This window comes from Pseudomonas nitroreducens TX1, from assembly GCF_000313755.1.
GTDB lineage: Bacteria > Pseudomonadota > Gammaproteobacteria > Pseudomonadales > Pseudomonadaceae > Pseudomonas > Pseudomonas nitroreducens_A.
The window spans coordinates 1-45,518 of record NZ_AMZB01000083.1; the positions used below are offsets into that span (position 1 = coordinate 1).

Genomic DNA, 45,518 nt, shown 5'->3' on the forward strand with positions numbered 1-45,518 from the left:
GAACGGCTCCCTCTCCCTTCAGGGAGATGGAGCTGTCCTCTGCGGTGGTGATTACGTTGCTTTACTGAAGGCCCGGCGGCTTTACAGGATTCGTTGGCTGGCAGGCGAACTCAGAAATTTCCAGGCACGCCGAACGGCTCCCTCTCCCTTCAGGGAGAGGGGGCTGTCCTCTGCGGTGGTGATTACGTTGCTTTACTGAAGGCCCGGCGGCTTTACAGGATTCGTTGGCTGGCCGGCGAACTCGGAAATTTCCGGGCACGCCGAACGGCTCCCTCTCCCTTCAGGGAGAGGGCGGGGGAGAGGGCAGCCCCCGCACCACGTCTTCCGTGAAGCCTGTAGGGGCGAAATTGCCTGAAGCTCCCACCCCGATCGCTGCAAAATTTCGCATTCAGTTACAGGATGAAGTGGTTTTGGCCCGCAAGGCCAGTTACAAGCGCCCAAGAGGCCGAAACAATCGGCCCATCCCAGTTGGAGAATAATGACAATGACCAACGATCCCTTGCTGACGCTCTTCATGCCCATTGCCCTGGGCATCATCATGCTGGGCCTCGGCCTGTCCCTGACCGTCGCCGACTTCGCCCGCGTGGTGCGCTATCCCAAGCCCGTGCTCATCGGCCTGGTCTGCCAGATCATCCTGCTGCCCCTGGCATGCTTCCTCATCACTGTGGGCTTTGCTCTCGAAGCCGCGCTGGCCGTGGGCATGATGCTGCTCGCCGCGTCCCCCGGCGGCACCACGGCGAACCTCTACAGCCACCTGGCCCACGGCGACGTGGCGCTGAACATCACGCTGACCGCGGTGAACTCGGTGATCGCCATCCTCACCATGCCGCTGATCGTCAATCTTTCGCTGCTGTACTTCATGAACGACGGCCAGACCATCCCGCTGCAATTCGGCAAGGTGCTGCAGGTGTTCGTCATCGTGCTGGGCCCCGTGGCCATCGGCATGCTCGTGCGGCGGCTGCTGCCCAGCGTGGCGGCGGCGCTGCAGAAGCCGGTGAAGATTCTCTCCGCGTTGCTGCTGGCGGTGATCATCGGCGTGGCCGTGACCAAGGACTGGCAGACCTTCCTGACCTATGCGCCCATCGTCGGCGCCGCGGCCCTGAGCTTCAACCTGCTCAGCCTCGCCGTCGGCTATTGCGTGCCGCGCCTGCTCAAGCTGTCGAAGCCGCAATCCATTGCCATCGGCATGGAGATCGGTATCCACAACGGCACGCTTGCCATCGCACTGGCGCTCAGCCCCATGCTGCTGAACAACAGCACGATGGCCATTCCGGCGGCGATCTATGGCGTGCTGATGTTCTTCACTGCCGGCCTCTTCGGCTGGTGGGTCAGCCGGGGCGTGGGCAAGGCAGCGCCGGAGCGGGCGACTGCCTGACTGATCGTGCGCTCCCTTCCTGCAAAAGGGAGCGCACGATCAGTGCTCTTAAAAGGATTTTTCCTACACGGTGATAGGGACATTACGGCAGGGCTATTTCCTACGTGAGAACAGAATTTGGCTATCTCCTCCATCAATGACGGTGGTTGGGAGCCAGTTCACTCATGTAGGAAACTCCGATGAAAAAGTCCCTGATCTCCCTCTCCACTCTGCTCGCTCTTGCCGCTTCGGCGATGCAGGCCCAGGCATCCGACGGCACCATCACCTTCAACGGCAAGGTCCAGGACGTCACCTGCACCATCCAGATCAACGGTGCAGGTACCGGCGACGGCACCGTCACCCTGCCGACCGTCTCGAAGTCGTCCCTGGCGGGTGTCGGCACTACCGGGGGTGATACCCACTTCACGATCGACCTGTCCGGCTGCAGCGGCAGCGACGTCAGCGGCAACCCTGGTGTCGCCGTGTTCTTCGAACCGGGCGCCAACGTCAACGCCCAGGGGCGCCTGACAAACACCGGCAGCGGCGCTCAGGAAGTCGACCTGGCTATCTTCCGCAACGGCTCCCCCTTGCAGTTGGGGGCCGCACCGGCCACGGCCTTCACCAATATCACCGGAACCGGCGTCACCATTCCCTTCACCGTGAAGTACTACTCCAACTCGGCCACGCCGAGCGCGGGCGAAGTGAGGTCCAGCGTGACCTACTCCATTGTTTATCCGTAATCCGGACGCGCCACCGGCAATGGCAAGCGAGGGCTGGCGATCAGCTCTCGCGGGCGGCGGCTCATCTACTTCAATGACGAGGTCTCCATGAAGCGCGCTTTTCTTGGCTTGGGGTTGTTGCTGTCGGCCTGTCTGGTGATCGGTCAGGCTCAGGCCTCTATCGTGATCACCGGTACTCGTGTGGTCTACGACGCGGCCCAGCGGGAAGTGACGGTCAAGCTCAATAATGACGGACAGTCACCGATGCTGGTGCAGTCCTGGATCGACGAAGGCAACCTCCAGGCAACGCCCGATACCTCCACGGCACCCTTCGTGCTTACCCCGCCCATCGCCCGGATAGACCCGAACAAGGGCCAGGCGCTGCGGGTTCGTTTCACCGGGCAGAAGGCCCTGCCGCAGGACAAGGAGTCGCTGTTCTGGCTGAATGTGCTGGAGGTCCCGCCGTCCTCGGCGCAAGGACAGAATCGTTTGAAGATCGCCTTCCGCAGCCGCGTGAAGTTCTTCTATCGCCCCGCCAATTTGCCCGGCAATCCCGCGGCGGCCGCCGAGCAGTTGCAATGGCGCGTGCTGCGCAATGGTTCGGAATGGGCGCTGGAATGTCGCAATGACAGTCCCTACTACGTCACCCTGGGCAAAGTCAGCGTGAACGGCATCAGCCCGACGCTCGACATCAATTCCTCCATGCTGGCGCCTGGCGAACGCAAGATGATTCCACTCAAGGGCGCTCCCGTCACGACGGGCAAGGTTGACTACACGAGCATCTCCGACCTGGGCGCCGTGCTCGAGTATTCCCAGCCCCTGAAACCCTGATCGCTCGGTCCCGGGCCGCCCAGCGTGGTCGACGGCGGACCCTCGCTCGGTTGCCCCGCGGTCAAGGCAAGTGGCCCAGACGGGCAATCGGGCACATCGCTTCTTCTCGTTGTCCAGATCGATAGCTCGCTATCTGTTGGGATAATTCCTACAAGCATGTCGGTTTTATACGGTAGGGCAATTCCGGTGCGGGACGGAAACTCGTTCCATCGCCTCCGCACCGGCACCCCGGCGCAGAGCACCACTACCGCAGGTCTCAGCCCATGAAAACGCCGCTGAAAGTCGTTCCAGGACAGCCGCCACCGCGTCGCAGGTTTCGGATCGACGCACACCTGATCCGGTAGCTCTGCCGCTACCGGCGCTATCCACCCGACCTCTTCTAACACCCGCACCGCGCCGGGAGGGGATCGGCATGCTCGCACCCCCGGGGCGGTCCGCAGGACACTGGCGAGGTTCAGCCATGAACAGCACCTTCCGCTATCCGTTGCAGGAACGCCTGGCGTTCTCGCTCAAACCCCTGGCACTGGCTGTCTGCCTGCTGGGTGGTCTGTACAGCGGCGTTGTGCTGGCGGAGCCGGATGAAAGTGCGGTGACCACCTTCGAGAGCGACATGTTGTGGGGGCAGGGCGCGCGTTCCATGAACCTGTCGCGCTTTCGCCAGAGCAACCAGATCGAGCCCGGTACCTACAACCTCGATGTGCAGCTCAATGGCACGGCGCTGGGTCCGCAGGACATCCGCTTCGTCGCCGGTGAGCGGCCCAGCCATGCCAAGGCGTGCTTCTCGCCTCTGCAACTGGAGCAGTTCGGCGTGAAGCTCGACCAACTGCCGCCGGACAAGCTCAGCGCTGATTGTCTTGATCCAACGGCCCTCATCGAAGGCGCCAGCGCAGTCGTCGACGTGGGCGAGCAGCGCCTGAACCTGAGCATTCCCCAGGCCATGCTGCGGCGCAATCCGCGTGGCTACGTCAGCCCCGAGCGCTGGGACCGCGGCGTCAACGCCGGCTTCCTCGACTACAACCTCAGCGGCTACCAGAGCAACAGCCAGGGTCGCGATCAGCAGAGCGCCTATGCCAGCCTCATTGGCGGGCTGAACCTGGGCGACTGGCGCCTGCGCCAGCGCTCGTCGCTCAACTGGGGGCAGGACGGCAAGTCCCTGGAGAACCTCGCCACCTTCGCCCAGCGCGATGTCGACTCGCTCCGCTCTCAACTGACCCTCGGCGATGCCTATACCGATGGCGACCTGTTCGACTCGGTTCCCCTGCGCGGGGTCCGCCTGAACAGCGACGAGCGCATGCTGCCCGACTCCCAGCGTGGCTATGCGCCGATCGTTCGCGGTATCGCCGCCACCAATGCCCGCGTCACCATCCGCCAGAACGGCTACATCATCCACGAGGAAACCGTTGCCCCAGGGGCCTTCGAGATCCGCGATCTCAACCCCACCAGCGACAACGGTGACCTGGATGTGACGGTGACCGAAGCCGGCGGCCAGGAAAACCATTTCACCGTGCCATTCTCCTCGGTGGCTCGTTCCCTGCGCCCCGGCGTCTCGCGCTACACCGCAAGCGTCGGCCAGGTGCGGGACCTCACCTATGGCTACAGCCCCTACGTCGCCCAGGCCACCTACCAGCGCGGGATTACCAACAGCATCACCGCCTACACTGGCAGTTCGATCTCCGATGGCTACACCTCCGCGCTCCTGGGAGGCGTGCTCACCACCGAGTACGGCGCCTTCGGCGCGGACCTGACCCAGGCCAGCACAGACCTGGAGGGACAGCAGTACAGCGGCCGCTCGTTGCGCATCAGCTACAACAAGATCCTGCAGAGCACCGGCACGCACTTCACCGTCGCGGCCTATCGGTATTCCACCGATGGCTATTTCGGTCTCAACGATGCCCTGAACGCTCGTGACCAGATCCGCGAGTACGGCGACGAAAAGGGTGGTGCCGATGCTGTCCGCCGCGCCCGCAGCCGCAGCGAAATCAACATCAGCCAGAACATCGGGAGTGGCTACCTGTTCGCCAGTGGGTCGGTCCAGAACTACTGGAACGACGAAGGCTTCGATACCCAGTACCAGGCCGGTTACAACCACCACTGGAGCTGGGGCAGCACCTCGGTCAGCGCCTCGCGCACCCAGGATGCCTTCGGAGCCTCGGACAGCCAGGTCCTGCTCAGCGTCTCGCTGCCCATCGGCAAGACCGGCAGCAACCGCCCGTATCTCACCAGCAGCGTCAGCCGCAGCAGCAGTGGTGCGAGCAACCTGCAGAGCACCCTGAGCGGCACCGCCGGGAAGGAAGGCCAGATCAACTACGGCGTCACCAGCGCCTATGACCGCCCGGCCGCTGGCCAGAGCGCCGCCAGCCTCAGCGGCAATGCCCAGTACCGCAGCTCTTTTGGCACGGTGAGCGGATCGGTGAGCCAGGGCAGCGATTACCGCCAGGCCTCCGCAGGCGTTGCAGGGTCCGTGGTCGCCCACCCCAACGGTGTCACTTTCGGCCAGTCCCTGGGTGACAGCATCGCCATCATCGATGCCCCCGGCGCAGCCGGCGCCCAGGTCGGCAATGCGAACAACCTCACGCTCGATGGCCGTGGGCAGGCCGTCGTGCCTTACCTCACGCCCTACCGTATCAACACCCTGGAACTGGACCCCAAAGGGCTATCCGATGACATCGAGCTGAAAAGCACCGCACAGGATGTAGTGCCTCGTAGCGGGGCGGTGGTCATGGTCCCGTTCGAAGCCGTGAGTGGTCGCGCGCTAATCATCCAGAGCCGCAAGGCCGATGGCAGCCCATTGCCCTTCGGTGCCAGGGTGCTGGATGAGAAGGGCGCCGAAGTTGGTGTGGTGGGGCAGGGCGGAAAGGTCTTTGTCCGAGTCGAGAAGGACCACGGCAAGCTCAAGGTCACCGATGACCCATTCAGCTGTGAGATTGACTATCAGCGCCCAAGGGATGGGGCCGCCCGTTCCCAGGCATTTCTCGAATCCCAGCAGGCCCCCTGCGTCCACTGAGCGATGAAGCCCGGCGACGCCCTTACCTGACGACGAGGCAGCACAGGCATGAAACCGATCCACATACTCGCTACCTGCATCTTGAGCTTCTGCCTATCCATCGCAGCGCTCCCTGCATTCGCACGCTACTCAGACTGCACAGCCCCCCTCCCGATGACGCTTTCGACGCCGAATGTCGGTGTGCTGTCATCCCTGCCGGTTGGGCAAACCATTCCGGGAACCCGCACGAGCTTCTCCCTCCAAGTGAGCTGTAATTTCACCTTCGCCCCTACGGATGGCTGGTACCTGTTCGCCAATGGACAGGCCTTCAGTACAACGCCGTATGCCAATGTCTACACCTACCCGGGCCTGGCTGCTTCCGGACTCGGTTTGCGCGTGCTGGGTGCATCGGGTACCGCCTTGACCCTGGAGTCGTCGAGCGTGGGGTTCAGGCTGAAGACGGCGACCGGCAACGATGCTCTCAGTGGAGCCTTCGAGCTGGTCAAGCTCAGTAACACCATCAGCACGGTGGCGCAGAGCACCCAGTGGTGGTTCCACGTTCCGAACCAGCAGTGGGCCAACCAGACCGATGTCAAAAGTACGCTGACCTACAATTACACTGTCTCCCGCCCCAGCATTCCCACCTGCTCGGTGGATACGCCCAGTCTCGAGGTCACCTTGCCCAACGTGGGGAAACAGACTTTTCGCGCGATGGGTGCAACTGCAGGGGCGCAGGCGTTCAACCTGGGTCTTCACTGTGAGGCGAACGTTCGGGCCCAGCTTTCCTTCAGTGATATGAGCAATCCGGGTAACGCCGGCAACAGCCTGAGGCTCGCCACCGCCTCCACTGCGGCGGGACTGGGCGTTCAGTTGCTCAGCCAGGGGAGCGTTGTGCAGTACACCCCGGCCGGCGGCTCGACGGGCACCGTGCTGAGCATACTCACCAACTCGACCGCGCAGGCAGTCGTCATTCCGCTGATAGCAAGGTATGTGCAGGTGAACGATTCGGTCGCGCCGGGCACGGTGATTGCCAACGCTGCCTATACCCTGACGTACCTGTGAGCACGATCCGCTTCCGATCCGGGATAGGCCGCCAGTGCAATATTCCCGAATCGGCTGGCGCAGGTGCGCGTTGGAAAGTGGCCGGGGCGATTCCTACCGGCTGCGATGGCTTGCTCAATCCGCCCAATGCCACGCTGGCGCGTCGAACATGCCCTGGTCGCGGATGCGCGTCTGGCCCAGTTCCTTGTCCAGGTGCAGGCAGTTGCACTCGGGGTATTCCTCCAGCGTGGTGATCAGCCGGCTGGCGTGGGACACGACCCAGACCTGGGTGTGCTTCGAGGCGGCGATGATCAACCGTCCCAGTGCGGGCAGCAGGTCCGGGTGCAGGCTGGTTTCCGGTTCGTTGAGCACCATCAGCGACGGCGGGCGCGGGGTGAGCAGGGCGGCGACCAGCAGCAGGTAGCGCAGGGTGCCGTCGGAGAGTTCTGCCGCGCTCAGCGGGCGCAGCAGGCCGTATTGCTTCAGCGCCACGGCGAAGCGTCCGCCGGGTTGGCAGTCGATCAGCAGTTCGGCGCCGGGGAAGGCGTCGCTGATGGCGGTTTCCAGTGCGCGGGCGTCGCCGATTTCGCGGATGGTCTGCAGCGCGGCGGCGAGGTCGCGGCCGTCGTGGTGCAGCACCGGCGTGCGTGTGCCCAGCTGTGGCTGGCGCGCAGGGGCGTCGGCGTCGGTGCGGAAGTGGTCGTAGAAACGCCAGCCGCGAATCTGCTCGCGCAGCAGCAGCGCCTCGGGGCAGTCCGAGCTGCTGCCGATCTGCGTGAACAGGCTGTCGAAGGTCGGAATGTGCTGCTCCAGTACCTGCCAGCTGCGGCCCTCGCGGGCGCGCAGCACCGGCCCGTTGCGTTCCACCAGCTGTGAAGCGGGGCGATACCAGGGACCGGCCCAGATGCTTTCGTGCTTGATCTCCGGGTCCAGGCCGAAGGCGCTGGTCACCGGGGGTGGCGGCAGGCCGAGGGCGATGGCGTAGCCGAAGTCTTCACCGGCAAAACCCAGGCGCAGACGCTTTACTTCGTTGCGCGGGCCGCCCTGGACTTCCACCTCGCCCGTGCGCATGCGCCGGGAATGGCTTTCCGGCCCGGCCCAGAAGGTAGATTCCAGCCCGCCTTCGCGGGCCAGTGCATTCACCACGCCGCCTTGTGCCGTCTCGGCGAGCAGGCGCAGGGCGCGGTAGAGGTTGGACTTGCCGCTGCCGTTGGCGCCGGTGATCAGGTTCAGCCGGCCCAGCGGCAGCACCAGCGAGTTGATCGAGCGGTAGTTGGCGACGGCCAGGGTGTGCAGCATTCGAGGCGATCCGTGGGCGGGAAACGCCCGCATGCTAGCAGAAGGGTCTTACGGCGCGCGGCGCCAGTTCAGCACCAGCTGGGTCAGCAGGCCTGCGACCAGTCCCCAGAAGGCCGAACCGACGGAGAACAGGGTGAAGCCCGAGGCGGTGACCAGGAAGGTCACCATCGCCGCTTCGCGCTGACGGGCGTCGGCCATGGCGTTGGTCAGGCCGTTGGTGATCGAGCCGAGCAGGGCCAGCGCGGCGATGGACAGCACCAGCGCCTTGGGCAGCGCGGCGAACAGCGCGGCCAGGGTGGCGCCGAAGATGCCGGCGATGCCGTAGAACAGCCCGCACCAGAGCGCGGCGGTGTAGCGCTTGTGCGGGTTTTCGTGGGCTTCCGGGCCGGTGCAGATGGCCGCGCTGATGGCCGCCAGGTTGATGCCGTGGGAGCCGAACGGCGCCAGCAGCAGCGAGGCGATGCCGGTGGTGGAGATCAGCGGCGAGGCGGGCACCTGGTAGCCGTCGGCGCGCAGCACGGCGAGGCCGGGCATGTTCTGCGAGGCCATGGCGACGATGAACAGGGGGACGGCGATGCTGATGGTGGCGGCCAGCGAGAAGCTTGGCGTGGTCCACACCGGGCGGGCGATCTCCAGCTGGAAGTGGCTGAAGTTGAGCAGACCGAGGAATCCGGCCAGGGCGATGCCCACCAGCAAGGCGGCGAATACGGCGTAGCGCGGCGACAGGCGCTTGGCGACGAGGTAACTGACGAACATCGCCACCACCAGCGCGGTCTGCTGCTGCGCGGCGTTGCAGATCTCGATGCAGATGCGGAACAGCACGCCGGCCAGCAAGGCCGAGGCCAGCGAGCCGGGCACCTGGCGCATCAGGCGGTCGAAGCTGCCGGTGACGCCGCAGATCGTGATCAGCGCGGCGCAGACGATGAACGCGCCGATGGCCTCGCCATAGGGCACGCCGGGCAGGCTGCTGATCAGCAGCGCGGCGCCTGGGGTGGACCAGGCGATGACGATGGGGGTGCGGTAGCGCAGGGTCAGGCCGATGGTCGTCAGGGCCATGCCGATGGACAGCGCCCAGATCCATGAGGAAATCTGCGCGGTGCTGAGCCCCGCCGCCTGGCCGGCCTGGAACATCAGCACCAGCGAACTGGTATAGCCGGTGAGCATGGCGACGAACCCGGCGACGATGGCGGCGGGGGAGGAGTCTGCCAACGGGCGCAGCGGCGCGCTGGCGGGTGTGGTGTCAGTCATGCACGAACTTCCATCAGGTACGGGTGAGCAAAGGGTAGAGCGAGGCGACCAGCAGCGCCGCCATGCCGAAGTTGAACAGGCGAAGCCGCAGCGGGTCCTCCAGCCAGCGCCGCAACAGACTGCCCAGTATGGTCCAGACGCCCACGCTGGGCAGGTTGACCACGGCGAACAGGGTGGCGATCAGCACCACGTTGCCGATCCAGCTGTTGGCCGGCAGGTAGGTGGCGATGGCGCCCACGGCCATCACCCAGGCCTTGGGGTTGACCCACTGGAAGGCAGCGGCCTGGAGGAAGGTCATCGGCCTGGCGCTGTGCTCGCCTTTCGCCTCGGGCGCGCCGGAGCGGGCGATCTTCCATGCCAGGTACAGGAGATACGCGCCGCCGGCGTAGCGCAGCGCGGTATAGGTGGCCGGGAAGCGCGCGAACAGCTGGTGCAGGCCCAGGCCGACGGCGACCACCAACAGCAGGAAGCCGATGCTGATGCCGAGCATGTGCGGGATGGTGCGGCGCACGCCGAAGTTCACGCCCGAGGCCAGCAACATCATGTTGTTGGGGCCGGGAGTGATGGAGGTGACGAAGGCGAACAGCACGAAGGCGCCGAGGAGTTCGAGGGGCATGGCGGGGTACCGGTCTTGTTCTGGGGACTACTGTTTTTCTGAAGCTTTGTGCCTGGGCTTCCCTCTCCCCCGCCCTCTCCCTGAAGGGAGAGGGAGCCATCCGTGCCGGCTGAAGCCGGGGTTTCATCCGGCACCTTACGGTCCCCTCTCCCTTCAGGGAGAGGGTTAGGGAGAGGGCGGCCCCACGCAGAATCTCAAGTTGAACCAGCCTAATCCCGCAGGCTCCGAGCTGTCCCATAACAGCCAGTCGCCGAACGGCCCGTACAGTGCGAGCGGCAGTGGCGTGCGCGGGAGTGCGCCGGTATGGTGCGGGAAAGCCGCATGACTGATGGAAGATCGCCACCATGGAACAGAATCCCTATGCCGCCCCCAAGGTCGAGCTGGTGGATCAGAGTGCTCCGGGGGTATTCCTCGCCGGGCGCTGGAATCCCGGCTTTCTGCGTCTGCTTGGCTGGCTGAGCCTGGCGCTACTGCTGTGCGATGTGGTGCTGTTCGTCCTGTCCTTCGCCGCCGCGCTGCACGAGTCGAGCACCTGGCAGCGCTATGAACTCTGGGTTGGCGTGCTCAGCACGGTGCTCGGCTGCTTCCTGCTGTGGCGCACCCGCAGTTTTCTCGAGGACCGCTTCAACGCCCGCGGGCTGGCCTGGCCGGTCGGGCTGTCGATTGCCATTGCGTTGGTGATGCAGGTCTACAGCCTGATTTTCGACGAGCAGCTCAGCGGCGAATTCAACGGGGCGCTGATGGGCTTCATGGGACTGTTCGTGCCCACCGGCGTCGTCACCCTGTGGTACGGCGTTCGCCTGCTGAAGATCGAGTTGCCGTACCCGTCGGTGAAGGTCATGGGCTGGCTGGAGGTCGCCTCTGGCGTTTGCCTGCTCAGCGTCCTGCTGTTCCTGCCCGGGACCGCCCTGGCGATGGCCAGCCTGCTGCCGCTGGCGCTGATGTTCCTGCGCGCCGCCCGCGAGCTGGAAGCCGCTGCCCGCTAGTCTTCGTCCTGTGACCAGGCGATGGCCTGGTTGACCGCCAGCCAGCCGCGCACGGCGTCCTCGCCGGCTTCGTCGAAGGCCCGTTGCAGCAGGCGCCCCTGTTCCTGGCGCAGGGCCTTTTCCAGCTTGCCGCCTTCGGCCGTCAGCGCCAGTAGGCGCCGGCGCTTGTCGTTGTCGCAGGCTTCGCTGCGGATCAGGTCGCGCTCCAGCAACTGGCGCAGCGGCAGGTTCAGTGCCTGCTTGGTCACCCCCAGGGCGGACAGTAGCTGGCTGACGGAAAGCCCCGGATTACGCGCGATGAAGAACAGGATGCGGTGGTGCACCCGGCTCAGGCCTCGGCGCGCCAGCATCTCGTCAGGTTTCGCGGTGAAGGCGCGATAGCTGAAGAAGAAGGCTTCCATGGCCTGGAGTTGCAGGGCATTTTTTATTAGGTCAGGCATATTGACGTATCAGTCTCGGGCGTCGTAGCTTCGGTCAAGCAGTTTGACTCATTCTTCCGTGCTCCCGCTACCGGTGACCCCATGGCCTTCTCCGAACGCATCGCCCGACTGAAAAGCTCTCTGATCCGTGAAATCCTCGCTGCGGCGCAGCGCCCGGAGGTGATGTCCTTCGCTGGCGGGTTGCCCGCCGAGCCGATGCTGCCAAAGGTGAACTGGGACGACATGCCGGCGAGCATGGGCCAGTACGGCATGAGCGAAGGGGAGCCGGCGCTGCGCGAAGCCATCGCTGCCGAAGCGCGGGCGCTGGGCGTGCCCTGCGAGGCGAGCCAGGTACTGATCGTCAGCGGCTCGCAGCAGACGCTGGACCTGGCCAGCAAGCTGTTCATCGACCCGGGCACCGAGGTGCTGCTCGAAGCGCCGACTTACCTCGCTGCGCTGCAGGCCTTCCAGCTGTTCGGTGCGAACTGCCTGACGGTGCCACTGGGCGCCGAAGGTCCGGACGTCGCCGCGCTGCGCCAGCGCCTTGAAACCAGCAAACCGGCCTTCGCCTACCTGATCCCGACTTTCCAGAATCCGTCCGGCGTGCGCTACAGCGAACAGCGCCGCGATGAGGTGGCCGCCGTGCTCGACGAGTTCGGCGTGACCCTGATCGAGGACGAGCCCTACCGCGAGCTGGTGTTCGATGCCGGCACCGCGACCCCGCTGGTCAGCCGCCTGAAGCGCGCCAGCTGGATCTACACCGGCACTGTCTCAAAAACACTGCTGCCAGGCCTGCGCGTCGGTTTCCTGATCGCCACGCCGGACCTGTTCCCGCATCTGCTGCGTCTGAAGCAATCTGCTGATCTGCACACCAACCGCGTCGGCCAGTGGCAGGCGCTGCAGTGGTTCGGCACCGAGGCTTACCGAGGCCACCTGGCCGAGCTGCGTGATTTCTACCGCATACGCCGCGATGCAATGCAGAAGCAACTTGAAGAGCATTTTGGCGAGTTGGCCGAATGGAACGTGCCCCAGGGCGGTTTGTTCTTCTGGCTCAAGCTCAAGCAGCCGCTGGACACCCGTACCTTGCTGGATAAGGCGCTGTCGCAGAACGTGGCCTTCATGCCCGGCGAGCCTTTCTTTACGCAACCTGACGCCAATCCCGGCTATTTGCGGCTTAACTTCAGCCACGTGGCGCCGGAACGTGCCGGCGAAGGTTTGCGCCGCCTGGCCGCGGTAATCCGCGACGCCCAGCCCCAGTGAGGAGATGAGCATGTACACCGTTTACGGCGATCAACTGTCCGGCAACTGCTACAAGGTCAAGCTGGCCCTGCACCTGCTCGACCTGCCTTACCAGTGGCGCGAGATCGACATCATCAAGGGCGAGACGCAGACCGCCGAGTTCCTGGCGATGAACCCCAACGGCAAGGTGCCGGTGCTGCAACTGGAGGACGGCACCTGCCTGTGGGAGTCCAATGCCATCCTCAACTTCCTCGCCGATGGCAGCGAGTTGCTGCCCAGCGAACCGCGCCTGCGCACCCAGGTGCTGCAGTGGCAGTTCTTCGAGCAGTACAGCCATGAGCCCTACGTGGCGGTGGCGCGCTTCATCGAGTTCTACCTCGGCCTGCCCGAGGAGCGCCGCGAAGAATACACGCGCTGCCACAAGGGCGGCTACAAGGCGCTGAAGGTGATGGAGAAGCAACTGGAGCAGACGCCCTATCTGGTGGGCGACCAGTATTCCATCGCCGATATCACCCTGTACGCCTACACCCATGTGGCCCACCAGGGCGGCTTCGACCTGTCGAACTTCCCGGCGATCAACGCCTGGCTGGCGCGGGTGGCGGATCACCCGCGGCATGTGGGGATGCAGGACTGATCTGCACCTTGCCCTTGAAAACGCCGCTTCCCTGGAAGCGGCGTTTTTCATTGTGTGCCGAGCATTTTTGTAGGAGCGAGCTTGCTCGCGAACGGAATGTCCGGCCGCTAGGTGGTTCGCGAGCAAGCTCGCTCCTACAGGTCGATCCGAACTTCTGTGTGAAACAGGCAATTTGCTATCAGAAAAATCCGAAAGAACCTCTCTAAACCGCGCATTTCGTGGCTTTGGGGTTGACCAGCATCATGGCGGCGTTTTGTCGCCATCCCTAATCTGGGCGCGCTGCCATGCGGGATGTACCGATGTGGCCGGGCGCGAGCGGCAGGCAGTGTCGTCGTCCGGCGTGGGGAGGGAAAAGATGGCCTATCTGGTCTGGCAGGCGGATCTCGATACCGGGATCGGAGTGATCGACGCACAGCACAAGCGCATCGTCGAAATGATCAACCAGCTGCACGAGGCCCAGGCCCATCACGACCGGGCCATGCTCGGCGGCGTGATCGAGGAGCTGGTCGACTACACCATCTCGCACTTCGCCTTCGAGGAGACCCTGCTGGAGGACTCCGGCTACCAGTTCACCCGGGCGCACAAGAAGGTCCATGAACTCTTCATCAAGCGCGTTTCCGACTACCGCACGCGCTTCGATGCCGGCGAGGACGTTGCCGAGGAGCTCAAGGGCCTGCTCGGCCGTTGGCTGTTCAACCATATCCGCAATGACGACGCCAACTACGTCGAGGCCGTAAAGGCCACCATGCACGAACTCACCCGCGACCAGAGCCATGGCGGCTGGCTATCGCGCTCGATGAAGCGATTCTTCGGCTGAATCGCCCCCTGTTTGGGCAGTGAATGCCAGCGCGAATCGCCCCCGGCTGGCTATGCTCCTTGCACAACTAAAAGCAATGCCACGGGGGTATTCGCGCATGAAGACGTTGTTGAAGTCACTGCTGCTGCTTTCTTTGCTGTCGTCCTTTTCACTGTTCGCCGCTCAGCCGGCCGCCTCGTCGACCTCCGACGACCAGCGCGCCAAGGCGCTGCTATCCAAGGCGGTGGCCGCCTACAAGCAGCAAGGCGACAAGGCCTTTGCCGCGTTCAGTCGCCAGGGCGAGTTCGTCGATGGCGACCTCTACGTCTTCGTGGTAGACAGCAATGGCACCATGCTGGCCAGTGGCGGCCCGTCGGTGGTGCTGATCGACCGCGACGTTTCCTCGACGCTCGATCCCTCGCTCCAGGCGCAGTTCGCCAAGGCATTGAAATCGCCGGAAACCGGCAAGGTGCAGCAGGCAGACTACCGCTGGAAGAACTGGGCAGACGGCAAGGTCGAGCGCAAGCACGTGTATTACCAGCGTGTCGGCGAGCGCTTCCTCGCGGTGGGCTACTACATCCCGCGCGCTTCGGCACAGCAGGCGGCAGCCATGCTGGATAAGGCGGTGAAGGCCGTGGAGGCCGACCCGGAAGGCACCTTCAAGCAGATCACCGCGCGGGACAAGGCGTTCATCGAGGATGACCTCTATGTCTTCGTGGTCGACCTGGATACTTCGAAGTTTGTCGCCCACGGCTTCAACACGCGCATGGTCGGTACCGATTTCGACTCGCTCAAGGACCCGGGCGGCAACCCCATCGGCCACGCCATGCTGGAGCTGGTGAAGGCCAAGGGTGAAGCGGAGTTCGAATACCAGTGGCGTAACCCGGTGACCAGCAAGGTGGAGAACAAGCACGCTTTCCTGCGCAAGGCTGGGCACTATCTGGTCGCGGTGGGTTACTACACCCGCTGACCTGCCGGTGGCAGGCACAAAAAACCGGCCCTCTGGCCGGTTTTTTCATGGCGGCGGTTCGCGATCAGCGGATCAGGCTGAGGAACTCGCTGCGAGTGGCGGAGTTCTCGCGGAACTCGCCGAGCATCACGGAGGTGACCATGGAGGAGTTCTGTTTCTCCACACCGCGCATCATCATGCACATGTGCTTGGCCTCGATCACCACGGCCACGCCCAGCGCGCCGGTGACCTGCTGCACGGCCTCGGCGATCTGCCGGGACATGTTCTCCTGGATCTGCAGGCGGCGGGCATACATGTCGACGATGCGCGCGACCTTGGACAGGCCCAGTACCTTGCCATTGGGGATGTAGGCGACGTGCGCCTTGCCAATGAACGGCAGCAGGTGGTGTTCGCACAGCGAGTAAAGCTCGATGTCCTTGACCAGCACCATTTCGCTGTTATCGGAGCTGAACAGGGCGCCGTTGACGATCTCCTCCAGCGTCTGCTGGTAGCCGCGGCAAAGGTACTGCATGGCCTTGGCGGCACGCTTGGGCGTGTCGACCAGACCTTCGCGGGTGACGTCCTCACCGAGCTGGCTGAGGATCGCGGAGTAGTTTTGTTCCAGGGACATGATCTACCTGTGGCAATGACAAAAATAAAAACCGTGGCGCAGGGTAGGGCGCGCGGCCCCCTCTGGCAAGCGCCTGCTGCCGGTTGGCGCGTTATGGCGGGTGGTTTGTCGCCAGGCGTTGCGCCCAGCCTTCGGCCCATTGCGCCAGCGGCAGGCAGTGCAGCGCCAGCTCTCGGCCCTGCTCGGAAAGCTGGTAGCCATCCGCGCCGTTTTCCACCAGTTGCGCCTCCCGCAGTTCGCCCAGACGGGTATTGAGCACCGAGGGCGAGAGGCCTTCGCAGCGCGCCTGCAGCTCGCGAAAACTCGCCGGCCCCTGGTGCAGTTCCCAGAGCACGCGCAGGCTCCAGCGGCGGCCGAGCAGGTCGAGCAGCGCCATGATCGGCCGGCCACTGTCGGAGCCGCGTACGGGGTTGCCGGGGAGGGGAAGCGTCATCGTTTCTCCTTGCTACTTTTTCAGTAGCGGTCTAGCTTGAGTGCTACTTAATTGATAGCAGCCGGAGGCGCATCATGACACAGCCGCGTATCGAACCGTTGCAACCGCCTTTTCCCGAAGACATGCAGGCCGCCTTCACGCGGATCATGCCGCCGGGAGTCGAGCCGCTGAAGCTGTTCCGGACGCTGGCGCACAACCCGCGGGTACTGCAGCGCTTCTTCGCCGGCGGCTTGCTGGACCGCGGCAGCATTGCCCTGGAGGACCGTGAGCTGCTGATCCTGCGGACCACCGCGCGCTGCGGTGCGGAATACGAGTGGGGCGTGCATGTGGCGTTCTATACCGGCAAGACCGGCTTCAGTGACGAACAACTGGTCGACACCTGCCGCGCGATACCCGACGCCGCGCTGTGGCGTCCTGCGCAGCTGGCTCTGCTGGCGCTGGCGGACGACCTGCACGACAGCTCGAGTGTGGATGACGAGTTGTGGTCTCGGCTGAGCGAGCATTTCAGCGCCGAGCAGCTGATCGAATGCCTGATGGTGGTGGGTTTCTACCACTCGGTATCGTTCCTGGTGAACGGCCTGAAGGTGCAGCGCGAAAGCTACGGCGCGCGTTTTCCGGCCTGATTACTCGTCGCGGCCTTCGAGCATGGTGCGCCGCAACATCACGTAGATCGCCCCGGTGCCGCCGTGGCGCGGCAGGCAGGAGGCGAAGCCCAGCACCTGCGGATGCTGGCGCAGCCAGGTGTTCACGTGGCTTTTCACCATCGGGCTGCGGCCGTCGACGCGCGCGGCCTTGCCGTGGGTGACGCGCACGCAGCGGATTTCGAAGCGAGTGGCTTCGGCGATGAAATCCCAGAGGGTTTCGCGGGCGGTCTCGATCTTCATGCCGTGCAGGTCGAGGCTGCCCTCGAAGGGGATCTGGCCGGCCTTCAGCTTGCGCATCTGGCCTTCCTGGACGCCGTCGCGGGCCCAGTAGAGTTCGTCTTCCGGGCCGACGTCGATGACGAACTGGTCGGACAGGCCATCCACCCGGATGTTCTCGGTGCGCACGGTCGCGTTCTGCCGCAGCTCCTTGAGCTGCTTGCGGTCGGCCTTGGGTTTGCCGGTGTCGGCCTGGTCCACGGTGATGCGCTTGACGCCGCGCATCTCGCGGGCGAATTGGGAAAAGTCGTCGTCTTGCATGCGCACCTCCTCGAAGAGCCGCGCAGTCTAACGGATCATGCAGGTCCTACGGAAATTCACCCAACACATCAGTTGCGGCGCTTCATCAGTCGCGGCGACAGGCTCAGGCCGTCGCGGCCACGGGCACGGCGGCGAGCAGCGCGCCAGAAGGTGATGCCCAGCCACAGGCAGAGCAGGCCGATCACCAGCAGCACGGCGCCGGCGCCCGGTTCGATGTGCAGCACGCCCACGGCGGGCTGGCGGCGGAGCAGGGCGGCGACGCCGGCCATGCTGGACAGGATGCCGAAAGTGGCGATCACCGCGGCGATCGCGGCGGCGAAGCGCCAGCGCCAGCGGCCCGGACGTTTCGGGCGCAGGCTGGGTGGGTCGAACTTCTCGGTCATCTTCATCCCGACTTCCTCATCTGTTGAACGAGGCTATGACCGGTGGGGATGGGTGGGGTTCCAACCCCAGGGTCGGGAAGCGCGGCGAACCCGCGGGGTGAACGGGTTCGCGGGCTTGCGCGCCTAAGCTGAGCCTAACCCCGGACGCTTGTCGTTGCTGCCCGTCGGGACGAGTGGCGTCAGACCAGCGCCTGGGCCTGCGCGACCACGGCGGCGAAGTTGTCGCCCAGGGCGGCGATTTCCGCACGGTGCAGGTCGCGGGCGGCAAGCACGCCACCTTCGGGAGTGGGAATGTCGCGGGTGGCGCAGGCCGCGTCCACCAGGGTGCAGCGGTAGCCGTAGTCCTTGGCGGCACGCACCGTGGTGCTGATGCTGGAGTGGGTCATGAACCCGCAGACGATCAGGTCCAGGCGGCCGCTGGCCTGCAGGCGGTCATGCAGGTCGGTGCCGGCGAAGGCATTGGGCAGGCGCTTGTCCACCACCGCCTCGCCCGGCAGCGGGGCCAGTTCGGGCAGGAAGCGGCCGCGCGGGCCCTGCGGGTCGAGCAGGCCGCCGACCACGCCCAGGTGGTGCACGTGGACGATGGGAGTGCCCATGCTCCGGGCCGTCTCCAGCAGCAGGCGAATCTGCGCCACAGCGGCGTCCAGGTCAGGCAGCGCGAGCACGCCGCTGCGGTACTCCTCCTGGGCGTCGATGATCAACAGAGTGCTCTGGCGCAGGGTGGCCGGCGGATATCCGCGCCCACTGATCTGCAGCATGCTGAGCGGATGGGACATGTCTGGACTCCTGTAAATGCATGTTCACTCATTGTGGGCCGTAACGCGTCCGCTGTGAATCTTTGCGAACTCGCGCCAAAGTGGTATTGGCATTCTTCTGAGGAACTGCCCGGAGGCACCCCAGAGCCCCCGCGTTCCGCTAGAATGCGCCCCTTTTTGCGAGCTGCGAGGACTGCTGCCGTGACCCAATCCCGTTTGCTGACCCTGCGTGACCACATCCGCTGGGCCGTCAGCCGCTTCCACGCCGAGGAACTGTTCTTTGGCCATGGTACCGACAACGCCTGGGACGAAGCCCGCCAGCTGGTGCTGGGCGCGCTGCACCTGCCGTGGGAAATGGCCGATGCCTACCTGGACTGCCGCCTCGAGGACGAGGAGCGCGAGTACCTGATGCACCTGCTGCGCCGGCGCATCGAGGAGCGCGTGCCCACCGCCTACCTGCTGGGCGAAGCCTGGTTCTGCGGCATGCCGTTCGTGGTGGACGAGCGCGTGCTGGTGCCGCGTTCCCCCATCGCCGAGCTGATCGAGCGCCGCTTCGAGCCCTGGCTGGCGGCTGACCCTGCGCGAATCCTCGACCTGTGCACGGGTTCGGGCTGCATCGGCATCGCCTGCGCCAGCGCCTTCCCGGAGTCCGAGGTGGTGCTGGGCGACCTGTCGTTCGATGCGCTGGAAGTGGCCAACATCAATATCGAGCGCCACGAGCTGGGCGAGCGCGTCTACACCGTTCAGGGCGACGGCTTTGCCGGCCTGCCGGGCCAGCGTTTCGACCTGATCGTGTCGAACCCGCCTTATGTCGACGCCGAAGACTTCGCCGACATGCCTGCCGAGTACCACCACGAGCCCGAGCTGGGCCTGGCCTGCGGTAATGACGGCCTGGACCTGGTGCGGCGGATGCTGGCCGAAGCCGCGGATCACCTGACCGAGCGCGGCACCTTGGTGGTGGAAGTGGGCAATAGCCAGGTGCATGTGGCGGCGCTCTATCCGGAGGTGGACTTCACTTGGCTGGAGTTCGAGTACGGCGGCCACGGCGTGTTCCTCCTCTCGGCGCAGCAGTGCCGGGAGCACCAGGCGCTGTTCAAGTCCCGCGTAAACGCCTGAATTCGAAGCTGTAGGAGCGAGCTTGCTCGAGAACAGTGCTCACCGGCCACGACGAGGCTGGGCGGTTCGCGAGCAAGCTCTCTCCTACGAAAAGCGGCTTCGGATGGGTTCAGCGCGGGGCTTGGCCGGTCGCGGACGAAGTCCGCTCCTAGGCGAATTTCTGTGCGGGGCAGCCCTCTCCCTGAAGGGATAGGGCGCTATCCATGCCGGCTGACACTGTCGTTTCAGCCGGCACCGATCCAGTCCCCTCTCTCTTCAGGGAGAGGGAAATCGCAGGTACGAATTCTGAGAAAGACCGTTGCTCTTACGCGAGGGTGAGCTTTGGGTAGAAGCGGACTTCGTCCGCGATCGCACGCCGGCCGCGCCTCAGTGCGTGGCGATCCAGATCAGCAGTCCTGCCTGGAACACGGCGAACACCGTCAGGCAGGCAATGGTGAAACGCAGGCTGGTGTCGTCGCGGCGGAAGGTCTCGATGCGCTGCTCCAGCCGGCGGATCTCGTTGGCCTGGGTGGCGAGGTTCTGGTCGGCCTGTTCGAGCATGGCGCCGGCTTCCAGCAATGGGAGTATCTGCACCTTGTCCTTGTGCCAGTCGTCATACAACTCGCTGACCCGGCCGACGCTGTAGCGCGCCTTCAGCAGCCGCGAATCCTCGTAGATCACGTCGAAGCCCTGGGCGCGCAGGAAGTGGTCGCGGCGCTGCCGGGCCTCTTCGTTGGGCACGTCCTTCATCGCCAGCGCGCCGCCCTCGACGCGGTAGTGCGACCACTTCCTCTTCGCCCACGCCACGCCCTGGGCCAGCAGGAAGCGCCCAAGGCCACGGTTCAGCGGTTCGGTGGCAAAGCCTGAATCGGCGCCAAAGCGCACTTCCTTGTTGCGGTGGTCCGCCCAGACCTCCAGCAGGTTCACTTCCTTGCGCAGCACCTGGCCGGGCACCTGGATGGTCAGGCGCAGCAGGCTCTGCTCGGCGTTGTGGCGTTCCACCCGGCCGAGTTGGACGAAACGCAGTGGCCGGGCACCGGTGGTGCGGTCGGTGGGCAATGGCGCCAGGCGCAGCAGGCGATAGTGTTCCGGCGCAAGCTCCGCCCAGGGGTGCGGGCGGGCGGCGGCCTCGTCGGCGGCGACGGCGGTCTGTTCGGCTTCGGTCATTGGGGCTACCTCGGGGCCTGGCGGGCGTGGCCAGTGCTCTCCCGTGGTTTATCGACGCACCGGCGGATTTCTTGAGACGATCGCTCCAGATGACGCCAGCGTGCCACCGGGCAGGGTCTGCACCTGCCGGATGAAAGTCGTGACGTGCTGCACCAGCTCGCGGGCCAGCGGCAGGTTGGGGTTGTTGTAGGAGGCGAGTTGCTGCGGGCCGCTGGTCGGAACGATGCGCAGGATGTGGTTCATTCCCGAGATCAGGTGGAAGTCGCTGTCGGGCTTGGCGCTCTTGAGCGCCTGGGCATCCTCGATGCCGACCTGGATGTCGTTGGTGCCCTGCAGGATCAGGGTGGGCAGCTTGAGCATGGCGAATGCTCGGGCCGGGTCCTGGCGGAACAGCGAGATCAGGTAGGGCTGCACACTGGGGCGGAACAGCACTTTCAGCGGTTCCGGCACGCGGGGCTGCAACCGCCCCGCCTGCAGGCCGTCGATCAACTGGTCGGCCTGGGCCAGTAGCGGCGGAGGCAGTCGGCCCTGCAACTGCTCGCGCAGCACGACGCCGATGGGACGGGCGCTGCCGGCGAGGGAAACCAGCGCTTCGGCGTGGGTTTTCGGTGCAGCCAGGCTGGCGATCAGCGCGCCCTCGCTGTGGCCGATGAGAATCTGTGGGCCGAACCGCGGGTCGTGGGCGAGTTTGTCGCTCCAGGCCACCACGTCGCTGACGTAGGCCTCGACGCTGAGCTCTTCCTCGCGCGGCGCCGCCGGCAGGCTGCGGGCTACACCGCGCTTGTCGTAGCGCACGCTGGCGATGCCGTTTTCCGCCAGCGCCTCGGCCAGCTTGCGCAGATAGGCGTTCTGTCCGCCCTCGGGGTTGTTGCCGTCGCGGTCGGTGGGGCCGGAGCCGGCGATCAGCAGGGCCACGGGCGGCGGGTTCTGTGGCTGGGAAGCCGGGGCCTGCGGCAGCAGCAGGGTGCCGCGCAGAACGCCGTGGCCGGTATCCAGGTCATAGGGGCGTTGCAGGATGCTGGAGGGGGCGGCCAGGGTCACTGACGAGGCGAGGCCGGCGAACAGGCAGAGGCAGAGCAGGGCAAGACGGCGCATCGAGGACTTCGCGATGGGGCTGATGGCGCTTTGATCCTCGCAGGCGGCGAAGGTTCGCAGGGCGGATTGACGCAGGTATACTGCTCGGCCTTTTGCAAACCAAGTCTTTTCGCGGAGCCTCGCATGTCCGGCAACACCTACGGCAAGCTGTTCACCGTCACCACCGCTGGCGAAAGCCACGGCCCGGCGCTGGTCGCCATCGTCGACGGCTGCCCGCCCGGCCTGGAGATTTCCCTGGAAGACCTGCAGCGCGATCTGGACCGCCGCAAGCCCGGCACCAGCCGCCACACCACCCAGCGCCAGGAAGCCGACGAGGTGGAGATCCTCTCCGGCGTGTTCGAGGGCAAGACCACCGGCACGCCGATCGGTCTGCTGATCCGCAACACCGACCAGAAGTCCAAGGACTACTCGGCGATCAAGGACCTGTTCCGCCCGGCCCACGCCGACTACACCTACCACCACAAGTACGGCATCCGCGACTACCGTGGCGGCGGCCGTTCCTCGGCGCGCGAGACCGCCATGCGCGTGGCCGCCGGCGCCATCGCCAAGAAGGTCCTGGCGGGCATGGGCATCCGCGTGCGCGGCTACATGAGCCAGCTCGGCCCGATCGAAATTCCCTTCAAGACCTGGGACAGCGTCGAAGACAACGCCTTCTTCAGCCCCGACCCGGACAAGGTGCCGGAGCTGGAGGCCTACATGGACCAGCTGCGCCGTGACCAGGATTCGGTCGGCGCGAAGATCACCGTGGTCGCCGAAGGCGTGCCGCCGGGTCTGGGCGAGCCGATCTTCGACCGCCTGGACGCCGAACTGGCCCATGCGCTGATGAGCATCAACGCGGTCAAGGGCGTGGAAATCGGCGCCGGTTTTGCCAGCGTCGCCCAGCGTGGCACCGAGCACCGCGATGAGCTGACCCCGGAAGGCTTCCTGTCGAACAACGCTGGCGGCATCCTCGGCGGTATCTCCTCCGGCCAGCCGATCATCGCTCACCTGGCGCTCAAGCCGACGTCCAGCATCACCACCCCCGGCCGTTCCATCGATGTGGACGGCAACCCGGTGGACGTGATCACCAAGGGCCGCCACGACCCCTGCGTGGGCATCCGCGCGACCCCCATCGCCGAGGCGATGATGGCCATCGTGCTGCTCGACCACCTGCTGCGCCATCGCGCGCAGAACGCCGACGTGAAGGTCGGTACCCCGGTCCTCGGCCAGCTTTGAGTGACCTGAACCTCCCGCGAGCCGCCTGGTCCGCGGGAGCGTCACGTGCCTCCTGCCGCTGATGGCTCAGGTTCCCTACTGGCGGCTGTCCAGTTTCTACTTCTTCTACTTCTGCCTGCTGGGCGGGACGGCCCCGTTCCTCGCGCTGTATTTCCATCACCTGGGCTTCCCGGCGCCGCGTATCGGCGAGCTGGTCGCTATCCCCATGCTGATGCGCTGCGTGGCGCCGAACCTGTGGGGCTGGCTGGGCGACCGCAGCGGCCAACGTCTGGCCATCGTGCGCTTTGGCGCGGTGTGCACGGCGCTGTGCTTTGCCGGCATCTTCCTCGGCCACAGCTACGCCTGGCTGGCGCTGATCATGGCCGGGCACGCGTTCTTCTGGCACGCGGTGTTGCCGCAGTTCGAAGTCATCACACTTGCGCACCTCAAGGGCCGCACGGAAACCTACAGCCGGGTACGCCTGTGGGGCTCCATCGGTTTCATCTGCACCGTGGTTGGCCTGGGCTGGCTGTTCGAGTTCGCCAGCCTGGACGCTTACCCGCTGGCGCTGCTGGCGATCATGCTCGGCATCGTCGGCGCCAGTTGGTGGGTGCCGAACGCCCAGCCGCCGGCGCGGCAGGACGAGGCCAGCGCCGGCGGTTTTCTCAAGCAACTGCTCAGCCCCGGCGTGCTCGCGTTTTACGTCTGCGTGTGCCTGATGCAGCTATCCCACGGCCCCTACTACACCTTCCTGACCCTGCACCTGGAGGCGCTCGGCTATGCCCGTGGCTTGATCGGCCAGCTCTGGGCGCTGGGCGTGGTGGCCGAGGTGCTGCTGTTCCTGGTCATGCCGCGCCTGCTCAAGCGCTTCACCCTGCGTCAGGTGTTGGCGGCGAGCTTCCTGCTGGCTGCCTTGCGCTGGCTGCTATTGGGAACGCTGGCCGGGTACCTGCCGATACTGCTGTTCGCCCAGCTCCTGCACGCCGCTACGTTCGGCAGCTTCCACGCCGCCGCCATCCATTTCGTCCAGCGCAGCTTCCAGGCGCGCCAGCAGGGCCAGGGGCAAGCGCTTTATGCAGCGCTGGCGGGGACCGGCGGCGCGCTGGGTGCGCTTTACTCCGGCTACAGCTGGGGTAGCCTTGGCCCGGCCTGGACCTTCGCCATTGCCAGCATCGCCGCGCTGGCCGCCACCTTCATCATCTGGACCCGTCTGAACGAGGACCCGCATGAACGACACCCGTGAACAGCTGACCCGGCAGATCATCGACGCCGGCCGCTTCCTCTATGGCCGCGGCTGGTCGCCGGCCACCAGTAGCAATTATTCGGCGCGCCTGGCTGCCGACCGCGCGCTGCTCACCGTTTCGGGCAAGCACAAGGGGCAGCTCGGCGAGGACGACGTGCTGGAAACCGACCTCGCCGGCAACAGCCTGGAGCCGGGCAAGAAGCCCTCGGCGGAAACGCTGCTGCACACCCAGCTTTATGCCTGGCGACCGGAGATCGGCGCGGTGCTGCACACCCATTCGGTGAACGCCACCGTGCTGTCGCGCCTGACCGCCGGCGACCGCCTGGAGCTGGAAGACTACGAACTGCAGAAGGCCTTCAGCGGCGTCACCACCCATGAAGGCCGCGTCACCGTGCCGATCTTCGACAACGACCAGGACATCGCCCGCCTGGCCGCCAAGGTGCAGCCCTGGCTCGATGCGCATCCGGACTGCCCCGGTTACCTGATCCGCGGCCACGGCCTGTACACTTGGGGGCCACGCATGGCCGATGCCCTGCGCCAGATCGAAGCCTTCGAATTCCTCTTCGAATGCGAACTGAAAGTACTGAGCCTTCGCGGCGGCACGCGCTGAGCGAATCCGGCCCGCTTTTGAGAAAAAAGCCCAGAAGGACAACGACCATGAGCAGCCTGACCGTCTACCACGAATCCAATCCCGAGCAGCCACTGAAGCTGCTGACCCACGCCGAGGACATCGCCGCCACCCTCGGCGAGCTGGGCGTGCGCTTCCAGCGCTGGGCGGCCAACGCCCCCATCGTGCCCGGCGCCAGCCAGGAAGAAGTGATCGCCGCCTACCAGCACGAGATTCGCCGTTTGCAGGAAGAGGAGGGCTACGTCACCGTCGATGTGGTCAGCCTCACCGCGGATCATCCGCAGAAGGACGAGCTGCGCGCGAAGTTCCTCGACGAACACCGCCACGGCGAGGACGAAGTGCGCTTCTTCGTCGCCGGCCGCGGACTGTTCACCCTGCACATCGAGGACCACGTCTACGCCGTGCAATGTGAGAAGAACGACCTGATCTCGGTGCCCGCCGGCACCCGCCACTGGTTCGACATGGGCGAGCGCCCGCATTTCGTCGCCATCCGCCTGTTCAACAATGCCGAGGGCTGGGTCGCGAAGTTCACCGGCGACGAGATCGCCAAGCGCTTTCCGTTGCTGGAAGACTGATTTTCCCGCCCCGGCGTTGCCGGGCGTTTCCTGCTCTTCGTAGGACCAAGAGGGACGCCTAGTCCTTGCTCGCGAACGAGTCCCGCGGCGGAGCCTGATAAAGAACGATGGCCGTGTGTGCACCCACCCACGGTCGTTACCTGAACCACCCTCTCCCTGACCCTCTCCCTGAAGGGAGAGGGGAGTGTCCGGAGTTATCGGGAAGCACCTGTCTTACCGGATACCCGATAAGCGCCCTCTCCCTTCAGGGCGAGGGGTTCTTGCCCGAGCCGTTTTGCTTTCCTGGAGTCCCCATGCCCATCAAAGCCATCCTCACCGACATCGAAGGCACCACCAGCGCGGTCAGCTTCGTCTTCGACGTGCTCTTTCCCTACGCCGCCGCGCACCTGCCGGACTACGTGCGCGAGCACGCCGCCGAGCCAGCCGTAGCTGAGCAACTGGCTGCCGTGCGCGCCGACAGCGGCGAAGCGAATGCCGACACCGAACGCTGCATCGAGATTCTCCTCGGCTGGATCGCCGAAGACCGCAAGGCGACGCCGCTCAAGGCGCTGCAGGGCATGGTCTGGGAGCAGGGCTACCGCGCCGGCCAGCTCAAGGGCCACGTCTACCCGGACGCCGTCGATGCGCTGCGCCACTGGCACGCCGAGGGTTACCGGCTGTACGTCTATTCCTCCGGCTCGATCCAGGCGCAGAAGCTGATCTTCGGCTGTTCCGAGGCGGGCGACCTGTCGCCGCTGTTCTCCGGTTACTTCGATACCACCAGCGGGCCCAAGCGCGAGGCCGGGTCCTACCAGCGTATCGCTGCCGCCGTGGGCTTGCCGGGCGAGGAAATCCTCTTCCTTTCCGACGTGGTGCAGGAGCTGGACGCCGCCCAGCAGGCCGGCCTGCAGACCATTGGCCTGGCCCGCGAGGGCGGCGTGCTGGAGGGCCATGACACCGTGGCCAGCTTCGCGGTGATCGACCCGGCGCGGGTCTGAGACCATGCCCGTGCCAATGCGGCGCGGGCGGCTATGCTGATCAGACCTCCATCATCCAAAGGGATTTTCTACATGGGTTCGACCCTGAGTGGCCTGATCAGTCTGATCATCTTCGCCCTGGATATCTGGGCGATCATCAACGTGGTGAAAAGCAACGCCGAGATGGGGCTGAAGATCATCTGGATTCTGGTGATCGTCATCCTGCCGGTGCTGGGCTTGATCATCTGGGCTGTCGCCGGGCCGCGGGGGAATGTGAGGGTCTAACGCCTAACAGGAGCGGGCCATGCCCGCGATCCCCCGGCAGGACGGCGTTTGTCCTGGCTCCAAAGGTGGAGGTTCTTTCTGCTTCGGCTCGGGGGATTTCAGCGCTGCTTCGGCGTGGCGTGGACTCTGTGTTTCGCCACCTCGGGCGACCTTCTTTGGCAAACGCCCCAAAGAGCGCAAAGGTCTTGTCCCGGACATCCGGTTTTTCGCTTGGGGCGAAAAATACTCTCGTTGAAGCGCAGTTTCAGGGGCACGAACCAGGCGTCCCCCTTGACGGGCCATCCCTGGCCCGACAGCGCTCGCGCGACATCCATGTCGCTCAACCCCTGAAACTCCACCTCAACGAGGCCTCCTGAACGGGGCGTTCCAAGTGTGCGGGTATTTCTCTGGACGTCTTACGAAGCCAAAGCCAAACCGGAGGCACGGTCTTGCCCGTAGGAGCGGACCTTGTCCGCGAAATCCCGCCGACCGCACGTCAACGCCCGGCCGCCGCTCACTCAAACCGATAATGCATCCGCACGCACCCCGGCTCGATGACCTTGGCCGACAGCAGCGTCGGCGAGACCCGCAGGCCGGTCGCGGGGAAAAGTGGAAAGCCGCCACCGATGATCTCCGGCATCACATAGATTTCCAGCTCATCCAGCGCCCCGCGCTCCAGGAAGGCCATCTGCAGCTGGCCGCCGCCGAGCATCCACACGTCACCGTCGTCCAGCGCGCGCAGTTCCGCAATCAGTGCGTCGACATCCTGGCGGGTTTCCAGCGGGCCCTTCGGGGCGACGATGGGGCGGGAAGTCACCACCACTACCCGCTGTGCACCGTAGGGCCAGGGGCCGGGATCGGCGGCGAGGAACTCGTAGGTCGCTCGGCCCATGACGACGGTACGAATGCGCTGGAGGAACAGGTTGTAGTCGTGCTCGCCCAGTTGTAGCTGGTCATTTCTAAACAGCCAGTCCAGCCCGTGTTCCGGTGTGGCGATGAAGCCGTCGAGGCTGGTGGCGATGTAGCCGAGAATCCTGGCCATGCTGAGTCTCCTTGGGTAATCTATGCATCAATATATAAATGAATGTTCATTTATAAAAGAGGGAGGCATGGCTCGAACCAAGACGGTGAGTGACGAAGCGATACTCGACGCCGCCATGGCGCTGATGGTGCGTGAAGGGCCCGATGCGGTGACTTTTGCCGCGGTAGGCCGTGAAGTAGGGCTATCCGCCGCGACGCTGGTGCAGCGCCATGCCACCAAGGCCGAGTTCCTTCGTGCCGTACTGTTGCGTGCCTGGGACCGGCTGGATGAGCAGACCGCGCAGCTCGATGCGAGCGCCGAGCTGAGCCCGGAAGGCGCGGTACAGATGCTGGTGGCGATGTTCCCGGTGGGCGAGGGCGAGACCGATTACGCGGAGGGGTTGCTGATCCTGCGCGAGGACATGCGTGACCCGCTGCTTCGCGAGCGTGGTGCGCAGTGGGGCGCCGCGCTGGCCGGGGCGTTGGGGCGGCGCTTGAGCGATGATCCGCAGCGTCAGCCGATCCTCGGTCGCCTGATGGCCAGCCAATGGCAGGGCGCGCAGCTGTGGTGGGCCTTCGAGCGTCAGGACGACCCGGCCAGCGCCGTTGGTGCCGAGCTGCGGCGCTGGTGCGAAGTCGTGCTGAAGGCGGAAAAGGTTGCGGGATAAGGCGCCGGGATGGAGACTCGCCTGATGCATTATTGCCTGATCGAAACAGACCTCGGCTGGTTCGGGCTCGCCTGGAGCCCGCAGGGAATCACGCGCGTCTATCTGCCGGGCGACCCGGTGCACAGCCTGCGCGAGCGTTTCGACCCGCTCGGCAGCGAAACCGCCTACTGGCCGCCGTTCATCGACGAGGCGCGCCAGCTGATTCTGGGGTATGCGCGGGGTGAGGCGGTGTCCTTCGACGATCTGCCGCTGGACCTGTCCGCAGTCAGCGATTTCCACCGCCGCGTCTACGACGACATTCTCCAGCTGGGACGCGGCGAAACCACGACCTACGGCGAGATCGCCCGGCGCCTGGGCGATGTCGGCTTGTCCCGCGCGGTGGGGCAGGCGATGGGCAGCAATCCGATCCCGCTGATCATTCCCTGCCACCGCGTGCTCGCCAGCGGCGGCAAGACCGGCGGATTCTCCGCGCCGGGCGGCAGCATCTCGAAAATGCGCCTGCTGGCCCTGGAAGGCTACGAGGACCCTCAAGCCGCGCAGACCGCCTTCGACTTTTTCTAGGGCGAACGGCTAGGCCCTTTCCAGCGCGCCTTCCAGGCGCAACAGCAGTTCCTTGCGCGGCAGGCCGCCGGCGTAGCCGGTGAGGCTGCCGTTGCTGCCGATCACCCGGTGGCACGGGACGATGATGCTGATGGGATTGGCGCCATTGGCCGCGCCCACCGCGCGGATTGCCGTGGGCCGACCGATGCGCCGCGCCAGTTCGGCATAGACGGTGGTGAAGCCGTAGGGGATATCCAGCAATGCCTGCCAGACCTGGCGCTGGAACGCGGTGCCGCCGGTGTTCAGGCGCACATCGAAGCGCTGGCGCTTGCCGGCGAAGTATTCGTCCAGCTGTCGCGCCACGTCATCCAGCAGCGGGCTGCCCTGTTGCCATTCCGGCTGCGGGTAATGCCGCACTTCCAGGTCCATGTAGAGCATTCGCAGGCCGCCTTCGTCGCCGGCCAGCAGCAGACGGCCGGTGGGGCTGTCGTGATAGCGGTAGCGCATGATCATCCTCCGGTGCGGCCGGCCTGGGAGTAAGCGTGCCATAGGTAGACCGCGGCGTAGGCGCGCCAGGGCCGCCAGGCTTCGGCGCGGCGTTGCAGTTCGCGGGCGGTGATGCCGGTGGGGCCCCAGACCGGCGACTTGAGCAGGCCCAGGTCGGCGGCGGGGAAGGCGTCCGGGTCGCCGAAGGCGCGTAGGGCGACGTATTCCGCGGTCCACGGGCCGATGCCGGGGAGGGCGCAGAGGCGTTTCACCAGGTCCTCGGCGCCGTCGTCCACGTGCAGTGCCAGTGCACCGCTGGCACAGGCGGCGGAGAAGCGTTGCAGGGTTTCCACGCGCTTGCCGGGCATGCCGATGCCGGCGAGGTCGGCTTCGGCCAGGGCCTCGGGCGTCGGGAACAGGCGGCTTGGCTGGCCTTCGACTTCTGCGCCTCCCGGCAAGGGCTCGCCCAGGCGCTGCACCAACCGCCCGACTATGGTCACCGCGGCTTTCACCGTGACCTGCTGGCCGACGATGGCGCGCACGGCCTGTTCGAACGGGTCGAATGCGGTGGGCAGGCGCAGCCCGGGGGCTTGCAGCAGGAGCGGGCCGAGGACGGTGTCGTCGCTCAGGTGGCGGGCGACATGGGCGGGGTCACTGTCGAGGTCGAACATCTTGCGCACCCGTGCCGTCAGCGCTTCGGCGTGCGGGGCAGGCAGGTGCAACTGCAGTTCGAGTTCAGCGCAGTCATCCATGGGCTCCACGCTGAACCAGCCATTATCCGCGCCCAGCCGCACGCTGCGGGCGTAGCGCCGCGGGGATAGGCATTCGACGCCCGCCAGGCTGCGCAGGGCGAAGTGGTCGTGGAACTGCTGCCAGTCCCAGGGGGCGTGGTAGGGCAGGCGGATGATCCGGGAAGCGGGGGCTGTGCTTTTCATGCTGCGACCTTACCTGTTGCGCGCCGGGCTGTCCTCCCGCGCCTGACTTTCAAACGGGTATGCCCGGCTCCTCAGGTGGAGGGCGCCGACGGCAGGGTTCGACCTGTCATCGTCGGGCACGTAGAATGCGCGCCTCTTTCGGGGCGGCGCGGCCGTCCCCTCCTATTGTCTTGTCCCGACGGGAGCCCAGCCCATGCACGATTACCAGGAAACCCTCTACGACGGCTATGGCCAGCGTTTCAGCGTCGACAGGATGCTCCACGAGGTGCGCACCGAGCACCAGCACCTGGTGATCTTCGAGAACGCCCGCATGGGGCGGGTGATGGCGCTGGACGGCGTGATCCAGACCACCGAGGCTGACGAGTTCATCTACCACGAGATGCTCACCCACGTGCCGATCCTCGCCCATGGTGCGGCCAAGCGTGTGCTGATCATCGGTGGCGGCGACGGCGGCATGCTGCGCGAGGTGTCCAAGCACGCCAGCGTCGAGCACATCACCATGGTCGAGATCGACGGCACCGTGGTCGACATGTGCAAGGAATTCCTGCCGAATCATTCCCGGGGTGCCTTCGACGATGCACGCCTGAACCTGGTGATCGACGACGGCATGCGCTTCGTCGCCACCACCACGGAGAAGTTCGACGTCATCATCTCCGACTCCACCGACCCGATCGGTCCGGGCGAAGTGCTGTTCTCGGAAAACTTCTACCAGGCCTGCCACCGCTGCCTGAACGAGGGCGGCGTGCTGGTGACCCAGAACGGTACGCCCTTCATGCAACTGGACACCGTGCGCAACACCGCCGGCCGGATGAACGGCCTGTTCGCCGATTGGCACTTCTACCAGGCGGCCGTGCCGACCTACATCGGCGGCTCGATGACCTTCGCCTGGGGCTCGACCAACCCGGCGCTGCGCAAGGTCGACGCCGCCACCCTGGCCCAGCGCTTCGCTGCCAGCGGCATCCAGACCCGCTATTACAACCCGGCCATCCACCAGGGCGCCTTCGCCCTGCCGCAGTATGTGCTGCAGGCCATCGGCAAGCCGGCCAACGACTGATGCAACGCTGCCCGTCGCGCGCTGCGCGCGGCGGGCAGGGGCACGATGTCCCTGGATTTCCCGCCTGTCGGGACATTTTCTTCACAGGCCGTCCGGCACTATCCCCGCCCTCAGGCGGTCCGACCTGCGCCGGTTCACGCTTGCATCATCCCGAAACGAATCCCCGGCCAGGCTTAATGCCTGCTTAAGGCGCGCACAATAGAATGCGACGCCGCTGCTTTTGCGGTGTAATGCCGCAGCCTTTCGCGCTCGTGCGGGTGGTATTGCTGTCCGGCACGGCGACGCACCTTCGAACCCTGAACGTTCACAACGGAACCAAGAAATGGGCCAATCAGAAGTCCTGACCAACCGCCAGACCGGTGCGAGCCTTACGCGGCCCACCGTGTCCAGCCACCTGGCGTTCACCGCGCTCAGCGTCGTTGCGCTGATGGTGATGTTCTCCCTGCTGCGCCTGGCACTGCTCATCTATAACCGCGAGCTGATCGGCAGCACCCCGGCGTCCACCTTCGTCGAGGCCTTCATCACCGGCATGCGCTTCGATATCCGCGTGGTGGTCTATCTCATCGCCCCGCTGGTGTTCGCCATGGCCAGCGCTCGCGCCATGGGCTGGCGCTGGCTGTGGAAAGCCTGGCTGACCATCACCGCCAGCCTCACGCTGTTCCTCGGCGTGCTGGAGATGGACTTCTATCGTGAGTTCCACCAGCGCCTGAACAGCCTGGTATTCCAGTACATGTCCGAAGACCCGAAGACGGTCATGAGCATGATCTGGTACGGCTACCCGGTCGTCCGTTATCTGTTGGCCTGGGCCGTTGCCACCTGGCTGCTGTACCTCGTGTTCCGTGGCATCGACCGGGCGACCCGCCCGAGTGCTTCCGGCGCTGCCGTCGCCGCCTGGTACATCCGAGTCGCGGTGATGCTGGTGGTGATCGTGGTCTGCGTGGTCGCCGCCCGTGGCACCCTGCGTCAGGGGCCGCCGCTGCGTTGGGGCGATGCCTTCACCACTGACTCGATGTTCGCCAACCACCTGGGCCTGAACGGCACGATGACGCTTATCAAGGCCGCCGAGGACCGCTTCGGCGAGGACCGCGACAACATCTGGAAGGCTACCCTGCCGGTCGAGCAGGCTCGTGACACCGTCCGCAACATGCTGCTGGTACCCGACGACAAGCTGGTCGACGCCGACGATGCCGCCATCCGCCGCGATTACACCCCGCCGGCTGACGGTACGCTGCCGATCAAGAACGTCGTGGTGATCCTGATGGAAAGCTTCGCCGGCCACTTCGTCGGTGCGCTGGGCGGCAAGGGCGACATCACACCGTACTTCGACCAGTTGTCGAAAGAAGGCCTGCTGTTCACTCAGTACTTCTCCAATGGCACCCACACCCACCAGGGCATGTTCGCCACCATGGCATGCTTCCCCAACCTGCCGGGCTTCGAATACCTGATGCAGACGCCCGAGGGCGGTCACAAGTTCTCCGGTATTCCGCAGTTGCTGTCGGCGCGCCAGTTCGAGGACGTCTACGTCTACAACGGCGATTTTGCCTGGGACAACCAGTCCGGCTTCTTCGCCAACCAGGGCATGACCTCGTTCATTGGCCGTAACGACTTCGTCAACCCGGTGTTCTCCGATCCGACCTGGGGCGTGTCCGACCAGGACATGTTCGCCCGCGGCAACGAGGAACTGGACAAGCTCGAGGCCACCGGCAAGCCGTTCTATGCCTTGCTGCAGACGCTCTCCAACCACGTCCCGTACGCGCTGCCCAAGGACCTGCCGGTGAAGCCGGTGACCGGTTTCGGCAGCCTGGACGAGCACCTGACGGCGATGCGTTATTCCGATTGGGCGCTGGGGCAGTTCTTCGAGAAGGCGAAGAAGTCGCCGTACTACAAGGACACCCTGTTCGTGGTCGTTGGCGACCACGGCTTCGGCGCGCCGGAGCAGCTCACCGAGATGGACCTGTTCCGTTTCAACGTGCCGCTGCTGCTGATCGCTCCGGGCATCCAGGAAAAGTTCGGCGCCACCCGCGATACCGTAGGCACCCAGGTCGACATCGCCCCGACCATCATGGGCCGCCTGGGCGGTGAAACCCGCCACCAGTGCTGGGGCCGCGATCTGCTGAACCTGCCGGCCGGCGACAAGGGCATCGGTGTGATCAAGCCGTCGGGCAGCGAACAGGTGGTGGCGGTGATTTCCGGCAACCGCATCCTGATCAAGCCCAAGGAAGGCGACATCCGCGTTTATGACTACAAACTCGGCAAGGATTTCGGCGTGACCCGTGTGGACAACGCGCCGGACCAGGAAGCCTTGCGCCTGCGCCTGGAGTCCTTCATCCAGACCGCTACCAAGAGCCTGCTGGACAACACCGCTGGGGTGGTGGACGGCAAGCCTGGCGTGAAGTGATCGAGCGGTAAGTGAAAAGGGGCCTTCGGGCCCCTTTTTTCATGGGCGAGGGTTTTGCCTTTTGTAGGAGCGAGCTTGCTCGCGAACCGCTCTGGCCTGGTGGTCTGGGAATTGTCCGCGAGCAAGCTCGCTCCGACAGAAAACGCCGGGCCAGAGGGCTTGGTGTCGGAATGGACGACAGAATCTTCAGTAAGAAGAGGTTATAAAGTAAGACCACATCGATCTAATGGATTATAAGAAAAGCCGTTATCCTGCCGCCCACACCACGAGGTGATCAGTTTCGCCAGTCAGGACGCGTAGATGGATGTTGGCAATATCGGTTTCGTAATCGCGGGTCTTGTCGTTGGCTTTATCGTGGGAATGACCGGTGTCGGCGGCGGTTCGCTGATGACGCCGATTCTCCTCTGGTTCGGTATCAACCCCGCCGCCGCGGTAGGCACCGACCTGCTCTATGCCGCCATCACCAAGTCCGGCGGCGTCCTGGTTCACCGCAAGAACGACAACATCGACTGGCGCATCACCGGCTGGCTGGCCCTGGGCAGCGTCCCGGCGGCGGCGCTGACGCTGCTGTTCCTGCATAGCCTGCACACTGATACCGCGGCGATGAACGCGGTAATCAAGAACGCCCTGGGTGTCGTGCTGCTGCTCACCGCCCTGGCCGTGCTGTTCAAGAAGCAGGTACTGGCCTTCGCCCAGCGTCATGCCGGCGACAGCTTCCACTTCAGCGGCCCGCGCCTGAATACTCTGACCGTCGTCACCGGCGCCATCCTCGGTGCGATGGTCGCGCTGACCTCCATCGGTGCCGGCGCACTGGGCACCGTGGCACTCTTCATTCTCTATCCCTTCCTCGCCACCCGCCGTCTGGTGGGCACCGAGATCGCCCACGCCGTGCCGCTCACCCTGATCGCCGGCCTGGGGCACGCCAGCATGGGCAACATGGACTGGGGCCTGCTCGGTTACCTGCTGATCGGCTCGCTGCCGGGCATCTACATCGGCAGCCACCTGGCCGGGCGCATCCCGGATGGCATGCTGCGCCCGTGCCTGGCGATCATGCTGGCGATGATCGGTTACAAGCTGGTCTTCTAAGTCTCTTTCCCGAGCGCTCAGCCGCGGCGGAAACGCCCGGGCGTCACGCCTTTCCAGCGTCGGAAGGCGTGGATGAAGTTCGACACCTCGCCATAGCCGAGCCGCTCGGCGATCTCCTCCAGACGAATCGCCCCAGTGGCCAGCAACTCCTCGGCCAGGGCCTGGCGCACCTCGTCCAGCAGGGCGCGATAGCTGCTGCCTTCGGTTTCCAGCCGGCGGCGCAGCGTGCGCGACGTCATGTGCAGTTCATCCGCCAGTTGTTCCATGTCCGGCAGCCGCCCCGGCGTGCCCAGCAGGCGATCCCGGATCTGCCCGGACAACCCGGTACGCACCCGGCGCCGGGCGAGCAGGGCGCGGCACTGCTCCTCGCAGCGGCGCGCCACCTCCGGGTTGGCCCCGGGCAGCGGCATTTCCAGGATGCGGCTGTCGAAGACGATGCGGTTTTCCGCCTGGGCAAACAGCGGCATCACGCCCAGTTCATCGACGTACGGCTGCAGATCGGCCGGCGCCTCGCGGCGAAACAGCGCCTGGCGGATCGGCGGAGGCTGGTTGGTCAGGTCGCGCTGGATGCGCAGCACGCCGCCGCCGTCGCGGTCGATGAGGAAATCGCGCAGGTCTTCCGGCACGGCCGCATCGTCCAGTACCAGATGCGCCTCGCCGTCGTGTTCCTCCAGCGTCATGCGGTGGAAGGCGTATGTCAGGTCGAGGTAGCGCAGGCCCAGGTGCGCCGCGCTGAGGAAGGTCGAGCTGCTGAGCAGGGCGAAGCCCCAGATGCCATAGGTGTTGAGGTGATAGCGCAGGCCGGCCTTGAGGCCGATACCCGGGCGCTGGCCGATCTGCCGGTTGACGTTGCGCAGCAGCTCCAGCTCCTGGGCGGCTTCCACTTCGGCGCCGGGGTCGGCGAGCACCCCGATGTCCAGGCCCGTGCCGTCCAGGCACTGTTCCAGGGTCATGCCGTGGTCGAGGCCGAACTGGGTCATGAGCTGCACGCTGATGGCACTGCGCCTGGGCGACCAGGTTGGGAGGGCTGGCATCGGGGCCTCGGCTTTCAAATGACCGAAAATCAGGGGTGACCGAAAGTCACAATTTTATGTCCGACTATGCCATAACCCGCGGCGGGAAGTCGCACTAGGATGGTGTCATCCGCCGCTGCGCGGACCTCGAAACCGGGAGCACAACAATGACAACATCATCCCGTCGATCGGCCGCCCCGCGCGTGCTGATCATCGGTGCCGGCTTCGCCGGCCTGGGCCTGGCGATCCGCCTGCAGCAAGCGGGCATCCAGGACTTCCTGATCCTCGAAAAGGCCGCCGACGTCGGTGGTTGCTGGCGCGAGAACGTCTATCCGGGCGCCGCCTGCGACGTGCCTTCGCATCTGTATTCCTTTTCCTTCGAACCCAAGGCCGACTGGTCGCGCAAGTTCGCGCCCCAGGCGGAAATCCTCGACTACGCCCGGCACTGCGCGGACAAGTACCGCCTGCGCGAGCGCATCCGCTTCCACTGCGAAGTGAGCGAGGCGAGCTTTGACGAAGGCGCCGGCGAGTGGCGGGTGACCTGCGCCGACGGCGAGGAGCTGCGCGCCCAGTCGCTGGTCTGCGCCCTTGGCCAGCTGAGCCGCCCGCTGATCCCGAAGCTGCCGGGTATCGAGCGCTTCCAGGGCAAGGCCTTTCACTCCGCGCAGTGGGACCACGGCACGCCGCTGGAGGGCAAGCGTGTCGCGGTGGTCGGCACCGGTGCCAGCGCCATCCAGTTCGTCCCGCAGATTGCGCCGAGGGTCAGCGAGCTGTTGCTGTTCCAGCGCAGCGCGGCCTACGTGATTCCCAAGCCGGACCGTCCCTATGCCGACTGGGAGCGCCGCATCAAATCACGGCTGCCCTGGCTGCAGCGCCTGGACCGCGGCCTGAAGTACATCCAGCACGAGGCGCGCGCGCTGGCCTTCACGGTGTTCCCGCCGCTGATGAAGATCATGCGGATCAGCTTCCATCTGCATATGCGCAAGAGCATCCGTGATCCGCAACTGCGCGCGCGGCTGGAGCCCGATTACCCCATGGGCTGCAAGCGCATCCTGATCAGCAACGACTACTACCCGGCGCTGGCGCGCAGCAATGTGAAGCTGGTGGACACCGGTATCCGCGAGGTTACCGAGGACGCCATCGTCACCCGCGACGGGGTACGCCATCCGGTGGATACGATCATCTACGGCACCGGTTTCGCCGCCACCGAGTTCCTCGCACCGATGCGCATCACCGGCCTCGGCGGACGTGAGCTGAACCAGGCCTGGAGCGACGGCGCCGAGGCCTACAAGGGCATCAGCGTCAGCGGCTTCCCCAACTTCTTCATCCTCTACGGGCCCAACACCAACCTGGGGCACAACTCCATCCTCTACATGCTGGAAAGCCAGTTCCCCTACGTGCTCGGCTGCCTGCAGCGGATCCAGCGCGACGGCCTGAAGTACCTGGACCTCAAGCCACAGGCGCAGCAGGGCTTCAACCGCCAGTTGCAGCACGACCTGCAGCACACCATCTGGGAGCGCGGTTGCAGCAGCTGGTACAAGACCGCAAGTGGCCGCAATACCGTGAACTGGCCGGGCTTCACCTTCCGCTACCGCCAACAGACCCGTCAGCCGGAGTTTGCCGACTATGACTGCATCCGTTGAACCCGTGGTAACGCTGTCGACCCGCCAGAAACTGCTGACCGCCACTTTGCGCGGCGCGCTGAACCTGCTGTTCCGCGGGCTGATGGGCCCGCCGTTGCCGGTGAAGGCGCAGCGTGCGCTGCTGCGTGGGCTGACGGCCGCCACGCTGACGCCGCGAGGCGTGCATCGCGAGCAGACGAGCCTGGGCGGCGTGCCCGCCGAGGTCTGGCGGCCGCAGGGCGCGGGCGAGGGCCGGGTGATCCTCTACCTGCACGGTGGCGCCTACCTGATCGGCTCGCCGGCCACCCACCGGGCGATCACCGCCAACCTGGCGCGGCTGTGCCAGGCCGAGGTCTGGGTGATCGACTATCGCCTGGCGCCCGAACATCGCTTCCCCGCGCAGCGTGAAGACGCCGTGGCGGCCTACCGCGCGCTGCTGGACAAGGGCATTCCCGCGTCGGCCATCGCGGTGGCCGGGGATTCCGCCGGCGGCCACCTGACCCTGCAGTTGGCGCTGGAAGCCAAGGCGCAGGGCCTGCCGATGCCGGGGGCACTGGTGACCTTCTCGCCGGTGACCGATCTCTCCAACGAGCATCTGCATGCGCCGGCGGCGGGCGACCCGCTGATCACCCGCGCCTGGATGGACAGCGCCATGGCGATGTTCTGCCCGACGGGCGTGCCCCGTGCAGACGCGCGATTGTCGCCGCTGCACGCCGATCTCAACGGCCTGCCGCTGATCCAGGTCGGCGAAGACGAGGTGCTGCGCAATGACAGCCTGCGTTTCGCCGACGCCGCGCGGCGCTACGGCAACACGGTGCAACTGCAGCGCTTCCCCGGATGCTGGCACGTGTTCCAGGCCCATGCCGGCCTGCTGGACGTGGCAGATCGCGCGCTACAGGACGTTGCCGTCTTCCTCGCCCACCATCTCCAACCCGCCTCCATGCAAGGAATGCAGCGATGAACACCCTTCTGATCAGCGGGGCGGCCTCGGGCATCGGTGCCGCCACCGCGAAGCTGTTCCACCAGCGCGGCTGGCGCGTCGGCCTGCTCGACCTCAATCCCGAGCCGCTGGCAGCCCTGGCTGCCGAGCTGGGTGGCGCCTGGCAGCGGGCGTTGGACGTTACCGACGCCGAGGCGGTAACGGCGGCAGTGCGCGAGTTCGCCGAAGCCAACGGCGGGCATCTGCGCCTGTTGTTCAACTGCGCCGGCATCCTGCGCTTCGGCCGCTTCGAGGACATCAGCCTTGCCGAGCACAACCGCATCATCGCCATCAACGTGCAGGGCGTACTCAATTGCTGCTACGCCGCGCTGCCTTACCTCAAGCGCACGCCGGGTGCGCAGGTGCTGAACATGGGGTCGGCTTCCGGGCTCTATGGCGTGCCGCAGATGGCCAGCTACTCGGCGTCGAAGTTCGCCGTGCGCGGACTGACCGAGGCTCTGGAGCTCGAGTGGCGCGAGCTGGGCATCCGCGTCGCCGACTTGATGCCGCCCTTCGTGCGCACGCCGATGGTCGCCAACCAGACCTTCGAGCCGCCGGTGCTGCGCCGTCTGGGCGTCACCCTGGTCGCCGAGGACATCGCCCTGGCCGCGTGGCGGCAGGCCCGTAGCGGCGCTGTCCACCGGCCCATCGGCGCGATGTTCCGCGCGATGTACTGGTCCGGCCAGCTGTCGCCACCGGCGATCAACCGTTGGGTGATGGCCTGGCTCAGCCGTGCCTGAGGAGACTGGAGGGGCGGCGAAGGACGCCATCCCATGCAGCAAGATCCGGAACCCCAGCCTTCGGCCTGGGCTGGCTGCTCAGTCGCTGGTCCGGCGACTCACCTTGGCCGGGGGCGCTGGGTTCCATGGCGCTGGGCGTGGCCATGACAGGCCTGTGCATAGCGTGGGGCGGCCAGCGGCGCGGGATGGCGCGCCTTTCTGCCGCCCGTCGCCGCCGAACGGCGCGAAGCGCCAAAGGAGCGGCAGGTCGCGAGCTCAGGCGCTACTCTGAGAAATGTGGCCGGGACATTTCCGCGGCGCCATTCGTCGCGTTCGGCGGAGTTGGCCACCATTTCGGGGGACGTTACGTGATTTGACGTTTCCTGGCGGCACACTCAAGTGCCCGGAACGCGCCCGCCCAGGGCGTGTTCGTTGGCGGGGAATACACTCTGAACGTCTCGAAAGGAGGTGCGTACCATGGAAAAGCCCCTCTCGGAGGATATCAGCGTCAACGTGTTGCGCCGGATGAAGGAAGGTGGCTTCGATTTCGCTCGCATTCATCCCATCGATTTTTTCGCCATCTTTTCCGATGAACAGAACGCCCGCCAAGCTGCCCGGCAGTTTCGCGGAGAGTCGCTGAGAACGCAGGTCGAGGCACGCGATGACGGCGGCTGGAACCTGCAGATCAGCAAGGTGATGTTCGCCACCCATGCCGCCATCGGCGATTTCGAACACGACCTTGAGGAAGTCGTGGTGCCACTGGGCGGTACGCTCGATGGATGGGGTGTGACCCAGGAGGTCACCTCCCTGCGTTGAGCGCAACACATCGTTGAGCCGTCTGCCGACGGTCGATCTTCTACCCGCGTCTTCTCAATCGCGAAAAAGGAAAATGCGCGCCGTCGCCAGTGACGGCGCGCCTTTCTTCGCCCGGCAAAGGGGGCAGCGCGGCAACCGTGCAAGCACGAGCTTGCGGACACGCCAGGTTCCCCCAGAGTCACCGATGCGGCAGACTGCCGCGCGGAGGTGACCATGACCGATATCCTGATCCTGACCCACGTCGATTTCTGCCCGCCCGGCCACCTGGGCGCGCTGCTCGACCGTCTGCAATTGCCATTCGACGTACGCCGCGTCGATTTGGGCGAGCTGGAAGGCTACGACCTGGAGCGGCCGAAAGCCGTCGCCATCATGGGCGGGCCCATGAGCGTGAATGATGACCTGCAATGGCTGCGCGATGAGATCGCCGCGATCCGCCGCTTCATCGAGCGCGACGTGCCGATGATCGGCCATTGCCTGGGCGGCCAGCTGCTGGCCAAGGCACTGGGCGCCGACATTCATCGCCTGCCGTTCACCGAGATGGGCTGGCAGCCGATGCGTCGCCAGGAAACGCAAAGCCGCTGGCTGGCGCACCTGCCCGAGGAGTTCCCGATCTACCAGTGGCACGGCGATACCTTCGACATTCCCGAAGGCGCCACCCGCCTGCTGTCCAGCCCCTGGTGCGAGAACCAGGGCTTCAGCTTCGGCGAACGCATCCTCGGCCTGCAGGGCCACCCGGAGATGACCGAGGAGCTGGTCAGCGGCTGGGTCAATGGCTTCCCGGAGTACCAGGACCCCAGCCAGCCCAGCCAGGAAAGCGCGGAGTCGATGCTGGCCGACCTGCCGCAGAAGGTGGCTGCGATGAACCGCGTGGCGGAAGGGTTCTACCAGCACTGGCTGACGCTGGCCGGGCTGGTCTGATTCCGTGAGTCCGTGCCGGACTGGTTGTTCTTCGCAGGAGCGAGCTTGCTCGCGAACAAACCCCGCTGCGGGGCTGGGGTTCGCGAGCAAGCTCGCTCCTACAGGTAATGCACGTCCGTGCGCTCAGTGCTTGAACATGATGTGCCGCGCCACGGTGTAGTCCTCCAGGCCGTACATGGACAGGTCCTTGCCGTAGCCGGACTGCTTGAAGCCGCCATGGGGCATCTCGCTGCACAGCATGAAGTGGGTGTTTACCCAGGTGCAGCCGTATTGCAGGCGCGCCGCCACCCGTGAGGCGCGGCCGACATCCCGGGTCCACACCGACGAGGCAAGGCCATAGTCGGAGTCGTTTGCCCAGCGCACCGCCTCGTCGGCATCGCTGAATGGCGTCACCGACACCACCGGGCCGAACACTTCGCGGCGGACGATCTCGTCATCCTGCTGGGCGTTGGCCACCACGGTGGGTTCGTAGAAGAAGCCGTTGCCGCTGACCACCTTGCCGCCGGTGGCGATCTGGATGTGCGGGCTGGCCTTGGCGCGCTCGACGAATCCGGACACGCGGTCGCGCTGGGCGGCGGTGATCAGCGGGCCGAGTTCGGTGTCGGGGTCGTCCTGCAGACCCGTCTTGAGGCTCGAAACCGCGCTGGCGAGGTCGGCGACGAAGTTGTCGTAGATTTTCTTGCCGGCATAGATGCGACAGGCCGCGGTGCAGTCCTGCCCGGCGTTGTAGAAGCCGAAGGTACGGATACCGGCGATCACATCTTCCAGGTCGGCGTCGTCGAAGACGATCACCGGAGCCTTGCCGCCCAACTCCATATGCAGGCGCTTCACGCTTTCGGCGGCGCTCTTGATGATGGCCTTGCCGGTGCCTATGGAGCCGGTCAGCGAGACCATGCGCACCAGATCGTGGCTCACCAGCGGCGCACCTACGCTCGGGCCGCGGCCGCACACCAGGTTGACCACGCCGGCGGGGAACAGCTCGGCAATGAATTCGGCCACCCGCAGGGCCGTGAGCGGCGTCTGCTCGGAAGGTTTGAGCACCACGCAGTTCCCGGCGGCCAGAGCGGGGCCGAGTTTCCATGCGGCCATCATCAGCGGGTAGTTCCACGGCGCTATGGAGGCGACAACGCCCACCGGGTCGCGGCGGATCATCGAGGTGAAGCCGGGCAGGTACTCGCCAGCGGCGGAACCGGGCAGCACACGACAGGCGCCGGCGAAGAAGCGGAACACGTCGGCGATGGCCGGGATCTCATCGTTCAACGCGGCAGCATAAGGTTTGCCACAGTTGTCCGACTCCAGCCGGGCCAGCTCCTCGCCGTGTTCCTCGATGCGGTCGGCCAGGCGCAGCAGGAGCAGGGCGCGGTCTTTCGGCGCGGTCTGCGACCAGCCGTCGAAGGCCGCATCGGCGGCGCGCACAGCGCTGTCCACCTGGGCTTCGCTGGCTTCGGCGACCTGGCCGAGCACTTCGCCGGTGGCGGGGTTGAGGATGTCCAGCTTTGCGCCTTCGCCGGCGACGAACTGGCCGTTGATCAGGAGTTTGGTTTGCATTTCGGGCTCCTTTTCTTGAGTGGGTTTCCCTCTCCCCAGCCCTCTCCCTGAAGAGAAAGGGAGTTGTCCGTGCCGGCTGAAACCGTGGTTTCCTCCTGCGCGGACAACTCCCTCTCCCTTCAGGGGGAGGGCTAGGGAGGGGGCGCATGGCACACGGTCATTTCCCGCTCCCCGCCACATCACTGGTCCCGCGCGTCAGGTAGTACGCGCCGAGGATCGGCAGCATGGTGGCGAGCATCACCAGCATCGCCACCACGTTGGTGACCGGCACGTCGCGCGGGCGGCTCAACTGGTTGAGCAACCACAGCGGCAGGGTGCGCTCGTGGCCGGCGGTGAAGGTGGTGACGATGATCTCGTCGAACGACAGGGCGAAGGCCAGCATGCCGCCGGCCAGCAGCGCCGTGGCGATGTTCGGCAGGATGATGTAGCGGAAGGTCTGCCAGCCGTCGGCGCCCAGGTCCATGCTCGCCTCGATCAGGCTGAAGGACGTGCGGCGGAAGCGCGCGATGACGTTGTTGTAGACGATCACCACGCAGAAGGTGGCGTGGCCGATGACGATGGTCAGGAAACCTGGCTCGATCCCCAGCGTCTTGAATGCCGAGAGCAGGGCGATACCGGTGATGATGCCAGGCAGGGCGATGGGCAGGATCAGCATCAGCGAGATGCTTTCCTTGCCGAAGAAGTCGCGGCGGTACAGCGCGCCGGCGGCCAGGGTGCCGAGGACCATGGCGATCAGCGTGGCCACGCAGGCGATCTTCACCGACAGCCAGATGGCGTCGAGCACGTCGCCGCGCCCGAAGGCGATGCTGAACCACTTCAGGGTGAAGCCCTGCAGTGGGAAGCTATAGGCCGACTCCTCGGTGTTGAAGGCGTACAGCAGGATCACCAGGATCGGGAAATGCAGGAACACCAGCCCGCCCCAGGCCGCCAGGCGCAGGAGCCAGGAGGGGCGGTCGGTGGATCGGGCGTCAGAGCGCATCGAAGGCCCCCAGTCGCTTGGCGATGGACAGGTAGACGGCGATCAGCACGATGGGCACCAGGGTGAAGGCCGCCGCCAGGGGCATGTTGCCGATCGCGCCCTGTTGCACGTAGACCATGGTGCCGATGAACAGCCCACTGGGGCCCACCAGTTGAGGAATGATGAAGTCGCCCAGGGTCAGGCTGAAGGTGAAGATCGAGCCGGCCACCACGCCGGGGAAGGCGAGTGGTAGCACCACCTGGAAGAACGTCTGCCGCGGGTGCGCGCCGAGGTCCGCCGAGGCCTGCAGCAGCGACGGCGGCAGGCGCTCCAGGGAGGCCTGGATCGGCAGGATCATGAACGGCAGCCAGATGTAGGTGAACACCCAGAAACGCCCGATGTGCGAGGTGGACAGGGTGTTGCCGCCCACGCCGGGCACGTCCAGCAGCAGGCCCAGCGCGCCGAGCAGGTGCAGGCGCTCGATCACCCAGTAGAGGATGCCGCCCTTGGCCAGGATCACCGTCCAGGCGTAGGCCTTGACGATGTAGCTGGCCCACATCGGCAGCATCACCGCGATGTAGAAGAAGGCCTTCTCCTTGGGCCCGGCATAGCGCGCCATGTAGTAGGCGATGGGGAAGGCAAGGATGGCGCTGGCCACCGACACGGCAATCGCCATGCTGAAGGTGCGCAGGACGATGTCGTAGTTGGCCGGGTTGAACAGCGCCTGGTAGTTGGCCAGGGTCAGCTCCGGCGTCACCGCCATGGTGAAGTCGTCGAAGGTGTAGAAGCTCTGCCAGAGCAGGGCGAACAGCGAGCCGATGTAGATCACCCCGAACCACAGCAGCGGCGGTATCAGCAGCATCAGCAGGTACAGCGTGCTGCGTCGGTAGAGGAAGCTGGAGATGCCGCGCATCGGGCTCATGGCGCCGGTTCCTCCAGCAACGGCACCAGCGCGCTGCGTGCCCAGCAGGCGGTGACCGGCTCGCCCGGTTGCGGCCGGCGTTCCTCGCGTTCGCCGTTGGGCAGCGCGGCGACCAGGCGGCCGCCGTTGTCCAGTTCGATCTCGTAGCGGCTGCTGGCGCCCATGTACTGCACGTCGAACAGGGTGCCGCTGACTTCCAGTTCGCCCTCGCCGGCACGGCCGAAGCGCACGTGTTCGGGGCGCAGCGAGTGCGGCCGGGCCTCGCCTAGCAGGCGCTGGGCCAGGTCCCCGCGCAGCACGTTGGCGGTGCCGACGAACTCGGCGACGAAGCGCGTGGCTGGCTTCATGTAGAGGTTGCGCGGGGTGTCGACCTGCTCGATGCGGCCCTTGTTGAACACCGCCACGCGGTCGGACATGGACAGTGCCTCGCCCTGGTCGTGGGTGACGAAGATGAAGGTGATGCCCAGCTGGCGCTGCAGCTTCTTCAGTTCCACCTGCATCTGCTCGCGCAGCTTCAGGTCCAGGGCGCCGAGGGGTTCGTCCAGCAGCAGCACGCGCGGGCGATTGACCAGCGCGCGGGCCAGGGCCACGCGCTGGCGCTGGCCGCCGGAGAGCTGCGCCGGCTTGCGCTTGCCGTATCCGGCCAGGGCGACCATGCCCAGGGCCTCTTCCGCGCGGTGGTAGCGTTCGGCCTTGGCCACGCCTTTTACCTTCAGTCCGTAGGCGACGTTGTCCAGCACGTTCATGTGCGGGAACAGCGCGTAGTCCTGGAACACCGTGTTGACGTCGCGCTCGTAGGGCGGCAGGCCAGCCGCCTCGGCGCCATGGATGCGGATGGAGCCGGAGGTGGGCTGCTCGAAGCCGGCGATCAGGCGCAGGCAGGTGGTCTTGCCTGAGCCGGACGGGCCGAGCATGGAGAAGAACTCGCCGTCACGGATCTCGATGGACACCGCATCGACGGCGCGCACCTCGCCGTAGTGACGGCTGACGTCGGTGAACTGGACGGCTGTGGTCATGCTGCTGGCTACCTGAAGGGCGGGGCTGCATCAGAAAAGGTAGCGCATGGGGGGAAGGGCGCTCGGGAAGGACATGCCCTTGGTAGGAGCGAGCTTGCTCGCGAAC

General features: G+C 65.6%; 48 protein-coding genes. 29 read left to right on the forward strand and 19 right to left on the reverse strand.

Going from position 1 to position 45,518, the window contains the following annotated elements; all coding sequences use genetic code 11:
- The 6 genes from C167_RS35035 to C167_RS0105405 form a co-directional block, all read left to right on the forward strand.
- The coding region (locus C167_RS35035) for a hypothetical protein (protein ID WP_235154291.1) at positions 1 to 199 on the forward strand (199 nt) is incomplete at its 5' end.
- 285 nt (positions 200 to 484) lie between these two features.
- Positions 485 to 1,375 carry a bile acid:sodium symporter family protein gene (locus tag C167_RS0105385; RefSeq protein ID WP_017517235.1) on the forward strand — a complete coding sequence of 297 codons (891 nt, stop codon included), beginning with the start codon at positions 485 to 487 and terminating at the stop codon, positions 1,373 to 1,375.
- A gap of 179 nt (positions 1,376 to 1,554) precedes the next feature.
- Positions 1,555 to 2,094 (forward strand): fimbrial protein, encoded by a 540-nt coding sequence (locus C167_RS0105390; protein ID WP_017517236.1) that lies wholly within the window; start codon positions 1,555 to 1,557, stop codon positions 2,092 to 2,094.
- A gap of 87 nt (positions 2,095 to 2,181) precedes the next feature.
- Positions 2,182 to 2,904 carry a molecular chaperone gene (locus C167_RS0105395; protein ID WP_017517237.1) on the forward strand — a complete coding sequence of 241 codons (723 nt, stop codon included), beginning with the start codon at positions 2,182 to 2,184 and terminating at the stop codon, positions 2,902 to 2,904.
- A gap of 460 nt (positions 2,905 to 3,364) precedes the next feature.
- On the forward strand, positions 3,365 to 5,908 hold the full coding sequence (locus tag C167_RS32245; RefSeq protein WP_017517238.1) for a fimbria/pilus outer membrane usher protein: 2,544 nt from the start codon (positions 3,365 to 3,367) through the stop codon (positions 5,906 to 5,908).
- Between the two features lie 48 nt (positions 5,909 to 5,956).
- Positions 5,957 to 6,949 carry a fimbrial protein gene (locus C167_RS0105405; protein ID WP_017517239.1) on the forward strand — a complete coding sequence of 331 codons (993 nt, stop codon included), beginning with the start codon at positions 5,957 to 5,959 and terminating at the stop codon, positions 6,947 to 6,949.
- Between the two features lie 114 nt (positions 6,950 to 7,063).
- Here the strand turns inward: C167_RS0105405 and C167_RS0105410 are convergent, their stop codons facing one another.
- Genes C167_RS0105410 through C167_RS0105420 form a run of 3 tightly spaced genes read right to left on the reverse strand, consistent with a single transcriptional unit; the run spans position 7,064 to position 10,091 of the window.
- Positions 7,064 to 8,227 carry an AAA family ATPase gene (locus tag C167_RS0105410; protein ID WP_017517240.1) on the reverse strand — a complete coding sequence of 388 codons (1,164 nt, stop codon included), beginning with the start codon at positions 8,225 to 8,227 and terminating at the stop codon, positions 7,064 to 7,066.
- Positions 8,228 to 8,275: 48 nt separating this feature from the next.
- The gene (locus C167_RS0105415) at positions 8,276 to 9,475 is read right to left on the reverse strand and encodes a benzoate/H(+) symporter BenE family transporter (RefSeq protein WP_017517241.1); all 1,200 of its coding nucleotides are present in this window, start codon (positions 9,473 to 9,475) and stop codon (positions 8,276 to 8,278) included.
- A 13-nt stretch (positions 9,476 to 9,488) separates the two neighbouring features.
- Positions 9,489 to 10,091 carry a LysE family translocator gene (locus C167_RS0105420; RefSeq protein WP_017517242.1) on the reverse strand — a complete coding sequence of 201 codons (603 nt, stop codon included), beginning with the start codon at positions 10,089 to 10,091 and terminating at the stop codon, positions 9,489 to 9,491.
- 344 nt (positions 10,092 to 10,435) lie between these two features.
- Between C167_RS0105420 and C167_RS0105425 the strand changes: the two genes are divergently transcribed.
- Positions 10,436 to 11,077, forward strand: coding sequence for a hypothetical protein (locus C167_RS0105425; protein WP_017517243.1), 642 nt, complete (start codon positions 10,436 to 10,438; stop codon positions 11,075 to 11,077).
- On the opposite strand, the gene C167_RS0105430 is transcribed toward C167_RS0105425, so the two are convergent.
- Positions 11,074 to 11,517: a MarR family transcriptional regulator gene (locus C167_RS0105430; RefSeq protein WP_026078821.1), complete on the reverse strand. Its 444-nt coding sequence runs from the start codon at positions 11,515 to 11,517 to the stop codon at positions 11,074 to 11,076. The genes C167_RS0105425 and C167_RS0105430 overlap by 4 nt on opposite strands.
- Before the next feature lie 81 nt (positions 11,518 to 11,598).
- On the opposite strand from C167_RS0105430, the gene C167_RS0105435 reads away from it, so the two are divergent.
- From C167_RS0105435 to C167_RS0105450, 4 genes are all read left to right on the forward strand, one after another.
- The gene (locus tag C167_RS0105435; protein ID WP_017517245.1) at positions 11,599 to 12,756 is read left to right on the forward strand and encodes a PLP-dependent aminotransferase family protein; all 1,158 of its coding nucleotides are present in this window, start codon (positions 11,599 to 11,601) and stop codon (positions 12,754 to 12,756) included.
- Between the two features lie 10 nt (positions 12,757 to 12,766).
- Positions 12,767 to 13,369 carry a glutathione S-transferase family protein gene (locus tag C167_RS0105440; protein WP_017517246.1) on the forward strand — a complete coding sequence of 201 codons (603 nt, stop codon included), beginning with the start codon at positions 12,767 to 12,769 and terminating at the stop codon, positions 13,367 to 13,369.
- Positions 13,370 to 13,724: 355 nt separating this feature from the next.
- Positions 13,725 to 14,186: a bacteriohemerythrin gene (locus C167_RS0105445; protein WP_017517247.1), complete on the forward strand. Its 462-nt coding sequence runs from the start codon at positions 13,725 to 13,727 to the stop codon at positions 14,184 to 14,186.
- 109 nt (positions 14,187 to 14,295) lie between these two features.
- Positions 14,296 to 15,135, forward strand: a complete 840-nt coding sequence (locus C167_RS0105450; RefSeq protein WP_017517248.1) for a cache domain-containing protein — start codon at positions 14,296 to 14,298, stop codon at positions 15,133 to 15,135.
- 64 nt (positions 15,136 to 15,199) lie between these two features.
- On the opposite strand, the gene folE is transcribed toward C167_RS0105450, so the two are convergent.
- Together folE and C167_RS0105460 are read right to left on the reverse strand one after the other, a co-directional pair.
- A complete protein-coding gene (gene folE / locus C167_RS0105455) occupies positions 15,200 to 15,745 on the reverse strand; it encodes a GTP cyclohydrolase I FolE (protein ID WP_017517249.1) in 546 nt (181 codons plus the stop codon).
- 91 nt (positions 15,746 to 15,836) lie between these two features.
- The gene (locus tag C167_RS0105460) at positions 15,837 to 16,178 is read right to left on the reverse strand and encodes a winged helix-turn-helix transcriptional regulator (RefSeq protein ID WP_017517250.1); all 342 of its coding nucleotides are present in this window, start codon (positions 16,176 to 16,178) and stop codon (positions 15,837 to 15,839) included.
- Between the two features lie 74 nt (positions 16,179 to 16,252).
- Between C167_RS0105460 and C167_RS0105465 the strand changes: the two genes are divergently transcribed.
- Positions 16,253 to 16,801, forward strand: a complete 549-nt coding sequence (locus C167_RS0105465; protein ID WP_017517251.1) for a carboxymuconolactone decarboxylase family protein — start codon at positions 16,253 to 16,255, stop codon at positions 16,799 to 16,801.
- Here C167_RS0105465 and C167_RS0105470 read toward each other — a convergent pair whose 3' ends face one another.
- From C167_RS0105470 to C167_RS0105480, 3 genes are all read right to left on the reverse strand, one after another.
- Positions 16,802 to 17,359 carry a Smr/MutS family protein gene (locus tag C167_RS0105470; RefSeq protein ID WP_017517252.1) on the reverse strand — a complete coding sequence of 186 codons (558 nt, stop codon included), beginning with the start codon at positions 17,357 to 17,359 and terminating at the stop codon, positions 16,802 to 16,804.
- A gap of 68 nt (positions 17,360 to 17,427) precedes the next feature.
- On the reverse strand, positions 17,428 to 17,748 hold the full coding sequence (locus tag C167_RS0105475) for a hypothetical protein (RefSeq protein ID WP_017517253.1): 321 nt from the start codon (positions 17,746 to 17,748) through the stop codon (positions 17,428 to 17,430).
- Positions 17,749 to 17,921: 173 nt separating this feature from the next.
- Positions 17,922 to 18,518: a cysteine hydrolase family protein gene (locus C167_RS0105480; RefSeq protein ID WP_017517254.1), complete on the reverse strand. Its 597-nt coding sequence runs from the start codon at positions 18,516 to 18,518 to the stop codon at positions 17,922 to 17,924.
- A 180-nt stretch (positions 18,519 to 18,698) separates the two neighbouring features.
- Here C167_RS0105480 and prmB point away from each other — a divergent pair, with 180 nt between their 5' ends.
- Positions 18,699 to 19,613 (forward strand): 50S ribosomal protein L3 N(5)-glutamine methyltransferase, encoded by a 915-nt coding sequence (gene prmB, locus C167_RS0105485; RefSeq protein WP_017517255.1) that lies wholly within the window; start codon positions 18,699 to 18,701, stop codon positions 19,611 to 19,613.
- A gap of 366 nt (positions 19,614 to 19,979) precedes the next feature.
- Here prmB and C167_RS0105490 read toward each other — a convergent pair whose 3' ends face one another.
- Positions 19,980 to 20,759, reverse strand: coding sequence for a hypothetical protein (locus C167_RS0105490; RefSeq protein WP_017517256.1), 780 nt, complete (start codon positions 20,757 to 20,759; stop codon positions 19,980 to 19,982).
- Between the two features lie 48 nt (positions 20,760 to 20,807).
- Positions 20,808 to 21,854, reverse strand: coding sequence for an alpha/beta hydrolase (locus C167_RS0105495; RefSeq protein ID WP_017517257.1), 1,047 nt, complete (start codon positions 21,852 to 21,854; stop codon positions 20,808 to 20,810).
- A gap of 123 nt (positions 21,855 to 21,977) precedes the next feature.
- Between C167_RS0105495 and aroC the strand changes: the two genes are divergently transcribed.
- The 6 genes from aroC to C167_RS0105525 all read left to right on the forward strand — a co-directional run bounded on the left by aroC (position 21,978) and on the right by C167_RS0105525 (position 26,735).
- The gene (gene aroC, locus C167_RS0105500; protein ID WP_017517258.1) at positions 21,978 to 23,069 is read left to right on the forward strand and encodes a chorismate synthase; all 1,092 of its coding nucleotides are present in this window, start codon (positions 21,978 to 21,980) and stop codon (positions 23,067 to 23,069) included.
- Positions 23,070 to 23,127: 58 nt separating this feature from the next.
- Positions 23,128 to 24,291: an MFS transporter gene (locus C167_RS0105505; protein ID WP_026078822.1), complete on the forward strand. Its 1,164-nt coding sequence runs from the start codon at positions 23,128 to 23,130 to the stop codon at positions 24,289 to 24,291.
- The gene (locus C167_RS0105510; protein ID WP_017517260.1) at positions 24,275 to 24,901 is read left to right on the forward strand and encodes a methylthioribulose 1-phosphate dehydratase; all 627 of its coding nucleotides are present in this window, start codon (positions 24,275 to 24,277) and stop codon (positions 24,899 to 24,901) included. Before C167_RS0105505 ends, C167_RS0105510 begins: the two co-directional genes overlap by 17 nt.
- A 47-nt stretch (positions 24,902 to 24,948) precedes the next feature.
- The gene (locus C167_RS0105515) at positions 24,949 to 25,494 is read left to right on the forward strand and encodes a 1,2-dihydroxy-3-keto-5-methylthiopentene dioxygenase (protein ID WP_017517261.1); all 546 of its coding nucleotides are present in this window, start codon (positions 24,949 to 24,951) and stop codon (positions 25,492 to 25,494) included.
- 293 nt (positions 25,495 to 25,787) lie between these two features.
- A complete protein-coding gene (gene mtnC / locus C167_RS0105520) occupies positions 25,788 to 26,471 on the forward strand; it encodes an acireductone synthase (protein WP_017517262.1) in 684 nt (227 codons plus the stop codon).
- Positions 26,472 to 26,543: 72 nt separating this feature from the next.
- Positions 26,544 to 26,735 carry a PLDc N-terminal domain-containing protein gene (locus tag C167_RS0105525; RefSeq protein WP_017517263.1) on the forward strand — a complete coding sequence of 64 codons (192 nt, stop codon included), beginning with the start codon at positions 26,544 to 26,546 and terminating at the stop codon, positions 26,733 to 26,735.
- Between the two features lie 493 nt (positions 26,736 to 27,228).
- Here the strand turns inward: C167_RS0105525 and C167_RS0105530 are convergent, their stop codons facing one another.
- On the reverse strand, positions 27,229 to 27,756 hold the full coding sequence (locus C167_RS0105530) for a dihydrofolate reductase family protein (protein WP_017517264.1): 528 nt from the start codon (positions 27,754 to 27,756) through the stop codon (positions 27,229 to 27,231).
- Positions 27,757 to 27,823: 67 nt separating this feature from the next.
- Between C167_RS0105530 and C167_RS0105535 the strand changes: the two genes are divergently transcribed.
- Both C167_RS0105535 and C167_RS0105540 read left to right on the forward strand, forming a co-directional pair.
- Positions 27,824 to 28,402, forward strand: coding sequence for a helix-turn-helix domain-containing protein (locus tag C167_RS0105535; RefSeq protein WP_017517265.1), 579 nt, complete (start codon positions 27,824 to 27,826; stop codon positions 28,400 to 28,402).
- A 9-nt stretch (positions 28,403 to 28,411) separates the two neighbouring features.
- Positions 28,412 to 28,963 (forward strand): methylated-DNA--[protein]-cysteine S-methyltransferase, encoded by a 552-nt coding sequence (locus C167_RS0105540; protein WP_017517266.1) that lies wholly within the window; start codon positions 28,412 to 28,414, stop codon positions 28,961 to 28,963.
- A gap of 9 nt (positions 28,964 to 28,972) precedes the next feature.
- Here C167_RS0105540 and C167_RS0105545 read toward each other — a convergent pair whose 3' ends face one another.
- Both C167_RS0105545 and C167_RS0105550 read right to left on the reverse strand, forming a co-directional pair.
- Positions 28,973 to 29,449 (reverse strand): methylated-DNA--[protein]-cysteine S-methyltransferase, encoded by a 477-nt coding sequence (locus tag C167_RS0105545; protein ID WP_026078823.1) that lies wholly within the window; start codon positions 29,447 to 29,449, stop codon positions 28,973 to 28,975.
- A 2-nt stretch (positions 29,450 to 29,451) separates the two neighbouring features.
- Positions 29,452 to 30,363, reverse strand: a complete 912-nt coding sequence (locus C167_RS0105550; protein ID WP_017517268.1) for a DNA-3-methyladenine glycosylase family protein — start codon at positions 30,361 to 30,363, stop codon at positions 29,452 to 29,454.
- Positions 30,364 to 30,556: 193 nt separating this feature from the next.
- Between C167_RS0105550 and speE the strand changes: the two genes are divergently transcribed.
- The 3 genes from speE to C167_RS0105565 all read left to right on the forward strand — a co-directional run bounded on the left by speE (position 30,557) and on the right by C167_RS0105565 (position 34,901).
- On the forward strand, positions 30,557 to 31,417 hold the full coding sequence (speE, locus tag C167_RS0105555) for a polyamine aminopropyltransferase (protein ID WP_017517269.1): 861 nt from the start codon (positions 30,557 to 30,559) through the stop codon (positions 31,415 to 31,417).
- A gap of 322 nt (positions 31,418 to 31,739) precedes the next feature.
- Complete coding sequence (locus C167_RS0105560) at positions 31,740 to 33,815, forward strand: LTA synthase family protein (protein ID WP_017517270.1); 2,076 nt, start codon at positions 31,740 to 31,742, stop codon at positions 33,813 to 33,815.
- Positions 33,816 to 34,115: 300 nt separating this feature from the next.
- Positions 34,116 to 34,901 (forward strand): sulfite exporter TauE/SafE family protein, encoded by a 786-nt coding sequence (locus C167_RS0105565; RefSeq protein ID WP_017517271.1) that lies wholly within the window; start codon positions 34,116 to 34,118, stop codon positions 34,899 to 34,901.
- Positions 34,902 to 34,918: 17 nt separating this feature from the next.
- Here the strand turns inward: C167_RS0105565 and C167_RS0105570 are convergent, their stop codons facing one another.
- Positions 34,919 to 35,935 carry an AraC family transcriptional regulator gene (locus C167_RS0105570; protein ID WP_026078824.1) on the reverse strand — a complete coding sequence of 339 codons (1,017 nt, stop codon included), beginning with the start codon at positions 35,933 to 35,935 and terminating at the stop codon, positions 34,919 to 34,921.
- A gap of 146 nt (positions 35,936 to 36,081) precedes the next feature.
- Here C167_RS0105570 and C167_RS0105575 point away from each other — a divergent pair, with 146 nt between their 5' ends.
- From C167_RS0105575 to C167_RS0105595, 5 genes are all read left to right on the forward strand, one after another.
- On the forward strand, positions 36,082 to 37,557 hold the full coding sequence (locus C167_RS0105575; protein WP_026078825.1) for a flavin-containing monooxygenase: 1,476 nt from the start codon (positions 36,082 to 36,084) through the stop codon (positions 37,555 to 37,557).
- Positions 37,541 to 38,497 (forward strand): alpha/beta hydrolase, encoded by a 957-nt coding sequence (locus C167_RS0105580; protein WP_017517274.1) that lies wholly within the window; start codon positions 37,541 to 37,543, stop codon positions 38,495 to 38,497. Before C167_RS0105575 ends, C167_RS0105580 begins: the two co-directional genes overlap by 17 nt.
- Positions 38,494 to 39,255: an SDR family oxidoreductase gene (locus tag C167_RS0105585; protein WP_017517275.1), complete on the forward strand. Its 762-nt coding sequence runs from the start codon at positions 38,494 to 38,496 to the stop codon at positions 39,253 to 39,255. The genes C167_RS0105580 and C167_RS0105585 overlap by 4 nt, the downstream gene beginning before the upstream one ends.
- 456 nt (positions 39,256 to 39,711) lie before the next feature.
- Positions 39,712 to 40,050 (forward strand): ribonuclease E inhibitor RraB, encoded by a 339-nt coding sequence (locus C167_RS0105590; protein ID WP_017517276.1) that lies wholly within the window; start codon positions 39,712 to 39,714, stop codon positions 40,048 to 40,050.
- A gap of 213 nt (positions 40,051 to 40,263) precedes the next feature.
- Positions 40,264 to 40,968 carry a type 1 glutamine amidotransferase gene (locus C167_RS0105595; protein ID WP_017517277.1) on the forward strand — a complete coding sequence of 235 codons (705 nt, stop codon included), beginning with the start codon at positions 40,264 to 40,266 and terminating at the stop codon, positions 40,966 to 40,968.
- A gap of 123 nt (positions 40,969 to 41,091) precedes the next feature.
- Here the strand turns inward: C167_RS0105595 and C167_RS0105600 are convergent, their stop codons facing one another.
- From C167_RS0105600 to C167_RS0105615, 4 genes are all read right to left on the reverse strand, one after another.
- Positions 41,092 to 42,516 carry a gamma-aminobutyraldehyde dehydrogenase gene (locus C167_RS0105600; protein ID WP_017517278.1) on the reverse strand — a complete coding sequence of 475 codons (1,425 nt, stop codon included), beginning with the start codon at positions 42,514 to 42,516 and terminating at the stop codon, positions 41,092 to 41,094.
- Positions 42,517 to 42,673: 157 nt separating this feature from the next.
- Positions 42,674 to 43,495: an ABC transporter permease gene (locus tag C167_RS0105605; RefSeq protein WP_017517279.1), complete on the reverse strand. Its 822-nt coding sequence runs from the start codon at positions 43,493 to 43,495 to the stop codon at positions 42,674 to 42,676.
- On the reverse strand, positions 43,485 to 44,396 hold the full coding sequence (locus tag C167_RS0105610) for an ABC transporter permease (protein ID WP_017517280.1): 912 nt from the start codon (positions 44,394 to 44,396) through the stop codon (positions 43,485 to 43,487). The genes C167_RS0105605 and C167_RS0105610 overlap by 11 nt, the downstream gene beginning before the upstream one ends.
- Positions 44,393 to 45,412 carry an ABC transporter ATP-binding protein gene (locus C167_RS0105615; protein ID WP_017517281.1) on the reverse strand — a complete coding sequence of 340 codons (1,020 nt, stop codon included), beginning with the start codon at positions 45,410 to 45,412 and terminating at the stop codon, positions 44,393 to 44,395. The genes C167_RS0105610 and C167_RS0105615 overlap by 4 nt, the downstream gene beginning before the upstream one ends.
- Between the last annotated feature and the right edge of the window lie 106 nt (positions 45,413 to 45,518).

What these genes read in the sequence shown, in the direction of transcription:
- C167_RS0105385 (WP_017517235.1), top strand. Translation starts at nt 485, where the DNA reads ATGACCAACGATCCCTTGCTGACGCTCTTCATGCCCATTGCCCTGGGC.
- C167_RS0105390 (WP_017517236.1), top strand. Translation starts at nt 1,555, where the DNA reads ATGAAAAAGTCCCTGATCTCCCTCTCCACTCTGCTCGCTCTTGCCGCT.
- C167_RS0105395 (WP_017517237.1), top strand. Translation starts at nt 2,182, where the DNA reads ATGAAGCGCGCTTTTCTTGGCTTGGGGTTGTTGCTGTCGGCCTGTCTG.
- C167_RS32245 (WP_017517238.1), top strand. Translation starts at nt 3,365, where the DNA reads ATGAACAGCACCTTCCGCTATCCGTTGCAGGAACGCCTGGCGTTCTCG.
- C167_RS0105405 (WP_017517239.1), top strand. Translation starts at nt 5,957, where the DNA reads ATGAAACCGATCCACATACTCGCTACCTGCATCTTGAGCTTCTGCCTA.
- C167_RS0105410 (WP_017517240.1), bottom strand. Translation starts at nt 8,227, where the DNA reads ATGCTGCACACCCTGGCCGTCGCCAACTACCGCTCGATCAACTCGCTG.
- C167_RS0105415 (WP_017517241.1), bottom strand. Translation starts at nt 9,475, where the DNA reads ATGACTGACACCACACCCGCCAGCGCGCCGCTGCGCCCGTTGGCAGAC.
- C167_RS0105420 (WP_017517242.1), bottom strand. Translation starts at nt 10,091, where the DNA reads ATGCCCCTCGAACTCCTCGGCGCCTTCGTGCTGTTCGCCTTCGTCACC.
- C167_RS0105425 (WP_017517243.1), top strand. Translation starts at nt 10,436, where the DNA reads ATGGAACAGAATCCCTATGCCGCCCCCAAGGTCGAGCTGGTGGATCAG.
- C167_RS0105430 (WP_026078821.1), bottom strand. Translation starts at nt 11,517, where the DNA reads ATGCCTGACCTAATAAAAAATGCCCTGCAACTCCAGGCCATGGAAGCC.
- C167_RS0105435 (WP_017517245.1), top strand. Translation starts at nt 11,599, where the DNA reads ATGGCCTTCTCCGAACGCATCGCCCGACTGAAAAGCTCTCTGATCCGT.
- C167_RS0105440 (WP_017517246.1), top strand. Translation starts at nt 12,767, where the DNA reads ATGTACACCGTTTACGGCGATCAACTGTCCGGCAACTGCTACAAGGTC.
- C167_RS0105445 (WP_017517247.1), top strand. Translation starts at nt 13,725, where the DNA reads ATGGCCTATCTGGTCTGGCAGGCGGATCTCGATACCGGGATCGGAGTG.
- folE (WP_017517249.1), bottom strand. Translation starts at nt 15,745, where the DNA reads ATGTCCCTGGAACAAAACTACTCCGCGATCCTCAGCCAGCTCGGTGAG.
- C167_RS0105460 (WP_017517250.1), bottom strand. Translation starts at nt 16,178, where the DNA reads ATGACGCTTCCCCTCCCCGGCAACCCCGTACGCGGCTCCGACAGTGGC.
- C167_RS0105465 (WP_017517251.1), top strand. Translation starts at nt 16,253, where the DNA reads ATGACACAGCCGCGTATCGAACCGTTGCAACCGCCTTTTCCCGAAGAC.
- C167_RS0105470 (WP_017517252.1), bottom strand. Translation starts at nt 17,359, where the DNA reads ATGCAAGACGACGACTTTTCCCAATTCGCCCGCGAGATGCGCGGCGTC.
- C167_RS0105475 (WP_017517253.1), bottom strand. Translation starts at nt 17,748, where the DNA reads ATGAAGATGACCGAGAAGTTCGACCCACCCAGCCTGCGCCCGAAACGT.
- C167_RS0105480 (WP_017517254.1), bottom strand. Translation starts at nt 18,518, where the DNA reads ATGTCCCATCCGCTCAGCATGCTGCAGATCAGTGGGCGCGGATATCCG.
- C167_RS0105490 (WP_017517256.1), bottom strand. Translation starts at nt 20,759, where the DNA reads ATGACCGAAGCCGAACAGACCGCCGTCGCCGCCGACGAGGCCGCCGCC.
- C167_RS0105495 (WP_017517257.1), bottom strand. Translation starts at nt 21,854, where the DNA reads ATGCGCCGTCTTGCCCTGCTCTGCCTCTGCCTGTTCGCCGGCCTCGCC.
- aroC (WP_017517258.1), top strand. Translation starts at nt 21,978, where the DNA reads ATGTCCGGCAACACCTACGGCAAGCTGTTCACCGTCACCACCGCTGGC.
- C167_RS0105510 (WP_017517260.1), top strand. Translation starts at nt 24,275, where the DNA reads ATGAACGACACCCGTGAACAGCTGACCCGGCAGATCATCGACGCCGGC.
- C167_RS0105515 (WP_017517261.1), top strand. Translation starts at nt 24,949, where the DNA reads ATGAGCAGCCTGACCGTCTACCACGAATCCAATCCCGAGCAGCCACTG.
- mtnC (WP_017517262.1), top strand. Translation starts at nt 25,788, where the DNA reads ATGCCCATCAAAGCCATCCTCACCGACATCGAAGGCACCACCAGCGCG.
- C167_RS0105525 (WP_017517263.1), top strand. Translation starts at nt 26,544, where the DNA reads ATGGGTTCGACCCTGAGTGGCCTGATCAGTCTGATCATCTTCGCCCTG.
- C167_RS0105530 (WP_017517264.1), bottom strand. Translation starts at nt 27,756, where the DNA reads ATGGCCAGGATTCTCGGCTACATCGCCACCAGCCTCGACGGCTTCATC.
- C167_RS0105535 (WP_017517265.1), top strand. Translation starts at nt 27,824, where the DNA reads ATGGCTCGAACCAAGACGGTGAGTGACGAAGCGATACTCGACGCCGCC.
- C167_RS0105540 (WP_017517266.1), top strand. Translation starts at nt 28,412, where the DNA reads ATGGAGACTCGCCTGATGCATTATTGCCTGATCGAAACAGACCTCGGC.
- C167_RS0105545 (WP_026078823.1), bottom strand. Translation starts at nt 29,449, where the DNA reads ATGCGCTACCGCTATCACGACAGCCCCACCGGCCGTCTGCTGCTGGCC.
- C167_RS0105550 (WP_017517268.1), bottom strand. Translation starts at nt 30,363, where the DNA reads ATGAAAAGCACAGCCCCCGCTTCCCGGATCATCCGCCTGCCCTACCAC.
- speE (WP_017517269.1), top strand. Translation starts at nt 30,557, where the DNA reads ATGCACGATTACCAGGAAACCCTCTACGACGGCTATGGCCAGCGTTTC.
- C167_RS0105560 (WP_017517270.1), top strand. Translation starts at nt 31,740, where the DNA reads ATGGGCCAATCAGAAGTCCTGACCAACCGCCAGACCGGTGCGAGCCTT.
- C167_RS0105565 (WP_017517271.1), top strand. Translation starts at nt 34,116, where the DNA reads ATGGATGTTGGCAATATCGGTTTCGTAATCGCGGGTCTTGTCGTTGGC.
- C167_RS0105570 (WP_026078824.1), bottom strand. Translation starts at nt 35,935, where the DNA reads ATGCCAGCCCTCCCAACCTGGTCGCCCAGGCGCAGTGCCATCAGCGTG.
- C167_RS0105575 (WP_026078825.1), top strand. Translation starts at nt 36,082, where the DNA reads ATGACAACATCATCCCGTCGATCGGCCGCCCCGCGCGTGCTGATCATC.
- C167_RS0105580 (WP_017517274.1), top strand. Translation starts at nt 37,541, where the DNA reads ATGACTGCATCCGTTGAACCCGTGGTAACGCTGTCGACCCGCCAGAAA.
- C167_RS0105585 (WP_017517275.1), top strand. Translation starts at nt 38,494, where the DNA reads ATGAACACCCTTCTGATCAGCGGGGCGGCCTCGGGCATCGGTGCCGCC.
- C167_RS0105590 (WP_017517276.1), top strand. Translation starts at nt 39,712, where the DNA reads ATGGAAAAGCCCCTCTCGGAGGATATCAGCGTCAACGTGTTGCGCCGG.
- C167_RS0105595 (WP_017517277.1), top strand. Translation starts at nt 40,264, where the DNA reads ATGACCGATATCCTGATCCTGACCCACGTCGATTTCTGCCCGCCCGGC.
- C167_RS0105600 (WP_017517278.1), bottom strand. Translation starts at nt 42,516, where the DNA reads ATGCAAACCAAACTCCTGATCAACGGCCAGTTCGTCGCCGGCGAAGGC.
- C167_RS0105605 (WP_017517279.1), bottom strand. Translation starts at nt 43,495, where the DNA reads ATGCGCTCTGACGCCCGATCCACCGACCGCCCCTCCTGGCTCCTGCGC.
- C167_RS0105610 (WP_017517280.1), bottom strand. Translation starts at nt 44,396, where the DNA reads ATGAGCCCGATGCGCGGCATCTCCAGCTTCCTCTACCGACGCAGCACG.
- C167_RS0105615 (WP_017517281.1), bottom strand. Translation starts at nt 45,412, where the DNA reads ATGACCACAGCCGTCCAGTTCACCGACGTCAGCCGTCACTACGGCGAG.